The following is a 57,671-nucleotide window of genomic DNA, read 5'->3' as shown; positions in this document are numbered from 1 at the left end:
ACGGTATAGTTATAGATATATTCACCGGGCCCGTTAGTATCGAACAGTTCTTGAAGATTAATATTGTGATCTGTACTAGAAGTTAGTCCAGTTCCTGTCCAGGTACCGCCACTATCATAGTCAGTAAGCCGATCAAACAGGTCTAAATTGGTATAAGAGCCCAAATCGGTAGTTCCACAAAGCGCTAAATCTGCTGGCGTTCCTGCTTTTGGGGCCCTTAGAACTGTCACAACTATATTAGTTGACTTTTCAGTTGGAGAACAATCTAATACTGCTGGTACAGTATAGGTAAAGTAAAGTGTAGTTTTTTGATCTATATCTGAAATATCTATTACAGATCTTACTACTTGTCCTGTAATAGTATTTGTAAATGTTCCATTATCATGCGGCCCCATTGCATTACTGTCAAATGCTGTAAAAAGATTGAAGACACGTGCTTTATTACAAACCGTTGCCTGTGACCCCACACCGGCATAAGCCCCTATTGTAATTGTCACCACTGCTTTATCATCTACGCATCCTGAAGTAGTGGGAGCCGTATAGGTATAATGATAAGTACCTCCTTCGACAATAAGCTTGGGACTCAAAATACCTGTAGCCGGATCTAAACCTTTCAAATTATTATCATCGGTCCATGTCCCGCCAGGAACTGGGGAACCTTCTAATAAAGAAAATAAATTTACAGATTGATAAATTGGATTAGAAACATCACAAATCAATTCATTTGTATTATCGTCACCAGCACATTGTGCAGTTAATTTTGAAGAAATGAGGGTAAAAAAAATAAAAAACAATACAAAATGGTGGTAGCTAATGTAGTTTTTTGCCATAGATTAAATTTTCGCTAAACATAAGAAAATATTCAACAAAAAAACTAATTTTTAGTAAACTAATTTTCACAAAAAAAGCACATTTCCACAATACAGCAGTATAAAACAGGGTTTTGCAATAAATTGAAAAAATGACTTTCAATGCTTTTTACAATTCATCTTCTAGCTTAAATCTAAATTTAAGCACCAAACTATTTCGTTCTACTTCGATATTAACCCAAATATCATCTTCCGATTTTAAAAGGTTATTAATTTGCTGAAGACTATATCTATATGGTTGTGTATTATTAATACTGACAACAATATCCCCTTTGCGCAGTCCACATTTTTCGGCTGCAGAATTCTTACGCACATTTACTATTTCATATATAGGTTTAAGGGCAAATTTATATTTAAAATTATTATTGTTTTTATCTTTTTCCTGCAATTCATCTATTGTAGAAGCAACTTGTACGGTTTCTAAATGTACGGTTTCCTGCACCCATTGAAGTCCGTTGTGCTGAATCGTAATTCCGCTTTTATTATATGTGAAGGGTTCTCCATACTTGCTATTTTTTTTCAGGTACAGCTTTTTCCCTTTATAATCCAAAACTAAAGTAAATCGTTTTAAAACTTCACCCCCTACAGATCCAATACGTCCTGGAACCATCTTCACGTTTCGAATGGAGGCAGAATCAGGAAAAGAAACAATTGGTTTTTTAAAATCAAACTCATCAATCGAAAATTTATCAATTTTAGCGCGATGACCTTCAATGTCTCCACTAAATCCTTTTCCTAAAAAGTCTGGAAAGTTTTTGTTTGGGAGTTTAATTTTATCATTTTCAAAAATCCAAAAAGCATCACTATTTCCAATATCAATTAAAAGCTTTGCCGGAATTTCTTCATTATTCACAGTTGCTGTTGTCATGATATAGGGTTTTGCCTTTTCTACCGTTATCGGAATCATCCTAAACTGTTTGTTTAGTTTTTCCTCATATTTATCACTTTTAGCATGAACTATTATTTTCTTCTTTTGATAATTGACTTCAACATAGTTATTTCTAAAGAATTTGTGGCCGATAATTCCGTTAACAGGAATTCCGATATGAGAAGACAAATTAAAGCTTTGATCTAAAATAATAAAGACCATGTGGTCATTTGATTTGAGACCATGCGTTTCTAGAATATTTTTTGTCGATTTTAAGCCTTCTATTTCTTCTTCACTCCCTAAACCGCGAAGTTTGATTTTCTCTACATTATTAAAACTGACTTCCTGCCTCTCTTCCATACTAAACAGAATTGTCTCTTCAACTCCAGAATCTAGGAGGAAATTTAGTTCAACTCCGTTTACTTTTATAGGAATAAAAACAAGGTTATTTATCAATTTAAAAGGTATTGTGGCCTTTGTTGCATTGTTTTCCAATAAAAAATCGCCTTGCCCGAAAAGCAAAAAAGGTAAGAATAACCCAAAAAACAATACTATATATTTTTTCATTGACAATATTTTATTATAAAATTAGTAAATATATTTATTATTGTTACATTTTCGTAAGTCCTTGTATTGTTTACGTTAAATTGGAAAAAAAAATGCAAATTTGCACTTCAATAATTTATACTCATGCCGACAATTTCACTCAAGGGAAAAAACATGCCCGAATCTCCGATACGCAAGCTGGCTCCTTTTGCTGATTTAGCAAAGAAAAAAGGACACAAGGTGTATCACTTAAACATTGGTCAACCGGATATCAAGACACCGGAAGTGGCCATCGAGGCGGTAAAAAATATTGATTTGAGTATTATAGAATACAGTCCGTCTGCCGGATATGAAAGCTATAGAAAAAAATTAGCTCATTTTTACCAGCGCCAAAATGTAAACGTTAACACAGAAGACATCATTGTAACTACTGGTGGTTCTGAAGCCTTACTTTTTGCACTGGCCACAATTACAGATCCTGGAGATGAAATCATTATCCCGGAACCTTTTTATGCTAATTATCACGCGTTTGCTTCTTCTACAAGTGCAACTGTAGTGCCTCTTGTTTCTACTATTGAGACTGGGTTTGCTTTGCCTAGTATTGACGAAGTCGAAAAACTAATAACACCAAGAACAAAAGCCATTCTGATTTGCAACCCTGGAAATCCGACTGGATACTTATACTCTGAAGCCGAAATTAAACAGTTGGCGCATTTAATAAAAAAACACGATTTATACTTAATCGCTGATGAAGTGTATCGTGAGTTTTTATACGATGGTGACGACGTGCATTTTTCTGTAATGAATTTAGAAGATGTACAGCAAAATGTTATCATGGTCGATTCTGTTTCTAAACGCTACAGCATGTGCGGAGCAAGAATTGGCTGTTTGGTAACTAAAAACAAAGATGTCTTAGCAACTGTAATGAAGTTTGCTCAAGCACGTTTGAGTCCGCCAACAATTGAGCAAATTGCTTGCGAAGCTGCAATAGACACACCTCAAAGTTATTTTGACGAAGTAATCGGTGAATATAAAGATCGTCGCAATACTTTAATCACTGAATTAAACAAGATTGATGGTGTTATTGTAACAAAACCAAAAGGTGCTTTTTATTGCATTGCTGAACTTCCTATAGAAGATTCGGATGATTTTGCACAATGGCTTCTTGAAAGTTATGATTTGAATGGCGAAACCGTAATGATTGCTCCGGCAAAAGGTTTCTATTCGACACCTGGAATGGGATTAAATCAGGTTCGTATTGCTTATGTTTTAAACAAAAAAGATTTGATTACAGCCGTAAACATTTTAAAGGAAGCTTTATTGGTTTACAACAACAGATAATCAATTCATTATAACACACTTTAAAAAGACAATAGCGTTTTTCGTTGTTGTCTTTTTTGTTTTTAATAACAGTATTTCTCTTCAAAATTTAAATTATATCCAAAAAGGAGTAATTAAATCCTAAAAACCATAGAAAAGGTTTCCTATTTATTAATTATCTTTACCGCCTTAAATGAGGAATACACATACTAATAGTAGTTTTTAATGATAAACAACGAAGAATTTTTAGACGAAATAGGAGATAATCATTTCAGCAGTAATGCAAAAAACCCTCTAAGAGCGGATGCTTTTGACATCACTGATGAAGAAAAAATAGAAAAAATTAAAAAAGATGTTGAAAACATTCTACAAACTCTAGGAATGGATTTGACAGATGACAGCATTAAAGGAACTCCAAATCGAGTTGCAAAAATGTTTGTCAAAGAAATTTTTGGAGGTCTTAACCCTGCAAAACAGCCAAAAGCTTCAACTTTTGACAATAATTACAAATATGGCGAAATGCTTGTAGAAAAAAACATCACAGTTTATTCTACTTGCGAACACCATTTACTGCCAATTATCGGGCGTGCTCACGTTGCTTATATCTCAAGCGGACGTGTGATTGGTTTATCAAAAATGAACCGTATCGTTGAGTATTATGCAAAAAGACCTCAAGTACAAGAGCGCCTAACGATGCAGATTGTTCAAGAACTTCAAAAAGCTTTAGGAACAGAAGATGTTGCTTGCGTTATCGATGCTAAACACCTTTGCGTAAACTCTCGCGGAATTAAAGATATCGAAAGCAGTACAGTAACTTCTGAGTTCGGAGGAAAATTCAAAGACGCTCAAACGAAGAGAGAATTTTTAGATTATATTAAGCTAGACACTCAATTCTAAAATGTTTATTGTTTTTTGTTTATAGTTTGTTGTTTTTATGGCGAAAATAGAGAAGTTTGAAGATTTAGAAATTTGGAGGTTAGCTCGAGAAATCTGTCTTCAAATTGAATTTCTAATTCAAAATACAAACTTAAAAACAAACTATTCGCTAAGAGATCAAATTGATAGAAGTTCTGGTTCAATAATGGATAATATCGCAGAGGGCTTTGAAAGAAATGGCAATCGAGAATTTATTAATTTTTTAAGTATTGCAAAAGGTTCTGCTGGCGAAGTAAAATCTCAATCTTATAGAGCTTTTGATAAAAAACTGATTAATCAGGAACAACATTTAAAACTGAATGAAAAGGTTGAACTTGTTAAAAACAAAATTGGGGCAATGATGAACTACTTAAACAAATGTGAAATCAAAGGGCTAAAATTCAAATAAACAATTTCACTCCAAAACAATAAACCAAAAACAATAAACAACAAACATTAAAAAATATGCCTTTATATACAAGTCAGCCTTTAAAAATATACAATTCGCTTTCTGGCGAAAAAGAAGATTTCAAACCAATCCATGAAGGAAACGTTGGAATGTATGTTTGTGGACCTACCGTATATAGTAATGTTCACTTAGGAAACGTGAGAACTTTTATGTCTTTTGACGTGATCTTCAGATATTTTCTGCATTTAGATTATAAAGTTCGTTATGTTCGAAATATTACTGATGTTGGACATATTGTAGATGATGTGGATGAAGGTGAAGATAAAATTGCCAAAAAAGCACGTTTGGAGCAGTTAGAACCTATGGAAGTAGTACAGCGTTACACTGTAGATTTCCATAACATCCTAAAAGCTTTCAACTTTTTGCCTCCAAGCATTGAGCCTACAGCAACAGGACATATTATTGAGCAAATTGAAATCATCAAAAAAATCATCGACAAAGGCATCGCTTATGTAGCTAACGGATCGGTATATTTTGATGTTGTAAAATATAACGAGACTAATAATTACGGTATCTTAAGTGGTAGAAATATCGATGATATGTTGGCTAACACGCGCGATCTTGACGGACAGTCGGACAAGAGAAATCCGCAAGATTTTGCACTTTGGAAAAAAGCTGAACCAGAACATATCATGAGATGGCCTTCACCTTGGAGCGATGGTTTCCCAGGATGGCACTTAGAGTGTACTGCAATGAGCACCAAATATCTTGGCAATCATTTTGACATTCACGGAGGTGGAATGGATTTAAAATTCCCTCATCACGAATGTGAAATTGCTCAAAATGAAGCTTGCACAGGTCAAGCGCCAGTAAATTACTGGATGCACGCTAACATGCTTACCTTAAACGGAAAGAAAATGGCAAAATCGACTGGAAATAACATTCTTCCAGGCGAAATTCTTAGTGGAGACAACAACATATTAAGTAAACCATTTTCTGCTTCTGTAACTCGTTTTTTCATGCTTCAAGCGCACTATAGAAGTATCCTAGACTTCTCTGACGATGCTATTGTTGCTGCTGAAAAAGGATATAAAAGATTAATGGAAGCACTTGATGCTTTACCAAATATTACGGCAGGAAATTCGAGCTCGATAGATTTTGCCGCTTGGAAACAGCTTTGCTATGATGCAATGAATGATGATTTCAACACACCAATTTTAATTGCGCAGTTGTTTGAAGCCGTTCGTTATATCAATTTACTAAAAGATGGCAAAGAAACGATTTCTGCTGAAGATTTAGCCGATTTCAAAGCAGCGGTAAACGCTTTTGTTTATGACGTTTTAGGACTTAATGACGATAAAGCTGCCGATGGCGATAGCGACAAACTTGATGGTGTGGTAAACATGCTTATCGAAATGAGAAATCAAGCCAGAGCAGATAAAAACTTTGCTCTTTCTGACCAAATTCGCGATCAGTTAATCGCTTTAGGAATTCAGCTTAAAGACGGAAAAGAAGGAACTACTTTTAGCATTCAATAAAAAAGTGGTCAGTGTTCAGTTTTAAGTGTTCAGTCGGTTCAAAGTTTGAATCTGATTACTAAAAAACTGACCACTGACCACTATAAACTAACTTATACAAAAAATATGTTTTCAAAAATTCTGATATATCCCTTTGTATTGTTAGTCCGTTTTTATCAGACTGCCATCTCACCCTTTACACCTGCCGCCTGTAGATTTGAACCAACTTGTTCCACTTACATGATTCAGGCATTGCAAATTCACGGATTGTTTTATGGTGGATTTTTAGGCATCAAACGCATCTTAAGCTGTCATCCTTGGGGAAGAAGCGGCTATGATCCTGTACCAGAAAAGAAATGCAACCACAAACATTAACTTTTTAGAAAGCGGTACTTTACATTAAATATTTATTTTTACAGCTATATAAAAACATTTATACATGACACACGCCTTAAATTTAGTTTGGAATCCTTCTGAGGGAATCAACTTAGGATTTTTTATGATTCGCTATTACAGCTTAATGTTTGTAATTGCTTTTGGTTTAGGATGGTTCCTAATGAAAAAAATGTTCGAAAGAGAAAACGAATCGATTGAAAAACTAGATTCTCTATTTGTTTGGACGGTTTTAGCCACTTTAATAGGCGCACGTCTAGGTCATGTTTTCTTTTACGATTGGGAATACTTCAGAAATCATTTACTTGAAATTTTCTTACCATTTAAATTTGAGCCAGAATTCCAGTTTACAGGTTTCCAAGGATTAGCAAGTCATGGTGCTGCTATTGCAATCATTGTTGCAATGTATTACTACAGTAAAAAAATCTTGAAACGTCCATTATTATGGATTTTGGACCGTGTTGTAATTCCAGTGGCGAGCGGTGCTATTTTTGTTCGTTTAGGGAATTTCTTCAACTCAGAAATTATCGGAAACGAAACTGACTCTGCATTCGGAATCCGTTTCCTTCATGACACATTCAGCAAAGCCGAAGCAGTACAAAAAACAGGTATTGCAGATCCAAAAGAAGCTTATAATGCAATAGCTTCAGATCCAAGATTCGCAAACATATTAGCTGAAGTGCCTTCAAGACATCCTACTCAGCTTTACGAAGCGATCTGTTATGTTTTTGTTTTTGCTATTTTATACTTTTTATATTGGAAAACAAACGCTAGACTTAAATCTGGACTTTTATTCGGATTGTTTTTAGTGCTTTTATTTGTTGTACGTTTCATCGTAGAGTTTGTAAAAGAAAGCCAAGGTGGTTTTGAGAGCGAATTAGGCTTATTTTCAACAGGACAGTGGCTAAGTATTCCATTTATCATTATTGGGCTTTTCTTTGTCATTAGAGCGCAAAGAAATCCTTTAGCAGAATCATGAAAAATAATTTACCATTATAAAAAGCCCAATATTCAAATATTGGGCTTTTTCTTTTTATAACTGATACGAAATACCAAATTCGATATTCTTAGTATTATATCCTGCATTACTGCTTCCTAAACCGGCATTAGAAACATGCCTTACACTAGGACGAATATCAAAACGGAAATTATCATAACCTGCAGTAAAACCGAGCGCCAAAACATCAGCAAAAGCAAAACCTTTAGACATTCTTTCTGTTTCTGTATCTGTAATAAGAGGCCCAACACTACCTAAAACATAAAACGAACACACTTTACCAATAGGTTTACGAACAAGAAAACCACAATTAAGCACATATTCGCGAACATCTTTTAGACGCGTATATTCATCTCTTTTTTGCTGATAATTTGAGGTTTCAGGCTTAACAAAATAGAAATTCAATAATTGATGTTTTCCAAAATTGATTTCGGGCTGGACTAGAATTTCATACTTAAAATTCTTAGTCTCTTTTATCTCGTAATAGAGCTGCGCCTTATAAAAATGATTCTCAAAAGTGTAATCGGTATTACTAAATTCACTTCCAAAACCATAACTCAAACCTATTCTGTATTTACTGCTTTTTTCCTGCGCTTTAAGATGCATTACAGCAAATAACACTAAAATAAAGAATATTCGTTTTAGAAGCATAATATGTTTTTGGTTGGCTATACAAACATAAAAAAAAGATCCAGCTTTCACTGGATCTTTTTTTTATTTAGAATAAGGTTTTTAATTATGCCTTATTGTGTTTGTCTTCGATTGTGTGTTTCTCATCACTTGAAATCGTGTCAACCAATACTGGTGTAGCGATAAATAATGAAGAGTAAGTACCAACGATAATACCAATTAACATTGCGAAGATAAATCCTCTGATAGATTCTCCACCGAAAATAAACATCGTTAATAATACGATGATCATCATTAATGAAGTATTCAATGTTCTAGATAATGTAGTATTAATAGAAGCGTTTACGATATCTTCGAAACTTCCTTTACGGTTTCCGATGATAAACTCTCTCACCCTGTCAAATACAATTACTGTATCGTTCATAGAATAACCTATTACAGTCAAGATCGCAGCGATAAAGTGCTGATCCATTTCCATGTGGAATGGCATGAATTTGTAGCATAATGAATAAACTCCTAATACGAAGATTACGTCGTGCGCAACAGCTGCAATCGCACCTAATGAATATTGCCATTTACGGAAAGATACCATTAAGTATAAGAAAATAACTGCCATTGCACCAAGAACTGCCCAGTAAGAGTTCGTTTTGATATCCTCAGAAATAGAAGCTCCAACTTTAGAAGCTTGCAACACACCTACTCTTTTACCATCAAATGAGTTGATAAATTTATCGTAAGTTGTATTTGGGAAATATTTCTGTAAAGCAGCGTATAATTTTTGGTTTACTTCTTCATCGATAGCAACACCATCTTCTTTAATTTTATATTTAGTAGTGATTTTCAATTGATCATCATCACCTAAAATTTTAGCCTCAACCGGAGTACCGAAAGCAGCAGATAATTCATCTGAAACTGCAGTTGCATCAACTGGCTTTTCGAATTTAACTTGGAAAGTTCTTCCTCCAACAAAATCAACACCTTCATCTAATCCGTTAACGAAGAAGATAGAAACTAAACTTACTACAACTACAATTGAAGAGAAGATGTAAGTGAATTTTTTAATCTTGATAAAGTCAAAGTGGAAGTTTGTAAACCAGTTTTTAGTAATATTTGTAGAGAAAGTTAAATCACCTTTTCCTGCAATATTTCTGTCAATGAAAATTCTAGCAATAAAGATAGAAGTAAACAATGAAGTTACGATACCAATTAATAATGTTAATGCGAAACCTTTAATAGGACCTGTTCCGAAGATAAATAAGATAGCTCCAGTTAAAACGTGAGTAACGTTAGCATCAATAATAGAACGCATTGCTCCATGCCATCCGTAAGAAGCTTGAACTGCTTCAGAAAGAGATTTTCCTTCACGTAATTCTTCTTTCGCTCTTTCGTAGATAATAATGTTCGCATCTACCGCAGTACCTAATGTTAATACGATACCTGCAATACCTGGCAATGTCAATACAAAACCAAAACTTGCCATAATTCCGAATAAGAATAGTAAGTTTAATAATAATGCAAGGTTTGCATACCAACCAGCTTTACCATAATAGAATACCATCCAAACACAAACTAATAAGAAACCTAATACAGAAGAAATTGTACCTGCATCAATAGCTGCTTGCCCTAAAGATGGACCTACAACAGTTGATTGGATAATATCTGCAGAAGCTGGTAATTTACCTGCATTTAATACGTTAGCTAAATCTTTAGTTTCAGCTACATCAAATGAACCTGTAATCTCAGATCTTCCTCCAGCAATAGGACCGCTTGTTACACCTGGAGCAGAATATACGATATCATCTAATACAATAGCAATGTAGCTTTTTTGAGCAAATGCTCTTCCTGTTAATTCTTCCCAAACTTTAGCACCTTGGCTGTTCATTTGCATAGAAACAGCTGGTTTACCCATTTGGTCAAAAGTATCTTTTGCATCTGTTACAACACCACCGCTCATAGCTGGGTTATTGTCTCTGTTTCCTTTTAAAGCATATAATTCAACTGCTTCAATATCTGCAGCGCTTTTAATGTCTTTTGCTTTAGGATCTTTTATAGTTGTTGGCTTGCTCCATACAAATTTTGCATAGTGTTGGTCAGCAGCCAATAATACTCTAATTTCTGGTCTTTTGAAATAATCATTGATAGCAGCAGTATCTTTAGGAGCAAAGTATCCTAAAACTGGTCCACCACCTTGAACGATCATTTTATCAAATAAAGGATTATTTCCTTTTTTAACATCTGAAGAATCTTTAGCATCAGTTAATAATGCATTCAATGAATCTTTAGCAACAGTTTTAGTTTCTGTCTTTTTAACTTCAGTTTTCTTTAAAGCCTCGTTTGCAGATACTAAGAAATTTCCAATTTCTTCAATTTTATAAGTTTCCCAGAACTCTAATTGAGCTTTTCCACCTAATAATTTTTTAATTCTATCTACATCCTTAGCACCTGGAAGCTCAACTAAGATTCTTCCTGTTTCTCCTAATTTTTGGATGTTTGGCTGTGTAACACCAAATTTGTCGATACGCTCTCTTAATACTTTAAAAGCACTTTCTACAGACTCATCAACTTTTCTTTTGATAACTTTTTGAACTTGTGCGTCAGACATTTGAAAGTCAACTCCACCTTCTCCTTGAAGGCTTCTGTTAGCAAAAATATCTGGAGATGCTAATTTTACAGTTCCTTTTGAATTTGCTTCAAAAGCTTCAAAAAACTTATTTAAATACGTTTTGTTTCCTTCTAAATTTGCAGATGCATCAGCCAATGATTTATTAAAAACTGGATTTTTAGAATTATTAGCCAAACCTTTTAATACATCTTTAATAGAAATCTGAAGAATTACGTTGATTCCTCCTTCTAAGTCAAGACCTTTATTAAGCTGTTTGTTTTTCACTTCGTTATAAGTGAAATCAGTAAAACCAAGATTTAATACTTTTTCTTTACCAATAGAATCTAAATATTTCAGCTCTTTATCAGGATTATCTCCTGCAAAAGCTTTAGCTTCACTTTTGACACCATTTGCCACAAAAGTGAATGATAGTTGGTAAATACTTACCAATGCAAATAGAATTGCGAAAAATTTAATAAGTCCTTTATTCTGCATTATTACTAAAAATTAATTATGTTTTATTTTTGATTTTGTTTTAAAGTCCCATAAAATAAGCCCTGACATGATTTTTTAAAACAAAAAAACGAGATCACGAATTACCAATTTTTTTTTAAACCGAGCAAATATATAATTAACGAAAATATTAACCAATTTATTTATTAATTAATCTCAAAAAAAAAGCTGCAAAAGTGCAGCTTCTTTTCTTTTTTGCCGTTTTTATTATACTAAAATAGCTTTTAGGGCATCATTCATGCTTCGAACTGCATCTGCACTTTTGGCAAATAATGCTTTCTCCTGATCGTTTAATTTTATATCTACAATTTCTTCTACACCGTTTTTACCAATTATACATGGCACACCTATACAGATATCATTTTGCCCATATTCGCCTTCTACAAAAACAGAACATGCAATCATTTTCTTTTGATCGTTCAAAATACTATCTACCAAATAAGCCACAGAAGCCCCTGGAGCATACCAAGCCGAAGTTCCAAGAAGCCCTGTAAGCGTTGCTCCCCCTACCATTGTATCTGCTGCAACTTTTTGCAACACTTCTTCTGAAAGAAACTGAGACACCGGAATTCCATTGTAAGATGCTAAACGCGTTAACGGAATCATCGTTGTATCTCCATGACCTCCAATTACCATTGCCGAAATATCATTTGCTGGTTTATCTAAAGCTAACGAAAGATAAGTTCTAAAACGAGAACTATCTAAAGCTCCACCCATACCTATAATTCTGTTTTTTGGAAGACCTGTAGCTTTTAAAGCCAAATACGTCATAGTGTCCATCGGATTGGAAACTACGACAATAATCGTATCTGGAGAATACTTCAATACATTCTCAGCAACTGTTTTCACAATTCCTGCATTGATGCCGATTAATTCTTCTCTTGTCGTTCCTGGCTTTCTCGGAATTCCTGATGTAATTACAACCACATCACTTCCTGCAGTTTTAGAATAATCGTTGGTAACGCCAGATACTTTAGTATTAAAACCAGTATTTGTCGCACATTGTGTAATATCCAATGCTTTACCTTCGGCAAAACCTTCTTTAATATCCAACAATACTACTTCGCTTGCAATTCCTCTATAAGAAATAACATCTGCACATGTAGCTCCAACATTTCCTGCTCCTACAATGGTAACTTTCATATTTTATACTTTATCGGTTATTAATTTTGTCTATTCTTTAAAAAGACAATTCGTTTAATTGTCTAGTAAATTTAAACAATTAAACGAATTGAAATTATTAATTTTCTATTTTATGCGTCAATATTTGCATAAACTGCATTTTTCTCGATAAACTCTCTACGAGGAGGCACTTCATCACCCATTAACATAGAGAAAACCTGATCAGCTTCTGCTAGACTATCGATGTTTACTTGACGTAAAGTTCTGAAATTCGGATCCATTGTAGTTTCCCACAATTGCTCCGCGTTCATCTCTCCAAGACCTTTATAACGTTGGATATTGGCACTTCCTCCCATTCTTTCGTTGGCCTGATCACGTTGAACATCATTCCAAGCGTATTCTTTCTTGTTTCCTTTCTTAACTAAGTATAAAGGTGGTGCTGCAATATATACGTGCCCTTCTTCAATTAGCTCTTTCATAAAACGGAAGAAGAACGTTAATATTAAGGTAGAAATGTGGCTACCATCGACATCGGCATCACACATGATGATTACCTTGTGATATCTTAATTTTTCTAAGTTAAGCGCTTTACTATCTTCTGCTGTTCCTACAGTTACCCCCAAAGCTGTAAAGATATTTCTAATCTCTTCGTTTTCGAATACTTTATGGTGCATCGCTTTTTCAACATTCAAGATTTTACCACGTAATGGTAGAATCGCTTGAAAGTTACGATCACGTCCTTGTTTTGCTGTTCCACCAGCCGAATCTCCCTCGACAAGGTAAACCTCACATCTTGCTGGATCTTGCTCAGAACAATCAGATAATTTTCCTGGCAATCCACCACCGCCCATAACGGTTTTGCGCTGCACCATTTCACGTGCTTTTTTCGCTGCGTGACGCGCTTGAGCTGCTAAGATTACTTTTTGGATAATTAATTTTGCATCATTTGGATTTTCTTCCAAATAATTCTCTAGCATTTCTCCAACCGCTTGAGAAACTGGAGAAACTACCTCTCTGTTTCCAAGTTTAGTTTTCGTTTGTCCTTCAAACTGAGGCTCAGATACTTTTACCGAAATAATAGCCGTTAATCCTTCGCGGAAGTCATCTCCAGCAATTTCGAATTTTAATTTATCCAATAACCCCGAAGCATCAGCATATTTTTTAAGCGTTCTTGTTAAACCGCTTCTAAAACCTTGTAAGTGCGTTCCTCCTTCGTGAGTATTAATATTATTCACATAAGAAAAAATATTCTCTGTATAACTTGTGTTGTAGATCAAGGCAACCTCAACTGGGATTTCTCCTTTATCATTATCCATGCTGATAACATGAGAAACAATTGGCTCACGGTTACCATCTAAATAACGGATATATTCTTTAAGTCCTTCATCAGAATGAAAAACTTCACTTCTGAATTCACCTTTTTCATCAACTTCTCTCTTATCTGTAAAAGTGATTGTGATCCCTTTATTTAAGAAAGAAAGCTCACGCATACGAGCCGAAAGCGTGTCGTATGAAAACTCAGTAGTTTGAGTAAAGATCGTATCATCAGGATAAAAAGTCTGACGCGTACCTCTTTTATCCGTTTCTCCGATTTGCTTAACTGGATATAAAGATTTACCTCTTTCGTATTCCTGCTCATATATCTTACCTTCTCTAAATACAGTAGATTTCATGTGAACAGAAAGGGCGTTTACTACAGAAACCCCAACCCCGTGCAAACCTCCAGAAACTTTATATGAATCTTTGTCGAATTTACCTCCGGCACCAATTTTAGTCATTACAACTTCAAGTGCAGAAACACCTTCTTTTTTATGTAAATCAACTGGAATACCACGTCCATTATCTTCAACTGTAACAGAACCATCTTCGTTTATCGAAACACCAATTGTGTCGCAATGCCCTCCCATGGCCTCATCAATAGAGTTATCAACAACCTCGTAAACTAAATGATGCAGTCCTCGAACCCCTACATCTCCAATATACATTGATGGACGCATTCTTACGTGCTCCATTCCTTCTAATGCCTGAATACTATCTGCTGAATAATTGTTCTTCTTGATTTCTTCGCTCATATAATTTATTCTAAAAATGTATTTACTGTCTAACACGCAAATATATAAAAACGCGAGCTATATACCCAGCAAATTACGACTTAAAGCACTTAAGTTATCAACACAATTGTCTGAAAAACCTAAAAATAAGCCCAAAAATGAATTTAATTTCTAATTTTCTTAAATTCCAAATTCCAAAAATGGAAATAACGTAAAAAACCAATGCTCTTTAAAATTCCATTCTTTTGAAATTCCAAATTCCAAAACATACCTTAAATCAAAAAGCCGAAATAATATTCTTATTTCAGCTTTTCTATATCTGCTCCCAAATTGGAATTTGGAATTTCAAAAATTTAGAATTTTCTTTTAAGCAATCACAGTAGTTTTTACAGTTTCAAAATTACCATTCAAGTGAGCCGCATTTGCTCTTCCGCTTGGATCGAGGTTTTCTTGCCATTTTGGAATCCATTTACGAACAGTTTGTGCCGCACTGACCTGTGGATAGTATTTATGAAAAATCGATCTGTACAAGTACGCTTCTTTAGTCGTTGGTGAGTTGTATGGAAATTCTGCACTTGCTCCAGCTAATTGCTCATCTGTAACCTGCGATGCACAATATTCAATCAACTCATCAACCCAATTATATCCTACTCCATCAGAAAACTGCTCTTTCTGACGCCATAAAACTTCTGAAGGCAAATACGGATCTTCAGTATCAAAAGCTTTTCTTAAAATGTATTTTTCAACGCCATCATACGTTTTTGGCTGTTTTTCTTCTGTTTTAATTCGAATAGCTACATCTAAAAATTCTGTATCCAAAAACGGAATTCGCACTTCTAGACCATTTGCCATTGTCGTTTTATCTGCACGCAACAAATCGGCTGTAAATAGCTTCTGAACTCGTTCTATAGTTTCATCTTGAAATTCTTCTTCTGAAGGCGCATTTCTAAAATACAAATGCCCTCCAAAAACCTCATCTGCACCTTCGCCAGACAAGATCACTTTTATTCCCTGATCTGCAATAGCTTTAGAAAGCAAATACATAGGAACACCAGATCTAACCGAAATGATATCGTACGTCTCAATATGATAAATTACTTTTTCTAGAACTTTAACTCCTTCTTCAACCGAAAAATGAATTTCATGATGTTCAGTTCCTAAAAATTCAGCGGCTTTTCTTGCCATAACATTATCTGGGGCATCAGCATCTAATCCAATAGAAAAAGAATGCAGTTTTTCACCTTTTTCTTTTAATAACCTTGAAGCGATAGCCGAAATCAATGAAGTGTCCAAACCTCCCGATAACACAACTCCCAAAGGTACTTCTGCTAATAAACGTTTGCGTGTTGCCTGAATTAAGCTTTCGCGAATTAACTCTAAATCTAAAGGCTGAGTTGCATTTTTATGGTCTTCGTATTCTGGGCGATAATATTTTACAAAACCTGTTTTTGCTGTATAGTAATGTCCTGGCGGAAAAGTTGAAAATGATTTACATTGATCTGCAATAGATTTCATTTCTGACGAAAAATAAATTCTTCCTCTTTCATCTAAACCATAATACAAAGGTTTCACCCCAATCGGATCACGACCTGCAATATATTTATCGCCATCAACAACCACAAAGGCAAAATCCCCATCCAATTTATTACAGAAATCATATCCAAATTCTTCATACAAGTGTACAATTACCTCCGAATCCGATTCTGTTCTGAAGGTATGATCCTTTAAAACTGTATTTTTAAGCTCTTTATAATTGTAGATTTCTCCATCATGCACCATCCAAGCTTTACTAGTTCCTTGAATTGGCTGTTTCCCCGAATTAAGATCAATAATCGACAGGCTTTCATGACAAAGTATACTGCCATTTTCCATAATATGAATATCGCTTTCATCAGGTCCGCGATGTGACATTCTCTCAGAAAGTTCTTTTACAAGCTTGGGGTCTTTTCCTTTACCAATAACGGCTAACAATCCAGACATACTATTCTATTTTTTATTTTTATTCTGATGTACCAGTCTCAAATAAGCTGCACATTAAAAAATCATTAAAATTTCCGCTTAAAAGCAAAACTAAATATTATTTTCTGCTTTCTTACATTTTGCATCCTAAAATTTCAGGGTTTAACTTTTATTTCGACGAAACTCAAACATGAAATAAATTTCAATCGATTACCAAAAATCTTATTTTAACATATTGAAATACAGAAACTTTTTTAGACAAGAAAGACGCTCTTACAAAAGAACGTCTTCCAGCAATATATATACTAATTCTAAAAATTAAACTCTTTATTATTTAATATAAGCATCATCATGAACATTAGCTACCGCTCTTCCTGATGGATCGTTCATGTTTTTGAAAGCTTCATCCCACTCCAAAGCAATTTTAGTACTACAAGCCACACTTGCTTCCTGAGGAACGCATAATGCTGCAGCATCGCTTGGAAAATGTTCTGTAAAAATTGAACGATAGTAATATTCTTCTTTAGAAGTTGGAGTTTGCAATGGGAATTTAAATCTCGCATTTGCCAATTGCTCATCTGAAACTTCTCTAGCTACTACTTCTTTCAAAGTATCAATCCAGCTGTACCCTACTCCATCAGAAAACTGTTCTTTTTGTCTCCAAGCTACACTTTCTGGAAGCATATCTTCAAAAGCTTTACGAACAACCCATTTTTCCATCGGGTGTTCTTTGTTGATCATTTTATCTTGTGGGTTGATGCGCATGGCAACATCCATAAATTCTTTATCTAAGAATGGCACACGCCCTTCGATTCCCCAAGCCGCTAAACTTTTGTTTGCACGTAAACAGTCGTACATGTGAAGTTTTCCTAATTTACGAACGTTTTCTTCGTGGAATTCTCTTGCGTTTGGCGCTTTGTGGAAGTATAAATATCCTCCAAATAACTCATCTGCTCCTTCTCCAGAAAGAACCATTTTGATTCCCATAGATTTGATCACTCTTGCCATTAACCACATTGGAGTTGAAGCTCTAACTGTAGTTACGTCATAAGTCTCAAGGTTGTAAATTACATCACGAACTGCATCTAACCCTTCTTGGATTGTAAATTTGATTTCGTGGTGAATAGTTCCGATATGATCTGCTACTTTTCTTGCTGCAGCTAAATCTGGAGAACCTTCCAATCCAACTGAGAAAGAGTGCAATTGCGGATACCAAGCATCTGTAGTATCATCTGATTCAATTCTTTTTTGAGCAAATTTCTTAGCCACAGCCGAAGTAATAGAAGAATCTAAACCTCCAGAAAGTAAAACTCCATAAGGAACATCACTCATTAATTGTCTGTGAACCGCAGCCTCCAAAGCTTTTCTGATTTCTGGAATACTAGTTTCGTTGTCTTTTACTGCATCATATTCTGTCCAGTCTCTTTTGTACCATTGTACAAATTCACCGTCTTTGCTTGATAAATAATGCCCTGGAGGGAATAATTCGATTTTTGTACAATATCCTTCTAAAGCTTTTAACTCAGAAGCTACGTAGAAAGTACCGTGCTGATCCCATCCAATATATAATGGAATAATTCCCATGTGGTCACGAGCTACGAAATACTCGTCTTTATCTACATCGTAGATTGCAAATCCGAAGATTCCGTTTAACTCATCAACGAAATCTGCTCCTTTTTCTTTATATAAAGCTAAAATAACTTCACAATCACTCTCTGTCTGAAAGTTATATTTACCCACAAATTGTTTACGAAGGTCTCTGTGGTTGTAAATTTCCCCATTTGCTGCTAAAACCAATTTTTTGTCTTCAGTAAATAAAGGTTGTTTTCCTGACGCCGGATCTACAATTGCCAAACGCTCATGAGAAAGAATCGCTTTATCATTGCTGAAAATTCCGCTCCAGTCTGGTCCACGGTGACGGATGATTTTTGACATTTCTAATACTTGAGGTCTTAACGCTTCGGCTTTTTGTTTAAGATCAAAGGCACATACAATTCCACACATAATTTTATATTTTTATTTTGTAAATTTTATTTTGATAGGGCAAAGATGTGATATTAGTTACAATTGAAAAACACAAACCGTAATATCAATTACAATTTAAAACCATAATTTTATTTTTACATATAAAATGTAAAATTTAAAAGCAAAAACAAGGTCGAAACTTGAAAATTTTAATTTTGAGCATAAAACTGCTTTTAAATTAAAAGTTTAAACTCTTTTTTTGAATTAAATTTTGAGTTATTCTATTACAAATAAAAGATTCATAAAGAAGAGATAGAAAGTTGTTCGGAAATTATTGTTTATCTAGTGTTACCTAGATTTTGAGCCTTACTTGTCATCTTGACGAAGGAAAGATCACACAAGTAATTCCGCATGCTAGTTCGCCAATCTTTATCGAGTTTCTAGTGCGATCCTTCCTTCGTCAGGATGACAAACTGCGTGGAATTACTTTATGTCTAATCTTTAGAGAACTTTGTCAAAGTTTAAAACTTTGACAAAGTTGTTTATAGACGAATACATTACTCAACGCTTTGAATAGTATAATGTGTCTTATTTATTTCAAACTGAAAACCTGCTTTATTACCCATTAAGTGATTTCCTAATGGAGATTGCGGAGAAAGCGCAATAACATTAATTCCGTCAATTGCTATTTTAGGAAGCGCGACACTAACATACAGATAGATTCCGTTTGCTTTTACTAAACTCCCTAAAACAATGTTTTCTGTTGTTTTAAGCGGATCAATTTTATCTAAAATTGCTTTTTGCTCTAAAGCTTCCTTTAGTTTATTAGTCAGTTTCTCTTGTTCGATATGCATCATCGACAAAGCCGTTTCGTGTTTATCACCAGCAGAACCTTTGGCATCGTTTTTTGAATCTTCTGTCAAACCCGAAATCATGTCTTTAAAAACATCAATTCGGTCTTGAACCATTTGAGTATAGTGAGAATATATTTTTTCTTTGAAAGTCATTTTTTTTTAAAGGTACTGAGGTTCTGAGATGCAAAGGTGCAAAGGTTTTTTTTCTTTGTCTAAATTTTTATTCGAAAAAAGCACTTGGATAAACCACTTCTCCGCTTATTCCTTTTAAACCATCTTCTACCAACGCAATTACCATACAGTTTTCAGCGGGAACATCAAACGGCATTTTGATATTGTATTTTTCACAAAGTTCATATCCGAATCTTGGATAATAATCTTGATGGCCTAATAAAATAACCGATTTGTATCCTAAACCTTTAGCAATTTCATGTCCATGTAAAATAAGTTTAGAACCAATTCCTTTTCCTTGAAACTCAGGCAAAACCGAAACTGGAGCAAGTGCTAGTGACTGAAAGATTTGAGATTCACTTTTTATTTCAAGTTTAGTAAATAAAATATGACCGACAATTTTATTATCAATTTCAGCAACAATAGACAGTTCTGGAATAAAAGCATCCGATTTTCTTAATCTTTCGACCAAAAACTGTTCTTTATGATCGCTGTACTCTTCCTTTTCGAAAGCTTTTTCTATCAAATGAAAAACACTTTCAAAATCATTTTTATTTTCTTGACGTAATATAATTTCCATTTTATAAAATTAAAAAAAACAGCCACGAATTCACGAATCTACTCCAAAAAATTCATGAGCTCATGGCTGAAAAAAAAAGGCACATTCATTTAAAATGTTTTAGTGCCTAGGTATCTTTATGGCAAAGATCTCTTAAAAATCAAATTTATAGTTTGCGCCTCCTAAAACCTGGAATCCTTGTACAGGATAATTCAACCATTTTTCGTAGGCTTGATTTCCAATATTGTTCAATTTCAAGAAAAACGTTAATCTTTCGTTGAATTTGTACCCAACATGCGCATTGGCATCAAAATAGCTTTTTAAAGTTATTGGCGTAGCGTCAATTCCTAAAGAAGTATTGGTCTGCATATCTTTTCTTTCTCCAACATAAAACACATTCAATCCTGCATACCACTGCTTAGTAATATTAACGTCTAAAGTTGAACTTAATTTCATTGTTGGCAAATTCCATGCTTCAACTACGTTGTCTGTATTATAACTATTAAAAGTTCCGTTGATTCCGAAAGTTACATTTTGAGAGAAATCTGCCTTTAATTCTCCGTAGAAACGGAACGTTCTAATATCTTCATACACTACTCCAAACGAGTTCCCGAAAGCGTAATCTTCATTTGTAATTACTTCTGTATAATCATTTGCTTTAAACAGCGCTTTATCTTTTTCATTCAAATAAGAAGCAGTCACGTTATAATTTACATTGTTAGCCAATTTTCCTTTTAATCCAGCAAAAACATTGTACTGCGTGCTTGACGGACGCATGTTTAATGTCGGAGATAAAAACGGATTTTCGCTTACAAAATCAGCATAAGAATTTTGATTTAAACCTCCATTAACTCCAGTATAGAAAATCATTAAATCGCCAACCAATTTATACGAAGCATTTACTTTTGGATAGAAATAAAATTTATTGCCGCTATTTTCAGAATCCGCACTATAATAAATTCCAGCTCCTAATTCTAATGTCCATTCGTTTTCATTGATTACAAAACTTGGTTCGATTCCAACATTTGTAAAACTATATTTTAAAGCTTCTGTATTGTCCTGTAAATAATTATTTTTGAAAGAACCGCTTACATGGTCTACAATTACATTGGTTTTAATTGCCTGATCCATTACATCAACTGTAAAAGTCGGCTTTAGATAAAACCTATTTTCTGACGAAGAATAACTATCTGAAAAATGGGTGAATTTCGCAGAAAGTTTACTAAAAATACTTTCGTTAAACTCTGCATTTCCGCCAACCCAAATAGTATTATAAGAATGATCTGGATTAATGCTGTTTACCAAATCATAACGCTGATCTGGAATTGTCGATCCAAAATCTGACGGAAGTCCGTACCAGTTGTAAATCTGGTTTTGATACCCTAAATCTACGCCCCAAGTATTATCTCTATTGTTTTGACCATAACCCACATTAATTGATGTATCGTAAAATTCATCATTCAATTCTACATCTTTAATTCCGCCTTGAGAAGAGTGATGACGAAACATTCCTGCCACATAATCATTATTCCCTAAATCCTGATTTACGAATAATTCACCATTTAAAGTGCTGTAGTTTCCAAGCCCTAAAGTGGCGTAATTATTAAACAATTTTTCTCTTTTAGCTTTCTCAACGCCTTCTGCTTTTCCTTTTGAAGGCGTAAAAGTCGATGCCACAGGAACAGACAAAATACTGTATTTAATAACTTCTTTCGGCTGATTACCGCTATCGTCAAGTGAAGGTGTTTCTTTCACTTTAAAAGCATCTGAAATAGTAGGCGAATAAGGTTTTACTACGTTTACAGTTTCGGTTCCAATACTTTCATTTTTCTTCTGTGCAATCGAAAACTGAGCTGTAAATAACACTAACAAAATGATTATTTTATGTCGGCAGTTTAATTTCATATTTCTTTATTTTAAGAGAATAGAAAAAAGAATCAAGAAGAAAGACTTCTCTTTTATCTTTAATTTTTCTCTATATTTTTTATTCTATTTCTAATATCTTATCTCTTTGTTCTGGCTTCTATTTTTCTAACTCCTAAGCTTCCCACTCCCCTTTGGCAACAAATTGGGCTTTCCCGCCTATATTGATATCATATTGTTCGTCAGCTAATTTTCCTTTAAAATAGATTTCAGAAGGTCTATTGATAAATTCTCCTTGATAATTGATAAGCTCAATTTCTTTGGTATTGTATTTTAATAAAGAAGCTTGTAGACACGTACTCGCACTTCCCGTAGCAGCATCTTCCATTAATTGATTGTGTTCGATGTATAATAACCTGCTTGTTACTTTTGAACCTTCAAAATAATAAAAATACAAACCTCTGTGATCTGTTTTACAATGCTGTCTCATCCATAGATCTGCTTTGTCTTTATCTAAAACCAAATTTTCTAAAGCTCGTCTGCTGCTCAACGGAACCATTACAAAAGCACTTCCCGTTGTTACTTCTTGAACTGGAAATTGATTTTCAAAATCACTCACTTGCAGATTACTGAAATGTGTAAAATCTTCTTTCGAAAACGTATCCCAAAATTTAGGCTGAGCCGCTTTTAACCAAATCAAATCGCCTGATTTACGAATTGCAATTGGTCCAATCGGAACTTCAAGTTTAATTTCGGTCGGCTCGTTTTCAAAAATCTTATTCATCAAAACCCAAGAAGTTCCAATTATTGGATGTCCCGCAAACTGCATTTCGTGTGCTGGGGTAAAAATTCTAATTTCAGCTTTATTATTTTCTTTGTCTAGTTTGGTAACAAATGTGCTTTCCGCAAAATTAATCTCGCGCGCAATTTGCTGCATTTGTGCTGTACTTAAATTTTCTGCGTCCATAAAAACTGCCAGCTGATTTCCAGCATATTTCTTATCAGCAAAAACATCAACTATGTAAAAAGGTAAATTCATTTCTTTCTTTTTTTTTAGAAGCAAGAGAAAAGACTTTTCATTGAAATCTTGTTTCTTGTCTCTTTCTTCTATTTTTCTCTCTATCTATTAATCGACGAATTTGTTTTAGACTCTTCCGCTTTAATAGCTCCTAATTCTTTTTTCGCTTCTTCAACAACATCTGGATAATCTGTAAAATTATTGATTACGTTATCTAAAATATATGTCGCCTGATAGCTGTCTTTTAACCCGTAGAAGTTTTTTGCCATCAACACTAAACCTTTTGCTCCGTAATATTTGTAAGCCGAATAGCTTTTTGCTAATTTCTGAACTGCAGTATTCGAAGCATCAAATTTTCCTTCCTTCGTTTTAAAGTACGCATCATAATACAAAGCTTCTGCCGCCAGTTCTCCTTTTGAACTTGTCATTAATTTAGCATAAGCTGTTTTCGCTTTATCTTCGTTTCCTGTTTGAATCGCCGCTCTTGCTACAATGATTTGAGCATCGGCTTTTACTCCTGCATCAGATTTTGGGTTTTCCAAAACTTTTTCAGCAGCAGTAACCGAATTGTCATAATCTTTTTTGTCATAATAACATTTCATCAAGTTTGCCTGCGCGAAAGTTTTGTTCTGCGGATAATCTGCTTCTGTTTCTAAACGTTTTAAAACCGGAATTGCTTTATCACAATCTTTTGCTTTCAGATATATCTGAGCCAATCTGTTTAAAGCCTGCTCTGTATATTCATTTCTAGGCTGATCGATTACATATTGATAATTTGATGTCGATTTTGTTTCAGAACCTTCAGCATAGTAAAGCTGCGCCAGATAGAAATTAGCTTCTAAAGCGTGTAATCCTGCTGGGAATTTGCTCACATAACCACCAAAGCCTGTAATCGCAGCTTTGCTATTGTTTTGACTGTACTGTTTGAAAGCAGCGTCGTAAGTATCATTGTCTAATTCAGCATCTGAAACCTCAACAAAATCTAAAGTACGAACCCAAGTTGCATATTCGTCTACTTTTCCAGAATCAACATAGATTAATCTTGCTGTGGCAACTGCTTCTAAAGCCTCTGGAGTTTTCGGGAATTCTGCCGCAACTTTCTTGAATTTCGTTAAAGCCTGTTGATCACGATCAGAATTATAATAAATCAGACCTTGCTTTAAAATTGCTTTTGAAGTAAAAGATCCGTTTTGGAATTCTGAAATCAATTGATCATACGTTTTCAAAGCCTGATCGTTTTTCTTTTCTGCAACATAGGTATTTCCTAATTCGAACAAAGCATCATCTCTATAAGACGATTTTTTGTACATCTGAAGGAAGTTATTCAATTCATCCACTTTCTTCGCATTGTTCGACATGAATCCATAAGAAAGTGCCTTTTGAAATTGTGCATAATCTGCATCTACACCTTTTGCTGCAATTGCTTTTGCATAAGCCTCGTTTGCCGCGCTGTATTTTGAAGTCACAAAACGACAGTCTCCTAAACGTAAGTAAGAATCGTTTAAACGAACTTTGTCTGAAGGTGAATTATCGATCTGCGCTTGAAAAGAGTTTGCTGCTTGATCGTATTCTTTCAATTTAAAATACGTGTAGCCAATATTGTAATTGATGTTTTTATATTCATCTGTAGATTTTGCAGCGGCCATTCCAGCAAATTGTTTGTAAGTCAGAAGAGCATTTTGCATATCATCATTCAAATATTCTGTTTCTGCTTTCCAGAAAGTGGCACGAGCAGTAAACTCAGGCGTTTTTTGTTCGCTAATAGCATTTTTGAACATTTTACCAGCTTCTTGGTAATTATTTTCGTTATATAATTCCAATCCGCGGTAAAAAAGCACTTTCTGGTACGCTGCTTTATTTTCAGCAGTTCTGTTTTTTTCTAATAAAACCAGTGCTTCTTTGTAATTCTTAGAAGAAATATAAGAATCGACCAAAAGTTTCTCTACCTCAGCACGGCTTGAATTGTTTGGATATTTTTTAAGGAAATCTAATAAAATACCTGGAACAGCTTGATACGCATTTCCAATATCATAACTTAATTTAGCGTAATTTAAAGCGGCATCTTCTTGAATCTGTGCATTAAAATCCATTTCAGAAGCATTCTTGAAAGCATTTAAAGCTTCTTGCTTTTTACCCGTATTTAAATAACTTAAACCCAAATGGTAATAAGCGTTTTGGGCAACAAAATCTTTTCCTTCGATAATTTTGTTGAATTGAGAAATTGCTTTCTCATACTCTTTCTGCTCATAATACGCATAACCTAACTGATAGAAATCTGTATTGTTCCATTTTCCTTTTTTACCTGCGTATTGCTCTAAATACGGAATCGCTTTACCATATTGTTTTAAATTGAAATAACTTTCTCCAATAATTTTATTCAATTCCGATTTTTCAATATCGTTCGATTTGTTCATGGCTACCAATCCTAAATCAATCGCTTTTTGGAAATTTCCTAATTTGAAATTCATATCGGCCTGATAGTAAGACAGCTTTTCTTTGTATTTCTCTTCGCCAGAAACCTCATCAAAATATTTAGTCGCCTCTTTATAATCGTCTCCTTCATAAGCCATAAAACCTAAGTAATATTTGGCTTGAGAACCATATTCTTTAGAATTGACTACTTTATTGAAATAATTGGTGGCTTCCTTTTTCTTTTTAGCGTTAAAATAGCTGTAGCCTTTCATGAAGTTAAACTTATCCGATTCGGTTTTACTCATGTAGCTTTCATCCACTTTATCAAACCATTGCAATGCTTTTGGGTAATTTCCCTGCTCGAAGAAAAATTGAGCCGCCTCGATATAAGCCTGATTTTGTTTGGTGCTTGTCGGATAATCATTTACAAATTGTTCCACCAAAGCATCTGCGTTTGCTTTGTTGGTTCTTATGGCACAATTGGCAATGTAGAAAGCACAATCTGACTGAACTTCTTCGTTTGTGGCATTGTATTTTACTTTTTCAAAAATCAATTGAGCCGAAGCATATTGTTTATCATTATATAAAGCCAGTGCTTTGTCAAAATCCTTTAATTCGTAAGTATAAATAGCCGATTTCTGTGCCGAAACTATTGTCGAAGTAAGGAGAATTTGGAATATAAAGAACCTGGATAGTTTACGCATTTTGATTAATATTTAGGTATTCAAAAGTATCATTTTATACGCTTTATAACGAAACGTTTTTAGGTTTTATTATAAACAAATTAATAATCGTTTATGATTTTAAGGTTTAATAAACTTCAATTTATTGGTTCTCAAACTTTCTAAAACATTTCATTTTTTAAACTTTTTCCTAAGAAATGATTCAAATTTATTTTGAATACAAACGTTATCTTATTACTTTTACCATTCAAACCAATTTTATTATGTCACAAACCGTACTGTCTCTTAAAGAAGTCACTATATATCAAGAAGGAAGAAAAATTATATCTCATATTAATCTAGATGTTAATCATGGAGAGTTTATCTACATTATCGGGAAAACTGGTTCTGGAAAAAGTAGTTTTCTAAAAACTTTATATGCTGATTTACCTTTAATTGAAGGTGAAGGACATATTGTCGAATTTGATTTGGCTACTTTAAAAGAAAAAGATATTCCGTACTTGAGACGTAAAATCGGAATTGTATTTCAGGACTTCAAACTGCTTCCAGACCGTTCTATAAAAGACAATATGCTTTTTGTTCTTAAAGCTACTGGCTGGACAGAAAAAGAAGCTATGGAGCACAAAATTGATGAAGTTTTGGACAAAGTAGGCATGAAAGATTTTGTAAACAAAATGCCTCATCAGCTTTCTGGCGGAGAACAGCAGCGTGTTGCAATTGCAAGAGCATTGCTTAACGATCCTGAATTTATTTTGGCAGACGAACCAACAGGAAACCTTGATCCTCAAACAAGTTCTGAAGTATTAGAAGTATTAAAAGCAATCAACGCCGCTGGTAAAACTATCATTATGGCAACTCACGATTATGCTTTATTAATGAAATTCCCATCTAAGACTCTAAAATGTGAAGATGAAAGAATCTTCGAAGTGGTGCAAAGAAGCGTGTAATGCTTTCTATTTTAATTCCGGTTTACAATTATGATGTTTCTAAACTTGTTTTAGAACTTAAACATCAGGCTGATGATTTAGGAATTATATATGAAATCATTGTTCAGGATGATGCCAGCGCGAAATTTATTGAAGAAAATAATCAAATAAATTCTTTAGAAAACTGCCTTTTTTCTATTAATAATGAAAATTTAGGAAGAGGCAGAAACATCAACTCTTTATGCTCTAAATCAAAATATGATTATGTTTTGATCATGGAAGCCGATGCTTTTCCGGAAAACAAATCATATCTCAAAAATTATATTGATTTGTTATCAAAAGCGCCAGATGTCATTTTTGGAGGTGTTAAATACTCAGATAGTATTCCTTCACAAGAAAAAATACTTCGGTGGAAATATGGCAGAAAAAGAGAAATTAAATCTTTGAGTCAAAGACTTCAAAACAATTATGATTTCGTTTTTACATGGAACCTACTTTTAAAAAGAGAAATTCTTCTGCAATATCCTTTTCCTGAATTTATTAACGAATATGGTTATGAAGATCTTGTTTTTATAAAAAAACTTCGATTAAACTCAGTTCCTATTACTCATATTGAAAACTTACTAATTCATTGTAATGATGAAAACAGCATAGACTTTATCAACAAAACCGAAAAGGCTGTTAGAAATCTTTGCAACTTAATTTCTTCTGGAAAAATTGATTCTAAAGACGTTAAACTAACTAAGGTTTATCTAATTTTGGAAAAGCTTCATTTAGACGGAATTTTTAAAGCACTTTACATAGCAAGTAAAAAACAGATAATCAATAATTTAACTTCAAAAAATCCTAATTTATATGTATTAGATTTGTATAAATTGGGTTATTATTGCGATTTAAAACAATAAATTGTTATGGCTTTCTTTTCTGTTGTTATTCCTTTATTCAATAAAGCAAATCATATCGAAACCACAATAAAAAGTATTCTCAGTCAGACTTTTACTGATTATGAAATTATTGTAATAAACGATGGATCGACTGACAATGGCGAAGCTTTAGTGCGTGGTTTTAATGATGACAGAATACAAGTTTACAATCAAGAAAATCAAGGCGTTTCTATTGCACGAAATCTCGGAATAGAAAAATCAAAAGGGAAACTGATTGCATTAATGGATGCAGACGATTTTTGGCTTCCAGATCATTTACAGGAACTAGCTAATTTATTTCAAGACTTTCCAGATTGTGGCATTTATTGTTCTCGTCATAAAATCAAAATTTCAAAAAAACATTTTAAAATTCCTGTTTATAATGGAATCAATGAATCTTTTAGAGGAATTGTTTCTGATTATTTTTTCTCAAACAGACCTTTTAGAATTACATGGACTTCATCTCTGGCAATTCCGAAGGAAATCTTAGAAAAAATTGAAGGATTTACACCAAATGTAACAAATGGCCAGGATTTAGAATTATGGACTAAAATAGGGATAAAATATCCTGTTGCTATCACCAATAAAACAACAGCTATTTACAATTTCGACATTCCAAATAGTGTTACTAAAAATCATGTAAACTCAATGAAGTTAATGGATTTTGAACAATTTAAACTTTCAGAAAAAGAAAATCCTTCTCTTAAGAACTTTCTCGATTTATACCGAATTGAATATGGTCTGCGCTATTATATTTTTGAGAATAAAGAAAAAGCAAGTTTTTATCTAAAAGATGTTGACCCGCAAAATATTAATTTAAAAATTCAGCTTTTATTAAAAATGCCTTCTGTTTTTCTGCGCTTATTTTTAAAATCAAAAAACACTCTAAAAAGAATTGGGTTTGATTTTTCTATCTACGATTAACATATTCTACAAATTCATCAAAATCCCGAATGTAGTCCTCTTCAATATATACTTCCGAAGCTACAACCAAACAAATCGAACCTGACGAAAAATTTCTAAGTTCTCTCCAAATCCCAGATTTAATCAAGAGACCTTCATAAGGCTTGTTTAAAGTAACGATTGTTTCTTCTTTCCCATCATTTAAAACCACATCAAAACTTCCGCTTAAAGCGACAAGAAACTGCTGCAAATCTTTATGCGCATGTCCGCCTCGCTCCGATCCCGTTGGAACATCATATAAATAATAAACCCTTTTTATATCAAAAGGAACTGTATCATTTTCTATCACAGATAAATTTCCTCGTCGTTCTTCAATTTTAGGAATCGAAATGATTTGTACTCCGTTATTACTCATTTTCATGCTGGATTTGTTCAAATTTTATATGCCCTTTTTTTGCAATTGCCACAAGTCTTTTGACGTTTTTAAATTTAATATTGTTTTGTTTTAAATCAAAAAAGAGTTTGACATACAGCCAAAAAAGATATTTCTTTTTAAAGATTCTCGAAAACAAAGCGCCTTGTATGTAATATTTATCATCAATGCTTTTCTTTTCTGAAGAAGTCTGGTTTTTATGGATTACAATTATTTGAGGTTCAAAAACAAGCTGTTTCTGTTTTGCTTTCAGGTCAGATAAAAAAATAGCTTCTTCTCCCATTTCAAAAACGGCTCCTAAGCCAAAATTTTCATCAAATGAAACTTTCGATTCATTAATAATCTTTTTATTCAAAGTCATTTCTATTGAACTTGAATTCAAAACATCAAAAATATTCAAATTGGCTTTAGAATCTGAAGGGTATTTTTTAATTAAACTTCCATCTAAATTTTCCGCTTCAAAATTTATTACAGCCGCTTTGGGGAATTTATTATAGACATCAATTATTTTAATTGCAAATCCTTCTTTATAAACAACATCATCATCAGCAATGACAAGAATTTTTCCAAGAGCATTTTCGAGAGCCAGATTTCGGCTTTTTGCCAATCCTTTTTCAAAGGAATTTATAACTCTGACATTAAAATAATCAGAAGTTAAGATTTTCTCTTTTTGAGTTTGATTTATAATTAAAATAGAAAAACTAGAAAAATGTGAATATGGAAACATCGGAACTAAAAAATCCAATGAATTCTGATTCATTGTAGAAATTAAAATTTCGATGTCACTCTCTTTAAAAAAGTTATCCAATTTATTCTTCATAGTTAAACAAATATAGAAATACTAAATAGTAGTTTCCATTTAATTTTTATAAAACCGTTATAATATTCTTTATTTTTGGCTCTATAAAAGCAATTTTTTCTATGCAAAACTTACCATTGGTTTCTGTTATCTGTTTATGTTACAATCATGAAAAATTTGTAGTTGAAGCATTGAATTCGGTGTTAAACCAAAGCTATCAAAACGTTGAACTTATCATTGCAGACGACTGCAGCAATGATGATTCTAAAAAAGTTATCGTGCACTGGCTTAAAGATCATCCTACAATTCAGTTTATTTCTAGCAAAACTAATTTAGGGAATACGAAAACATTCAATAAAGCGCTACAATTTGCAAAAGGTGAATATGTAATAGACCTAGCTGCTGATGATTTTTTATTAAACGACTGTATCGAAAAACAAGTAAATGCTTTCTTAAATTCTAATAAAAAAAATCTTGCTGCAGTATATGGAAATGCAGAAGTAATTTCAGAAAACAACAATCATATTCGTTATTATTATGAAGTTGATGCGGAGAAAAAAGCGTTAAAAAAACCTGCATCTGGAGATATTTATTTGGCCATGTTAAGCCAAAGCAGCATGATTTGTTCCGTGTCCTCAATGATGAAAAGAGAAGTTTTGGAACAACTTAATGGTTACGACGAAGATCTTGCTTATGAAGATCTTGACTTTTGGATTAGAGCTTCTAGAAATTATAATTTTGAATTTGTTGATTCTATTTTGGTTCAGAAAAGAGAAGTAAGCAATTCTCTAGGAAGTCAATTTTACAAAAAGTTTAATTCTCGAACCAGAAAAATAAACCATTCTTCCTATTTGGTTATAAAAAAAGCAATTGCTTTAAATAAAACTAAAGAAGAAAATAAGGCGCTAATGAAAAGACTGCATTTTGAAATGGAAAAAGCGCTTAGAACAATAGATGTTTGGCTATTCATAAAATATATACCTCTTGAACTAAAACTTCGATTTTAAAACAGGCTCTTTCTAAAGTAAAAAACCAACACTAACAGATAAACTAAATTATCAAAGGCGTAAGCTACTACAACGCCTTCAATTTGGAATTCTTTAATAAAATACAAACTAGAAAAATATAAGACTGACAAAGAAAAGAATTCGGTTAAAATAAACATGAAAGTTTTTCTTTTTGCAAAGAATTGGTAGCCTAAAATTAAAGCGCAAACTTTAAAAACATCTCCAAAAAGCTGCCAAAAAAACAAATTGGTTACTGGTAAAAACTCTTTTGTAAAAAGCAATTGAATAACAAAAAAGCGCATAAAATAAAGTATCGCCAGCGCAAGTATAAAAACTGGCAAAATATATTTATAGTACTGAAAAAAAACTTTTCTAGTTTCCTGATTGTTTTGGGCTTTGGACAATTTTGGCAGAAAATAAACGCTCAAAATTGCACTGATAAACATTAAATAATAGCTCGAAATACGTGTCATGGTTTCCCAATATCCAGCTTCTTGTATTCCTAAATCCTGAATAATATGGTTTCGGATTGCGAGAAACACAAAAGGCCCAAAAACAGACGAAACCAGCGTCATTAAAGAATAAGCTGAAAGGTTTTTTAAAACTTTGAAATCGAAGACATCTAATTTTATAAATTGAAAAATCTGAATCTCTTTTTGAACCAAATAAAGGGTGATAAAAAACAGCAATGCTGGCGCGATTATAATTGCCATTAAAGCACCTGTAGTCTTGAACTCTACAATCAAAAAAACAGAAGTCAGAAGACCAATAAGGTTTCCGATGATATTGATTCCGATTACTTTTTTAAACTTGCCTAAACCATTAATTACAGCAATAAAAAATACAGAAAGTCCATAAGTTGGCAAAGCGAACGATAAAACTTTAAAAACAATTAAATACTCTGTATTATTTCCAAAGATTTTTTCATTCCAATAGGAAGCCGAACAAAACAGAATGACGCTTAAGAGAACCGCAACTCCTATTAAAGTAATAAAAACGGTTGAAACTATTTTTTGAAGTTCAATTTTGCTTTTTTCGCTTTCAGCTGTATATTTTACGATTCCATTTTGAAAACCTAAAGTGGAGATGTTTTCCAATGAAGTTAAAAAGTTACGAAGATTTCCAACGAGAGCCATTCCGCTTGGCCCAACAAAAACTGCTAATATTTTTGAAGTAATTAATCCAATTCCGATTTTTAAAGCAACACTTAAACTGTTTAAAGAAGTAATCTTAAACAAATTCGTTTGAATTATTTTTCTATAAAAATTCAAATTAGTATTGATTTAAAATTTCAATAATGTAATCCACTTCAGATCCTGTCAAAACTGGACTCATTGGCAGACTTAAAACCTCATTATGAATCTTTTCGGTTATCGGAAACGACAAATTATTCCATTGCGAAAAAGCTTTTTGCTGATGCGGAGGAATTGGGTAATGAATTACCGTTTGGATGTTGTTTTGAGCTAAATACTCTTGTAGCTTTTCTCTATTTTCTGCTCGAACTACAAACAAATGAAAAACGTGATTATTGGAGAAATCCCAAAATGGCAATACAATTTTACTGTTTTTAATTTCAGACAAATAACGTTTTGCAACCGCTCTTCGCTTTTCATTATCAGAATCGAGATTTGGCAATTTTAGATTCAAAAATCCAGCCTGCAATTCGTCAAGTCTTGAATTTACGCCAATATATTCGTTGTGATATTTTTTTTCAGAACCATAATTACGAAGCGAGAAAAGGACTTTTGCCAATTGTTCGTCATTTGTTGTAATCGCTCCTCCATCGCCAAGACAGCCTAAATTTTTTCCTGGGTAAAAACTAAATGCAGAAGCACTTTGCGACTCTTCAACTCCGCTCAGAGTGACACCGTAATTCTGGAATTTGGAATTTTTATTTTGGGATTTATTTATTTTTGCTCCGTGAGATTGCGCCGCATCTTCAATTATTAAAAGATTGTTATTATTCGCAATTTCACTTATTTTATCCATTTCGGCTAATTGTCCATACAAATGAACCGCTAAAATGGCTTTTGTTTTTGATGTGATTTTTTCGGGAATTAATTCTGGATTTATATTATAGGTTTCTAATCTTGGCTCAACTAAAACCGGAACTAAATCGGCTTGTAAAATGGCTAAAATACTAGCAATATAGGTGTTTGCAGGAACAATAACCTCATCGCCTTTTTTGAGTTTTCCGAGTTCGATATAGCCTTTAAAAATAAGGACCAATGCATCAAAACCATTTCCGACTCCAATACAATATTTTGATTGACAATATTCGGCAAAAGCTTTTTCAAATGTTTCCAATTCTTTTCCTAAAATATACCAACCGTTTTCTAAAACCAATTTCAGTTTTTCCTGAAAAGCGGTTTCATACGGTTTGTTAATTTTTTTTAGGTCTAAAAACGGTATCACTTTATTTCTATTTTATAAAAATCCTGATTATAAACAGTACAGCCTAATTCTTCTTTCTGCGCTAAAAGCCCTTGGTTATAGCCTAATTCATTTTCTTCACCCACAATTCCCATATCAAAAAAATGCTTCCCTTTTCGTTTGTATTTATGAATCAGATTAATGAATAAAAAATCTAGTGCTCTAAATTCTTCTCCTGTTTTTGAAGTGGCACCGTATTGTGATTTTACAACATTTTTGGTTTCAAAAATCGTTATTCCAGCTATAATTTCATCATTTCTATAAGCAGAATATTGTCTGATATTTTTCGGAAATTTAGATCTCAAAAACGTAATTTCTTCTTTGGAGTGGACTGGTTTTACATTAAACTTTTCTGCTAATCTCGGCTCTAGAATTTTTTCCCAAAAAGGATCAAAATTTTCCTCTTCAAAAATATCCAAATCTAAATTTTCAATTCTTCTAAAATGCTTCATTTTACTTTTAGAAATTTTTAGAGGAACCGTCAGATTAACCGCTGGATTCATTTCTTTTCGTTCTAAAACTGCTCCTCTTTTCAATAAAAAAAAGTCAATTTCTTTGTTTCCTTCAGAAAAATAAAAATCTGGAATAGGTTTATAATAAAAAGCATCTACTTGATTTTCTTTCAAAAAAAGCAAAACCTTATCCATAATGGATTCAACTTTTGATGCTTTTATTTTTGACAAATAAATCAATCCGCCATAAGTAAGTCCTTGATGCGAATAAACCGTATTTTCTTTTTTATTGGCAGGAAGAATGGCGCGCAATTTTTCATCTTCAAAAACTAAAAGCGAAAAATCTTCAAAACGATCTTTGTGGTATTCCATAAAATCGCGATGAAATAAAAATGTAGCATTTTTAGAATGGGCCACAAAATCATTCCAGATTGAATAATCATCTTGAGAGTACTTTCTTATAGTATATTCCATATCTATTTATGATCAAATGCTTTTAAATGCCATTTATATTTAACCGCCATTAATCTAACCACAATAATCACAAGAGAAGTAACTAAATATAAAATATCGTCGTTTAAATTTAGCTTTCTTAATCCAAAAAAAACAATTCCTCCCAAAATACAAATCGTTGCATAGATTTCTTCTCGAAATACATTTGGAATTTCGTTGCATAAAATATCGCGAATTACACCTCCAAAACAAGCTGTCATTGTTCCCAATGCTATACAAATTGCAGGATGCAGACCCGTTATAAGTCCGCGTTCAAGACCTATTAAAGTAAAAACTCCAAGCCCAATTGTATCAAATAGAAACAACGAGGTTCGAAGTTTATCGAATCTTTTTCTGAAAAGGATTGCTAGAAAAAATCCTAAAATGATCACATACACATATTGCATGTCGCGCATCCAGCCAACAGGAGTTCTTCCGATCAAGACATCGCGAAGTGTTCCGCCTCCAACGGCAGTTACAAATGCAATGATAAAAACCCCAAACGGATCTAGTTTTTTGTGCATTGCGGTCAAGGCGCCTGACATTGCAAACGCCATTGTCCCAATAATATCAAGTAAGTGAAACATTTTTTTTGAGTTACAAAGATGCAAAGGGTCAAAGTTACAAAGTTGTGACGAATAATCTTAACAACTCTCGCTCATAAAACATTCCTTATTTTTTCACGTAAATCGGACTTCTTTTTAATAAATAAGAAATAGAATCCATCCAACCGTCTTTTACAGCCAACAAAGGTTTACGAGTTTGTGAGTAAATCTTATCAGTGTTTTTATACATATCAAAATAAACCGTATAGTAGTAATACGTCTGATTGTTTGCTGTTGTTGTAGAAATGTCGTTTGTAGTTACTTTTTTGTTATTATTGCTCACTTTCGCATTTCCGCTGTTGTAAGTCGTCGCTGTAGAACCTGTTCCAATTGTGTATGAAACCTTTGCGGCCACAATATTATCAACTCCCAGTATTTTTTCAAGATCTTCTATTGGCGTTTCGTCAATGTTATTGTGGTCAATTCCTGCTTTATGCAATAAACTATTTGTGGTTCTTAAATCCTGAACTGTCAGCGGAAAAATGTTAGAAGATTTATCTAACAATTTGTTGTACAAATCATTTTGAGCAAATTTTGCCATATCTTCAGAACCTTGCTGATTATCGGCATTTACATAAGGAACTGGCAATACCGCTATTGTATTGTGCTTCATATCTGCACTTGCTACATTTTGAGAGTCATTCTGAACTGGAGCGCTTGTGCTCGAAGAAACATCAAAGGTTTGAGATCTTCCGCTTGCAAAATCAATTCTAGCAATCTGCGAAACGTCTAGCGAGATTTGAACCGTCTCACCAGGAAGTGAATATTCTACTGTTTTATCAGACATTTTTAGAACCGTACATTCAATTATCTGGTAATCTCTTTTTATAATTTTATCTAATTTTTTTCCGCTTTGGGCAAAACTCACAAAAGCAGACAACAATACTAATAAGTACAAAAATGGCTTAGTAATTTTCATTGGATTGGAAATTTTATGAATTAATTATGTATATATAAATTTACAAAGAAATTTAAAAAAATAATCAGCAAAAATTAGAAAAATCAAACAATTCTTCAAAGAAAAAAATTACATATTTTGCGTATAGAAATTATAATCTTTTAAAATTACGCGGATAAAATCGCCATTGTTTCCAGATTGATTTTTAATTCCTGTTACGCTTTCAATTTTTGCAACCAGTTTGTAAATAACCTCATGGTCGTTTTTAGCGGCTGCTTTTTGATAGGTTTCTTTAATAATACGCATATCATTGTCTGAAAGCTTAATCACCAGAGGATATGTAGGCACATAAGCTTCACCAATGTCTTCCAAAATAGTATGGCTAATGTTGATTTTATTCTTTAAAGTAATCACTGCAGTGCCTGCTGCCATGTCGCCTAATCGCTGCGATTTCTGGCTTGTAATAACAGCAATAAGTCCCGGAAGTCCGACAAAACTAAAAAAATCAATTACTCTAAAAAACCAGCGAATTAAATAGTCTCCAAAACCCGCTTGATAGCCGTCAATTTTTACCACTTTAATTTTCAGTAATTTTTTGCCAAGTGACTGCCCTTCAAAGACACTTTCTAAAACCAGCGAATACACTATAACTGGCGAATACAATAATAAAAAAATCGCACCGCGTGACCAGCCATCCAAATTGACCATCAATCTATCGAGCTGCAGCCAGTCAAAAAGTATTATCGAAAGCGCTGTTATATAGCAGATTATAATAAACAGATCTATAAAAAAAGCACCTAGCCTTTCGCCTACAGAAGCAGCGATAAAATTTATTTTGACATTTTGTGTCGTATTAATAGATAATTCTGACATATTTCATATTTTAGCCTACAATGAGAGAAATCGCCTTTATAAAACAAAACAGAGAAAAATGGCTCGAGTTTGAGCTGGCAATTTTTGGTAAAGCTAAAAAAAATCCTGATGAATTAGCTAATTTGTACATTCAAATGATGAATGATTTGTCGTATGCTCAAACGTATTACCCTAAAAGTAAAACGGTTGTGTATCTCAATCATCTTGCCTCTCAGATTTATCAAAAAATTTACAAAACCAAACGTACCGATCAGAATCGACTTGTAGATTTCTTTAAGATCGAAGTTCCTTTGTTGGTTTACGAATACAGAAGGTATTTGGTTTATGCATTTGCCTTATTTTTTGTTACCGTTTCTATCGGAGTTCTTTCTGCTCGTTATGACCGTGATTTTGTACGCCTCATTTTAGGAGATGATTATGTAAATATGACTTTAGAAAACATCAAAAAAGGCAATCCGATGGCCGTGTATGGTTCGGGCAGCAATTGGGGAAGTTTTATAGGCATCACGGTCAATAATCTTTTTGTAGGCGCCAGATGTTATTTCTACGGAATCTTTGCAGGAATCGGAACTTTTAATGTTTTTCTTCAAAACTGTATTATGCTGGGTTCTTTTCAATATTTTTTCTATGAGCAAGGCGTTTTCTGGAAAAGCGTGCGAGGCATCTGGATTCACGGTTCTATGGAGATTTTTGCCATTGTTATTGAAACTACAGCGGGTTTTATTTTAGGAGCTTCTATCCTATTTCCTAAAACTTTTTCAAGATTAAATTCTTTTAAAATTGGTTTCAAAAACAGTTTTAAAATATTCTTAAGCACTTTTCCGTTTACCATAAGCGCAGGATTTTTAGAAGGTTTTATCACACGATATTCTATCGATATGCCCAATTGGCTAAGTAGTTTCATTATCTTATTTACGCTTGCAATAATTTCGTTTTACTACTTGATTTACCCTTTTATTGTACACAAAAAAATAACTTCAAAACCAACTCATTTATAATGTTCGAGCTTTACAGAAAAAGACAATTAGGTGATAATCTAGGCGATACTTTTACTTTTTTCAAAAATTACGGAAAAAACTTTTTCAAGATTTTTTTTATTACAAATGGAGCATTTTTACTTCTTTTTGCAATAGTAATTTATACACTCCTTAAAGTTAATTTTGAACATATTCAAAATTCTGGTCTTGAAAACAATCAATTAAAAAATGATCTCCTTGAATATTTCAATCATAATGAAGGATTAGTAGTGGCACTTATGTTTATCTGCATTCTTTTATTCTTTATTATTTCATTGTTTAATTATGCCTATCCAGTTTTATATTTAAAAATGATCGGCGCTGGCAAAGAAGATTTTGAAGTGAATGATGTCTCGGCAAGCTTTTTTAAAGTTCTTTTTAAATTAATAAAGTTTAGCATAGGATATTTATTTTTAGTTTTTCCGATTTTATTAATTGCACTGATCATCTTGTTTTTTCTGTGCTTCATTATTATCGGGATTCCGTTGCTTATGATTGCACTGCCGGCATTGTTTACCTTTTTAAACCTTCATTTTTACAGTTATCTGACGGAAGAAAAACGTTTTTTTGAATCTCTAAGACATGCCTACTATTTATTAAAAGTAGATTTTTGGAATACAATTGGAACAACCTTTATTATTATGATGATAATGCAGTTTGTTCAGTTTGCCATAACAATGTGTTTATACTTTGTGGGTATGTTTATCGCTTTGGCCTATTTAATTGGAAATTCTGCTTCAGACCACACAAACTCTATAGAACCCTCACCTTTGTTGATCGGTTTTATAACGATTGTCGTAATTGTGCTAATTATTCTTGGCAACATTTTCAACAACATCATTATAGTGAACCAGGGAATGATTTATTATAGTTTAGAGTCAGGAGACAAACAAGAATCTAAATCAATTGATTTAATCGGAGATACTACAAATGAATAAGTTTGTTATTATTTTATATTTTCTTTTCTGTCTGAGCCCATTATGCGCCCAAGATACTCTTGTTGAAGAAGATCCTCCAAAAATTGCTAGTATTAAGTACACGGAAAAAGATATCAAGGTAGATTCTGGAGCTGTAGAAGCCAGACATTTTGAAAAAGATTTCAAGAAAAAATATACCGATAAGGACTTTGTTTACGAATACAAAGAACCCGAAAAAAACTGGTGGGATCATTTTAAGCATTGGCTCGCTAGACAAATTGCCAACTTATTTAATTTTAGCAGCGTAAAAACGTCTCTTGATTTTGTTTCTTTTTTATTTAGAATAATAGCTATTCTAGTGGTTATTACCTTGATTTATTTTATCGTCAAGGCGTTAATCAAACGAGAAGGAAGATGGATTTTTGGAAAGAATGCCGACAAAAGAGCTTTGTTTTATTCCGATGCCGAGAAAAATATCCACCTTTTAGATTTTGAAAAACTTATTAAAGAAAGTGTAGAAGCTGGCGAAAAAAGAATTGCCGTGCGATATTATTATTTATGGCTCTTGAAAGTAATGGCACAGCATCATTATATTGAATGGGATATCGAAAAAACCAATTCCGATTATTTGTATGAATTGCATAATCCTGCTCACAAAGAAGAGTTTACTTATCTTTCTTATCTATACAATTATATTTGGTATGGTGAATTTGAAATTGACGATTCAACATTCAGAAAGACTGAAAATAGATTTAAAAAAGCATTAAAAACCTTTGGTAATGGATAATAAAGTTAAAATATACATTGCTATTCTGGTTTTAATTTTCGGAATAACATTACTAGTAGACAAAGGACAACCAAAACCTATTGATTGGACTCCAACGTATTCTGTTGAAGATAAAATCCCTTTCGGATTATACGTTTTTGACCAAGAAGCTGATGGCATTTTTAAGCAGAAAATAGAAAGAATTTCTACGCAGACTCCTTATGAATATCTGGACTCTCAATATGACTCTAGAGAAAATGTAGAAAAATATAAAATTAAAGGCTCTTTCATGAACATTTCTGAAGTCGATAATATTGACGAAGGATCAATGAGAGAAATTCTATACTTTGTTTCTCATGGAAACAATGCTTTTTTAAGTATGAAAGTATTTCCAAAAGCGCTGTTAGATTCTTTAAAAATCGAACTGAAAACCGATTTTATGCCCAACGACAGCATTTCGGTTTGGATGGCAAACAAAAAAGTAAGCGCAAAAAAATATACTTTTAATACCGGATTAAGCGATTATTTTTCTAAAATAGATACTTTAAACACAAAAGTTCTGGGATATCAAATGAACCGTAAGAACGAAAAACAAGTCAATTTTATTGAAGTTCCATACAAAAATGGCCATCTCTATCTGCACACGCAGCCAGTGGCTTTTACCAATTACAATCTGCTCAAAAAAGATTATTATCAGTATGCTGAAAACGTTCTTTCTTATATCCCGAAAGGAAATATTTTCTGGTACAACAAAACTTTTAACGATAAACGAATTTCAAGCTCTCCGATGCGTTATATTTGGAGTCAGCCCGCTTTAAAATCGGCTTGGTATTTAGGCTTACTTGGAATTCTTATTTTTATGATTTTTAATGCAAAACGCAAACAGCGAGTCGTGCCAATCATAAAACCATTGCAGAATCTAACTGTTGATTTTACCAAAACGATTGGAAATTTATATTATCAGGAAGGTGATCATACCAATATAATTGATAAAAAGATTATTTACTTTTTAGAAAAAATTAGAACCGATTATTTGCTTGACACCAGCAAACTCGATGACGATTTTATAACCAAATTACATTATAAAACAGGAAAAGATGAAAAAGATATTCGCGATGTAGTTCAGTTAATTAATGACCACCGAAACAGTTATCACGGAAGTCTTGAAGAAGATTTGATTAAAATAAACACAGCAATAGAAAAGATTTTACATTAATTTATTTAACAACAGATTAAAGGATTACCACAGATTATTTTTTCAATAAAATCATTTTAATCCTTTAATCTGTGGCAAAAAAATAAAAAATACATACCAATTTATGGACGATATCAATACAACATCTAGCGAAATCACAAATGAAAATGTGAATTTTGAAACGAGAATTAATTTAGGACCTCTTTTAGATCACGTAAACACGATCAAAAAAGAGATTGAAACGGTAATCGTAGGACAGCACAAAATGGTAGATCAGCTTTTGGTTGCTATTTTGTCAAACGGTCACGTACTTTTAGAAGGTGTTCCTGGAGTTGCCAAAACAATTACAGCAAAATTATTAGCTAAAACTTTAAATATCGGTTTCAGCAGAATTCAGTTTACGCCCGATTTAATGCCTTCTGATATTTTGGGAACTTCTATTTTTAATCTAAAAAACTCAGAATTCGAATTCAAAAAAGGGCCAATCTTTTCTAACCTGATTTTAATCGATGAGATTAACCGTGCTCCAGCAAAAACACAGGCTGCACTTTTTGAAGTAATGGAAGAACGCCAAATTACAATTGACGGTTCTGCTTATCAATTGGAAGCGCCATTTTTAGTAATTGCTACCCAAAACCCTGTTGAACAAGAAGGAACTTATCGCTTGCCAGAAGCGCAATTGGACCGTTTCCTTTTTAAAATCACAATCGATTATCCAAAATTGAATGAAGAGATTTTAATTATTCAGAGAGAACATTCATTACAGGATCATGGAAAACTAGATGCTATTAAAACTATTCTTTCTGCTGAAGAAATCAAAGAATATCAAGGTTTGGTAAAACAAATTAGGGTTGAACAAAACTTATTAGAATACATTGCTAGAATTGTGGTAAACACACGCGAAAATGCCTTTTTATATTTAGGTGCTTCGCCTCGTGCTTCAATCGCTATTTTGAATGCTTCGAAAGGTTTTGCCGCAATCCGCGGACGCGATTTCGTAACGCCAGAAGATATTAAAGAAGCTGCGATTCCAGTGTTACAGCACCGAGTTATTGTAGCGCCAGAACGCGAAATGGAAGGTCTTACAAGCTCGGAAATTATTAAACAAATTATCGAAACAGTCGAAATCCCGAGGTAGCTATTAATTGTGAATTGTTAATGATAAATTGTTAATGGTGGAAAACATAAAAGGCTTCAAATCCGCTCAACCTAACAAAGAAGAGTAAAGTTGAAACCTGAAACTTGAAACTTGACACAAGGCTTTAGCCGAATTGGCGAAGCAAACAATAAAAACTATAAAAAATTGAAACCGTCTAAACTTCTTATATTATTCTCATTATTATTGTTGATTGCTTTTCAGTCATCAAATGCTGCTTTTTTAAAAGACAAAAAAGATTCTTTTTATTTCAAAAATGACAAACAGGAAATTGAAACTTTAGTGAAGAAACTTTACGAATGGGTAGAAACTAAAAATAGCAACAATGATTTCAATCCTCTCGCAAACAAAAAAGGAGACAAATACATTGGCCTAGATTTAAACTCACATAAAAAAAGACTGGAAGAACTGAAGAAGACCAATTTCTTTTCGCAGCAGTTTTTAGACAATTACAATAAAATTGCTTTACGAATAGATTCTAATCTTAAAACAAAAAAGATTGAATGGTTTGAAGGAGAATTACCTCCTTTTGGAAGTGATTCTAATCCGTGGTGCAATTGCCAAGACAATCCAGAAAATTTTTGGAAAACAATGACGATTAATCACTTGAAGATTGAAAACGACAAAGCTTCTTTTGATTGGACTTGGTCGTGGAAAGGCGATTTTAAATACAAAGTGAAAACCATCAAAGAAAACGGAACTTGGAAAATAGCTTCTTTAGAAGGCTTTGATTTTAATGAGTTCACCAAAATTTATTAGAAAAACATAAAACCGAGAAAACTTGAAATTCATAAAAAGTCTATATCTGAACAATTTCTTTTTCTATGTGCTCATTGGCATTATAGGATTGTTTATCTGCGCTTTTATTTTTCCGAATATGTATCATGCAGTTTGGTTGCTGGTTTTAGGTTTAATTACTTTTTTAGGCCTTGATATTCTGCTTTTGTATTTAACAAGAACAGGTCTTGAAGCTGAAAGAATTACACCCGAAAAATTATCAAACGGAGATTTAAATCCGATAAAGATTAATTTAAAAAACCATTATACTTTTCCAGTTTCGGTTAAAATTATTGACGAGATTCCATTTCAATTTCAAGTTCGCGATTTCAAAATCGTAAAAACAATAAAAGCGGCAACACAAAAAGAAATTGGCTATGATCTTCGTCCAACAGAACGTGGAGAATATCATTTTGGTTCTTTAAACATCTATGTTTCTTCGCCATTAAGATTGATTTCTAGAAGATTTACTTTTGACAAAGATCAAATGGTTCCTACCTATCCGTCTTATATTCAGCTTAGAAAATACGATTTGATTGCTTTTTCGAATAATTTATTTCAATACGGAATTAAAAAAATACGCCGAATTGGCCATACAATGGAATTTGAGCAGATTAAAGAATATGTTCAGGGCGACGATTTACGAACTTTAAACTGGAAAGCAACTGCCAAAAGAAATTCGCTGATGGTCAATCAGTTTCAGGACGAAAAATCGCAATCTGTTTACATGGCAATTGATAAAGGGCGTGTTATGCAAATGCCTTTTGACGGACTAAGTTTATTAGATTATGCAATTAATTCCGCTTTGGTTTTATCCAATGTAATTCTGAAAAAACAAGATAAAGCAGGACTTTTTTCTTTTTCTAAAAAAGTAGAAAACAGAGTTTTTGCTGAAAGAAGAGGGTCGCAGATGCAGAAAATTCTTGAAACTTTATACAATGTAAAAACCGATTTCTTCGAAAGTGATTATAGCAGATTGTATGTTGACATTAAAAAAAATATCAATCAGAGAAGCTTAATAATTCTGTACACTAATTTTGAAACTATGGACGGTTTAAATCGTCAATTGCCTTATTTAAAAGGAATTGCCAAAAGCCATTTGCTGGTGGTGGTTTTCTTTAGCAATACAGAACTAAACGGTATTATCAATAAAAAAACAACTACAATTCAGGAAGTTTATGACAAAGTAATTGCCGAAAAATTCATGTTTGAAAAACGTTTAATTGTAAATGAATTGAAGAAATACGGAATTCATTCTGTTTTAACGCAGCCAGAAAATCTTACGCTTGACGCGATTAATAAATATTTGGAGATTAAGTCGAGAGGGATTTTATAACTTATTCATCTTCAAGTTTGTTGCATTTCGATCAAAATACTATTCTCAATCAAAAATCAAAATAATGAAATCAAAAATCACTCTTCTCCTATTTTTTATCTTTTTTGCGCAATTAGCTACAAGCCAGCAAAATATTCCAACCATAAAAGCAATATCAAAAAAACTTGATATTAGAGATGGTAAAACATACAAAAAACAATCTTGGAATATTTCTCCTCAACTAAATCCAGATGTATACGAAACATCATCATTAGGAAAAAAAGTCACTTTTATTACTGATAAAGATTCTATCTCAGTAAAAATTAAAAAAAATACACAATTTGATTTTGTGATTTTACTTAATGATTCTGTAAAAGCCTATACACAAATTAAGTATAAAGCGGCTACATCTCGCTTAGAAATACTAAAAAAAGCAGCTAAGTACAATTATTCAGACAATAGATTTATTCCTGAATTTACTTATCAGTCAATGGAGAATCCAAATTTAATGAAAATCAGAAAAGATTTAAAATTGGATTCAATTGCTGGAACTGGAAGTGAAACTTCTCAAATTCTCAATTTACTTCATTGGGTGCATAGAATAATTAGACATGATGGAAGCAGCTATAATCCAGCTCTAAAAAATGCAATCGATTTAATAAAAATATGCAAAACCGAAAATCGCGGTCTTAATTGTAGAATGATGGCAACAATTCTTAATGAATGTTATTTAGCTATGGGCATAAAATCTAGATATATTACTTGTATGCCAAAAGAAACTGATTTTGACGATTGTCACGTAATTAACATGGTTTACAGCAACGAATTTAAAAAATGGATCTGGATTGATCCTACTTTCGATGCTTATGTTATGAATGAGAAAGGAGAATTACTTGGAATTCAAGAAGTAAGAGAAAGATTGATTAACGGCAAAACATTAATTTTAAATCCCGAAGCAAATTGGAATAACAAAGCCACGCAGACTAAAGAATACTATCTGGAAACTTATATGGCTAAAAATTTATACCGACTAAAAACTCCTGTTTACAGTGAATATGACACTGAAACCGTGAAAGATGGAAAAGAAATCGCATATGTTGAACTTTTGCCATTAGACGGAATTGAACAAACTCCACAAAAAACAGAGTCCACGAATACTAAAACAAATGTAAAAACTATAAGCTACAAGACAAATAATCCGAATTTGTTTTGGGCTAAGCCAACGAAATAAATCTTTTACAAGCTTTTTTATCTATTATTAATTTATAGTTACATTCTGTCATCGAGTAAAAATCGTTTTATTAAATTACTTAGTTTTGAATCGTATTTCAAATTTATCTGCAATGAAAAAAACAATTCTAATTCTGTTCGTTTTATTAGGCATTCAATCTCAAGCGCAAAAAACAGAAAACATCATTATCATTACTACTGATGGCTTTAGATGGCAAGAAGTTTTTAAAGGAATTGATCCTGCAATTGCCAATGATAAAAAATTCAATCAGGGGGATAGTGCTTACATTTATAAAAAATATAGCAATGCTGACGTCAAAGAAGCTCGTAAAAAACTAATGCCATTTTTTTGGTCTGAAATTGCTTCAAAAGGTCAGATTTACGGGAACCGAGATTTAGGAAACAAAGTCGATGTTGCCAATCCGTATTGGTTTAGTTATCCTGGCTATAGCGAAATCATGACTGGAAATGTAGATGTAAAAGTCAACTCAAACGGTTACAAAGCCAATCCGAATGTAAATGTTTTGGAATTTTTAAATCAGCAGTCTAAATTCAAAGGAAAAGTTGCCGCTTTTGGCGCGTGGGATGCTTTCGATAGAATTTTAAATGAAGAAAGAAGCGGTTTCCCAGTAATTTCAGCATTTGATAAAGTAGGCGGAAATAAACCAACAGCAGCTCAGCACTTATTAAATGAGATGCGTGACAACTCATATAAACCATTTCACATGGATGAATGTCTAGATGTTTTTACGCATTATCAGGCAATGGATGAACTAAAAAATAAAAAGCCAAAAGTACTTTATATCGCTTATGGAGAAACTGACGAATGGGCACATCATGCGCAATATCGTTCGTATTTGGACGCTGCCAATCAAGTTGATAAATGGATTCAGGAAATATGGAATTTTGTTCAAAATGATCCACAATACAAAAACAAAACAACGCTTTTCATAACTGTCGATCACGGACGTGGAGACAAAGTAAAAGCGCAATGGACAGATCACGGTTCTGATGTTCCAGGAGCTTCAGAGATTTGGTTTGCCGCAATGGGACCGGAAATTACTCCAAAAGGTGAAATCAAGACAAATTCTCAATTTTATCAAAAACAATTTGCTCAAACATTAGCAAAAATAATGGGATATGATTTCAAAACCGATCATCCGGTAGAAACTGAGATTAAAGAAGTTTTTGAGAAATAGTTTTTTTTAGCCACGAATTCCACGAATTTTCACGAATTATAATTTAGTCAAAAGAAATTAGTGAAAATTCGTGGAATTCGTGGCGAAAGAAATATCGTTTCAAACCTACAAGGATTTAAAAACCTTGCAGGAAGAAAAAAACTCAGTACCTTAGCACCTTAGAATCTTAGTCGCTTAAAAAAAAATGAAACAAATTACTTCAGTTCAAAATCCGTTTATCAAATCTTTGGTTTTACTTCAAGAAAAAGCCAAAGCCAGAAAACAAACCGGAACGTTTTTGATTGAAGGACAACGCGAAATTTCATTAGCCATAAAAGGCGGTTACGAAATCGAAACGGTTTTATTCTTACCAGAATTAGTTTCAGAATCAGAAATCAATAAACTGATTCAAAATCCGTTTCAGATTATCGAAATCAACAAAGAAGTTTACCAAAAACTGGCGTATCGCGATACTACAGAAGGAATTCTAGCTGTTGCCAAAACGAAATCTTTAAAATTATCTGATTTAAAATTATCTGACAATCCGTTGATTTTAGTGGTAGAATCTTTAGAAAAACCAGGAAATATCGGTGCTGTTTTACGCACTGCAGATGCAGCAAATCTAGACGCAGTTTTAATCGCCAATCCAAAAAGCGATTTGTACAATCCGAATATTGTACGTTCTAGTGTTGGATGCCTTTTTACCAATCAAATCGCAACTGGAACATCCGAAGAAATTATTGCTTTTTTGAAAGAAAAAAAGATCAATTTCTACAGCGCTACTTTACAAAATTCGACCTCATATCATACACAAAATTTTACTACTCCAACCGCTTTAGTCGTAGGCACAGAAGCTACTGGCTTAACCCAACAATGGCGAGATGAAGCAACTCAAAACATCATTATCCCAATGCAAGGAGAAATTGACAGTATGAATGTTTCTGTCGCAGCTGCCATTTTAATTTTTGAAGCAAAAAGACAAAGAGGGTTTTAAATTTAGAGGCAAAGTTACAAAGGTTCTGAGGTTCTGAGGTTCAAATTAAAAGTCTTCAACTTTTAATTTTTAATCTTCAATTTTTAATTTAAAAAAACAACTTCTTCAATGTCAGGCTGAGCGGAGTCGAAGTCTTATTCCTACATGCAAAAATCCAAAATCTGCACCCTAAAATCAACAATCTAAAATCTTGTATATGTTCAAACTAATTCTTATTTTTAGTACTTGAACTATGCCGTTATGACAGAAATAGATATAGAAAAAGAAAACAAAGCTATTGCGCAGGAATACAAGGAATTACTTCGAATAAGTTACCAAACTTTGAGCCCTACTGACAAGAAATTAATTAGAAAAGCTTTTGATGTTGCCGTTGATGCTCACAAAGATCAGAGACGTAAATCTGGCGAAGCTTATATCTTTCATCCTATTGCAGTTGCAAAAATTGTTGCCTCAGAAATTGGTCTGGGCGCGACCTCTATCGCTGCGGCTTTAATGCACGATGTTGTCGAAGATACACCAATGACTGTAGAAGACATTGAGCGTTTATTTAACCCGAAAGTGGCGCAGCTAGTTGAGGGTCTTACTAAAATCTCATTAGTTCAAAAAGATTTAAATGCCTCAATGCAGGCAGAGAATTTCAGAAAAATGATTCTGACGCTGAATGATGATGTACGTGTGATTTTAATTAAACTAGCCGATCGTCTTCACAACATGCAAACCATGGATTCGATGGCGGAATACAAACAGACCAAAATCGCATCTGAAACTTTATACATTTATGCTCCTCTAGCCCACCGTTTGGGACTTTACAACATTAAAACCAAACTTGAGGATTTAGGACTAAAATATACCGAACCGGCAGTTTATGAGGATATCGTAAGTAAGATTCGTGAAACTAAAGAAGAGCAAGACGCCTATATCAAAGATATTTCGGATGTTTTAAAAAAATCTTTAGACAATGAAGGTGTAGATTATATTATTAAGGGTCGTCCAAAATCAATTTATTCTATTCGTCGAAAAATGCGCGCTCAAAACGTAACCTTTGATGAAGTTTATGACAAGTTCGCGCTTCGAATTGTATATAAAGCTGATGCGCACGAAGAAAAATTTATTGCTTGGAAAATATATTCCATCGTAACAGATCATTACAGACCGAGCCCGAGCCGTTTGCGTGACTGGATTTCATCTCCAAAATCAACTGGTTATGAAGCCCTTCACATTACCGTAATGGGCCCAAAAGGACGCTGGGTCGAAGTTCAGGTTCGAAGCGAACGTATGGATGAAATTGCCGAAAAAGGTTACGCAGCGCATTACAAATATAAAAACGGCGCGACAGAAGAAAGCGGTCTGGATACTTGGCTAAATCTTCTTCGCGAAGCTTTGGAGAATCCAGAAACCAATGCGGTTGATTTTGTGGAAGATTTCAAAATGAATTTATATTCTAAAGAAATCTTCGTCTTTACGCCAAAAGGAGAAATAAAATCACTTCCAAAAGGCGCGACTTCATTAGATTTTGCATTTAGCATTCACTCAGAAATTGGAATTAAAACTCGAGGAACTCGTGTAAATGGACGTTTGGTTCCGCTGAATTACGAACTAAAAAGCGGTGATCAAGTTGAAGTAATTACTTCTCCAAACCAGAAACCAACTGTAAACTGGTTAGAATACGTAACGACTTCGAGAGCTAAAAATAAAATTAAAAACGTTCTTAACGAGAACACTAAAAAAATTGCTGAAGAAGGAAAAGAATTACTTGTTAGAAAATTAAAACATTTAAAAGTTACGTTCAACGAACAAGTAACAAACGAGTTGGTTAATTTCTTCAAATTAAAAACCAGTTTAGATTTATTTTATAGAGTCGGAATTGGTGCGATCGAAAATCAGCAGTTAAAAGATTATGCGGCGCAGAAAAGCAATTCGTTTATCAATTTCTTCAAAAATAAAATTAAACGAACGAAAGATACTGCAGACGAGGATATTCACAAACCAGTCATCAGCAGCAATTATGACATGCTGGTTTTTGGAACTGAACATGACAAGTTAGATTATAAGCTTTCGCAATGCTGTAACCCAATTCCTGGTGACGATGTTTTTGGTTTTGTTACCATTAATGAAGGAATAAAAGTGCATAAAAAAGATTGTCCAAACGCTATTGGAATGCAGTCTAATTATGCTTACAGAATCATGAGTGCCAAATGGATTGATTCTTCTCAAGAAGAATTTAAAGCCATTATTAATATCACCGGAATGGATGTTTTAGGGCTTACCAACCAATTGACAAAAGTAATTTCAAACAACATGAGCGTAAATATTCAAAGTATTTCGCTGAGTACCGATGCTGGAATTTTCCATGGACAAGTTGCTGTAATTGTGAAAAACAATACGATTTTGAAAAAAATGATTAGCGCAATTAAGAAAATTGACGGGGTCGATAAGGTTACTAGAGAGTACAGAACCTAACTTTTTAGGGAAACTATAAGAATTTTGTAACGAAACTTTAAACCCGAAACTTTTATTCATTAAAAATAAAAAATTATCTTTGCCGGATATGACACTTATTTCAACTGACAACACTAAGAATCAAGAAATTGTAAAAAATGTTTTTACACTATATCTTGAACAAAAAGGGCATCGCAAAACTCCTGAGCGTTATGCTATACTTCAGGAAATTTACGATAGCGAGGAACATTTTGACATAGAAAATCTATACATCAAAATGAAAAACAAGAACTATCGTGTGAGTAGAGCTACTTTATACAACACGATCGAGTTATTGTTGGACTGCGCTTTGGTTAGAAAACATCAATTTGGACAAAATCAGGCTTACTACGAAAAATCATATTTTGATAAACAGCATGATCACATCATTATGACGGATTCGGGAGAAGTAATTGAATTTTGTGATCCAAGAATTCAAACTATCAAAAAGACTATCGAAGAAATTTTTGATATTGAAATCACTAATCATTCGCTTTATTTCTACGGAAACAAAAAGCAAAATTCAAATTCATAGTCTATTCAATTAGACTTTTTCAAAAAATAAAAAAAAGAAAATTAACTACATAATCAGTAGGACGACTTAGATTGTCCCAACGCAAATTAAAACAGAATGACCGTAGATTTATTACTAGGATTACAATGGGGAGATGAAGGTAAAGGAAAAATTGTTGACGTACTTACCTCAAATTACGATATTATTGCACGTTTTCAAGGAGGACCAAATGCAGGACATACATTAGAATTTGACGGAATTAAACACGTACTTAGAACGATTCCTTCTGGAATTTTTCACAAAAATTCAGTAAACATCATCGGAAATGGAGTTGTAATTGATCCTGTAGTTTTCCAAAAAGAAATTGAAGGTTTAGAAAAATTCAACCTTGATATCAAAAGCAAATTGATCATTTCAAGAAAAGCACATTTAATTTTACCTACTCACCGTTTACTTGACGCAGCTTCTGAAGCTTCTAAAGGTAAAGCTAAAATTGGTTCTACTCTTAAAGGAATTGGACCAACTTACATGGACAAAACAGGTAGAAATGGTTTACGTGTTGGAGACATCGAATTAGAAGATTTTAAAGAGCGTTACAGAGCTTTGGCTGACAAGCACGAAGCTATGATTGCTTTCTACGATGTTAATATCCAATACAACTTAGCTGAACTTGAAAAAGAATTCTTCGAGGCTATTGAAGAATTAAAGAAATTAGATTTCATTGACAGTGAAGAATATATGCACCAAGCTCAAAAAGCAGGTAAATCTATTCTTTGTGAAGGCGCTCAAGGATCTTTATTAGATGTTGATTTCGGAACTTATCCTTTCGTAACTTCATCAAACACTACTGCTGCTGGAGCTTGTACAGGTTTAGGAATTGCTCCTAACAAAATCAAAGAGGTTTACGGAATTTTCAAAGCTTACGTTACACGTGTAGGTAGCGGACCTTTCCCAACTGAACTTTTTGACGAAGTTGGTGCTACAATGGCAAAAGTGGGTAACGAATTTGGTTCTGTAACAGGAAGACAAAGACGTTGCGGATGGTTAGACCTTGTTGCTTTAAAATATGCGGTTCAAGTTAACGGAGTTACTCAGTTAATGATGATGAAAGGTGACGTTCTTTCTGGTTTCGAAACTTTAAAAGTTTGTACTGAATACAACTACAAAGGACAAAACATTTCTCACTTCCCTTACAACATCGAACCAGAAAACGTTACTCCGGTTTACAAAGAGTTTAAAGGATGGAAACAAGATTTAACTGGACTAACATCTTACGATCAATTGCCAATTGAGCTAAAAGAATATATTGAGTTTATTGAAAAAGAAATCGAAGTGCCAATCAAAATTGTATCGGTTGGACCAGATAGAAAACAAACAATAACAAAATAATACATTTAAACGCTCTGATTTTCAGAGCGTTTTTTTTGACTATTTACTACTGACATGAGAAAAAATCCTGAAATTGAGATTACAGAAACCAAGTTATTATCAGACAATTGGTACATCTTAAATAAAGTTACTTTTAACTATACAAAAGAAAACGAAAAAGTAGAATCTCATATTCGCGAAGTGTATGACCGCGGAAATGGTGCTGGAATTTTACTATACAATTCAATCAAAAAAACGGTTATTCTAACCAGACAATTTCGTTTACCGACTTATCTTAACGGAAATAAAACGGGAATGATGATTGAAGTTTGCGCGGGACTTTTGGACAAAGACAATGCCGAACAAGCTATTATTCGCGAAACAGAAGAAGAAACAGGATACCGTTTAACAAAAGTTCAAAAAGTAATCGAAACCTATATGTCTCCAGGATCTGTAACAGAGATTTTATATTTGTTTATTGGCGAATATGACGAAAGTATGAAAGTAAGCTCTGGAGGCGGACTTGATGCTGAACAAGAAAACATTGAGGTTTTAGAATATACTTTTGATGAAGCTTACGCCATGATTGAATCTGGAGAGATTACTGATGCTAAAACTATTATGTTATTGCAGCATGCAAAAATTAAAGGTTTGATTTAGAGTATAATTTTTAATGTTTTTTTTCAAAACAAATCTTTGTATATTTCTGAATAATAAAATTTAAATTAAAAATGGAGATTTTTAAAGCAATTATAGAATTCATTAAAGATAATTCAATTAAAAAACTTTCTAAATTTTTTATATTTCTTACAGTAGTAATATTTTTTGTTTTTGCTGATAATATTTTTGGATTTTCTTATTACTATAATCTTAATAATAAATTATCTCAAATAGAAAAAGTCTCAAACATATTAAACAATAGTACCCTAGATTTTGCAACTCGAAATGAACTTTCTCAAATAAGAAAAGATATTATAGGTCGAAAAACACTCAAAGACGATATTATATCTGCTTGGAGAAAAATTTCTTTTACTGATTCAAATGATAAAATTCTAAACGAATTAAATTCATCTTCCAAAATTAGAAATAGTACGATTGAATTTATATCTATTAATTATTTTTGGATTTTTCTGTTCATTTTTATGCCATTATATGCTTTTATCAATCCTTTTTCCGAGTTTTTTTTGGAAGAATATTTTATTATTATTGGTCGTGCAAATATTTATGGCAGCTTTATCATTCTTTTTATTTTTTGTATTTTCACTTATTCCTACAATTTTTAACAAACCATACCTTAACTATATACTAAACTTTTTAATAGTTACAACTGGTTTAACCATAAGCACAAATAAGCTAAAACAAAAGGAATTATAAAAATGTAAATCCCGAAACCAATTCAAAAAATTATGTAACTCTTTTTGGCTATCAGATTTATAACTTTATATTCATAAAAATACAACCCATGAAAAAGTTATATTACACAGCAAACGCCATACTAATCTTAACGTTAGTTTTATTAGGTTCTTGCAAAAAAACCGATACTATAACATTGACTGAAAATAAAAAAGAGAAAAAGAAAGCAATCGAATATAAAAAACCCGAAACAGTTGCTTATCAAATCACAAATACAAAAGAATGGCTAAAGCTTAACGAAGCCGACAGTTCTAAAATGGCTATTGTTTACGCCTTAAACCGAACAGATAAAGCTAATTTTAAGAAACTGGATTCTGTTGTTATTCCAGCAGATTTTAGTGGAGATTTAGTTTATTATCTTCCGTTTCCGCTTCATGTTTCAGCTCTAGAAGAGGTTTCTAAAATTGTTCTTTTTTCTTATCCAACCCAAACTTTTGCTGCTTACGAAAATGGTGAATTGGTTCGTACAGGTCCTACCAATATGGGAAGAAAAAAAGATCCTACTCCTACTGGATTATTTTTCACCAACTGGAAAGCCGAACAAACCACAAGCACTTTTAATGACGAGTGGGATCTAAAATGGAATTTTAACATTGAAAATAAATTGGGAGTTGGTTTTCACGAATATGCTTTACCAGGATATCCAGCCTCACACTCTTGCTTACGCCTATTAGAAAAAGACGCTAAATATCTCTATAAATTTGCCGACGAATGGATTTTGAAAGACAGAGAAAATGTAAAAGTAAAAGGAACTCCTGTAGTTGTTTTTGGAAGTTATGATTTTGACGGTTCAAAACCGTGGCTAAAATTAGCATCAGATCCTGAAGCTTTAAATATCTCTGAAGGCGATATTGAAAACACAGTAACGCCCTACTTAAAAGAAATCTTAAAAAACCAAAATCTGAGAGAAGCCGAGCCTACAAAAACTTTATAAAATATACTCCAAATACAGAATCAGCTGAAATGATATAACATCATTTCAGCTTTTTTGCTTGCCTTTGAATGCAAAATTTGGCTAAAGCCCTTCCCTTTGTCCTTTCTTAAACCTCCAGCTAAAGCTGGAGGCAATTCATATTAGCATTCAAACTTTTAAACCTTAGTCTCTTTAAACCTTTGCAACTTTAAGCCTTTCCCACTAAAAGACTCAGCATCTCAGAACCTTAGCATCTTAGAACCTCAAAAAAAACCATAAATAAGCGATCGTTCATTTATTATTTATATCTTTGTACCATAATTAATTAGAATTATGAGAACAAGAGATATCAATAAAGAAGAAATTGTAAAGCAGAAAGCAATAGAAATGATTGTCACGCAAGGCGTAGAAGGTTTTGGAATGAACCGTTTGGCTAAAGAATGCGGCATTTCTGTCGCGACACTTTACATCTATTATTCAGACAAGGAAGATTTGATTCGTAAAATTGGAATTGAAATTGGCCAAAATTTCTTTGAAAAAATGTTTGACGGTTTCTCTACAGATATGTCTTTTAGAGATGGATTACAAAATCAATGGGAAAACCGTATTTATTTCAATCAAAATTTTGCGCTACAAGCTACCTGTTTTGAACTTTTAAGACATTCTAGTCACGGCGATGCAATCATACAAGAAGTAACAGGAAAATATAAGCAAATGATGACTGAGTTTATGCTTTCGGCAATTGAGAGAAAAGAACTCATTTCTGTTCCTTACGAAGTTTTTTGGAGCATTGCTTATGGTTCACTCTACTCTCTTTTAGAATTTCATAGAGATGGAAAATCAATGTCGGGAAAATCTTTTGTTCTAAATGAGGAGATTAAAAATAACGCTTTTAATCTGGTTTTAAAGGCGCTTACTCCATAAATAAATTCCAAATTCTAAATTCTAAATTCCAAATTCCAAATTCCAAATTCTAAATTCTAAATTCTAAATTCTAAATTCTAAATACTTTATCACTCTTTGTTAAGTCGTAGAACAGTTACAATATTAATTTCAATAAAAATGAAAACTTCAATTATAAAAAATAAAAAAATAGCCATTATTGGTGGAGGCCCCGTTGGACTAACAACTGCAAGAATTTTACAAATAAACGGTGCTGATGTTACAGTTTACGAAAGAGACATTGACGCTCAAGCCAGAACTTCTGGCGGAACTTTGGATATTCACTCCGATTCTGGTCAATATGCGATTCAGAAAGCAGGTTTAATGGATGAGTTCTACAAATATGCAAGACCAACTGGAGAAAAAATGGCAGATATAGATGGAAACATAACTTCTGATGAAATGCCAGATGAAACCAACGCTTTTTCACGTCCAGAAATTGACAGAAACGATCTTAGAAAAATTATGCTGGATAATCTTGAAGAAGGCACTGTTGTTTGGGACAGTCAATTGGTCAATCTTGAAAAAACAGAGAACCAATATATTTTAGAATTCAAAAATGGAACGACAATAATTGCCGATTTTGTGATCGTTGCAAATGGAGGAAGATCCAACGCTAGAAAATTTGTCAGCGATCAAGAACCTCAGCTTTCTGGAACGTATATTATTCAGGGTGAAATTGTAAATCCTGACCAAGATTATCCTGAATTTAAGCCTAAATACGGAAACGGAAATGTCATGGCAATGGGCGAACATAAAATGTTTTATACACACACCATGCGCGATAGTTCTGTACATTTTGGTGTTTCTTTTAAAGCAGATGAAGACTGGATTGCAAATCATGGAATCAATTTTGAAGACGATCAATCTGTAATTTCTTTTTTAAACGAAACTTTCGAAAACTGGGGAGATGATTACAAAAAATTCTTCACTGTTTCTACAGAATTCTCCGGTTTGCCTTTAAGATTATTCTCTTTAGAAGAACCTTGGAAAGAACATTCAAACATTACTCTTGTTGGCGATGCGGCACATTTAATGCCACCATTTGCTGGTGAAGGCGTAAATATGGGATTATTTGATGCTTTTCATTTAACCCAAAATTTAACCAACGGAAAATTCGAAACCATTGATGAAGCAATTGCTGATTATGAAAAGAAAATGTTTGGCTATGCTTTAGAAGCACAACGTATGACAAAGAAAATGGAAGATTTACTGCATTCTGATATTGTTACGGAAGATATTCTGAACAGCCGATACGACTAAGAATAAATAAATTTCATAGCTTTATAGTTATGAGCGATATTTCAAAAAATAAGAGAACCTGCAAAAAAGGGCATCACTATTTTAAAACCAGTGATTGTCCTACTTGCCCTATTTGTGAAGCGGAACGAAAACCAAATTCCGGACTTTTATCCATTTTATCTGCGCCGGCAAGAAGAGCTTTGGAAAGTAAGAACATTAAAACTGCGGAAGATTTATCTCAATTTACTCAAAAAGAAATCATGTCTTTACATGGAATTGGCCAAAGCAGCCTGCCAAAACTCTTGGAAGAACTAAGAAAGAATAGCCTTACTTTTAAAGAAAACAACTCTAACTGAATAAAGTAGTTTTTATTTCTTACTTTCGCTCTCTAAGCGAAAAAAGTGCTTTGAATTACCTATGAAAAAACTATATTTATTTCTTTTTGCTTCCGTTACATTTTTAAATTACGGCCAGTCCAATCAAACTTTAGATTTTAAAATACGGTTCTCGCCTCAAACGATTTACAATCAAACAATGGCAAATTCAGCTTCATACGAACTTACTTATGAAGGATCTGAAGATTTTCTCAATACATTAAAATCTACTGGCGTAAAAAACCCGACAATAACTAATTCTACTATCAACATGGAGTCAGTTTTTAAAACTGGCAAAACAAATGCAGAAGGAAATTTTCCCGTTGTAATTGAATATATAAAATCTTTAGACAACAAAGGAAATACTATAATCCCGAATGGCACTTTAATCTACGGGAAAGGATCAATTTCTGCATTGCCAAAATTGGATTCTATTGTTGCAAAAGATCTTGATGAAGCGTCTAAAAACACTATTTTTGAAATCGTAAAAAGCTCTTTTTCCCAACTTGCATTACCAGAAAAAAATTTAAAAGTTGGCGAAGCATTTTCTCAGGAAAGTCCTATTACAATTCCAATTGGAGCACTTAACATTGATATGTCAATCACAACTATTTACAAACTAACAAATATCGTTGATAAAAATGCTTATTTTGATATCAATCAGGTTTACACGGCAAATGTTTCATCAGAAAATTTAAACAACATTATTGTCTCAGGAACCGGAACCGGAAAAATGACATACGACATTCCTAATTATTTTGCAAGCGAAAGCGCCATAGACATGAAGCTTATGTTTGACTTGAAACAAGATGAATTTGACATCAAATTAAATTCGTCCACAAGTATAAAGCAAACTGCTAGAATTAGTAAAATCAAATAAAAAAAGGCGTAAGAATTAAATCT

Annotated in this window: 51 protein-coding genes (1 of these 51 running past the window's edge); 30 read left to right on the top strand and 21 right to left on the bottom strand. The window is 33.1% G+C overall.

Annotated elements, in window-relative coordinates; all coding sequences use genetic code 11:
* Positions 1 to 830: the start of a gliding motility-associated C-terminal domain-containing protein gene (locus tag DM397_RS13090; RefSeq protein ID WP_111377958.1), read on the bottom strand. It extends 2,668 nt beyond the left edge of the window; only the first 830 of its 3,498 coding nucleotides appear in the window; it begins with the start codon at positions 828 to 830; the stop codon falls past the left edge of the window.
* A 148-nt stretch (positions 831 to 978) separates the two neighbouring features.
* Entirely contained in the window at positions 979 to 2,304 is a 1,326-nt protein-coding gene (locus DM397_RS13085; protein ID WP_111377957.1) for a PDZ domain-containing protein, read from the bottom strand.
* Between the two features lie 123 nt (positions 2,305 to 2,427).
* Here DM397_RS13085 and DM397_RS13080 point away from each other — a divergent pair, with 123 nt between their 5' ends.
* From DM397_RS13080 to lgt, 6 genes are all read left to right on the top strand, one after another.
* Complete coding sequence (locus DM397_RS13080; protein ID WP_111377956.1) at positions 2,428 to 3,624, top strand: pyridoxal phosphate-dependent aminotransferase; 1,197 nt, start codon at positions 2,428 to 2,430, stop codon at positions 3,622 to 3,624.
* 204 nt (positions 3,625 to 3,828) lie between these two features.
* Positions 3,829 to 4,500, top strand: coding sequence for a GTP cyclohydrolase I FolE (folE, locus tag DM397_RS13075; protein WP_111377955.1), 672 nt, complete (start codon positions 3,829 to 3,831; stop codon positions 4,498 to 4,500).
* Between the two features lie 37 nt (positions 4,501 to 4,537).
* A complete protein-coding gene (locus DM397_RS13070) occupies positions 4,538 to 4,927 on the top strand; it encodes a four helix bundle protein (protein ID WP_111377954.1) in 390 nt (129 codons plus the stop codon).
* A 56-nt stretch (positions 4,928 to 4,983) separates the two neighbouring features.
* A complete protein-coding gene (gene cysS, locus DM397_RS13065) occupies positions 4,984 to 6,465 on the top strand; it encodes a cysteine--tRNA ligase (RefSeq protein ID WP_111377953.1) in 1,482 nt (493 codons plus the stop codon).
* A gap of 105 nt (positions 6,466 to 6,570) precedes the next feature.
* Positions 6,571 to 6,819, top strand: coding sequence for a membrane protein insertion efficiency factor YidD (gene yidD, locus DM397_RS13060; RefSeq protein WP_008462282.1), 249 nt, complete (start codon positions 6,571 to 6,573; stop codon positions 6,817 to 6,819).
* A gap of 64 nt (positions 6,820 to 6,883) precedes the next feature.
* Entirely contained in the window at positions 6,884 to 7,816 is a 933-nt protein-coding gene (gene lgt, locus DM397_RS13055; RefSeq protein ID WP_111377952.1) for a prolipoprotein diacylglyceryl transferase, read from the top strand.
* 54 nt (positions 7,817 to 7,870) lie between these two features.
* Here the strand turns inward: lgt and DM397_RS13050 are convergent, their stop codons facing one another.
* From DM397_RS13050 to DM397_RS13000, 11 genes are all read right to left on the bottom strand, one after another.
* Positions 7,871 to 8,485, bottom strand: coding sequence for an acyloxyacyl hydrolase (locus tag DM397_RS13050; protein WP_111377951.1), 615 nt, complete (start codon positions 8,483 to 8,485; stop codon positions 7,871 to 7,873).
* Positions 8,486 to 8,570: 85 nt separating this feature from the next.
* Positions 8,571 to 11,561 (bottom strand): protein translocase subunit SecDF, encoded by a 2,991-nt coding sequence (gene secDF, locus DM397_RS13045; RefSeq protein ID WP_111377950.1) that lies wholly within the window; start codon positions 11,559 to 11,561, stop codon positions 8,571 to 8,573.
* Positions 11,562 to 11,786: 225 nt separating this feature from the next.
* Positions 11,787 to 12,722 (bottom strand): malate dehydrogenase, encoded by a 936-nt coding sequence (gene mdh, locus DM397_RS13040; protein ID WP_111377949.1) that lies wholly within the window; start codon positions 12,720 to 12,722, stop codon positions 11,787 to 11,789.
* 110 nt (positions 12,723 to 12,832) lie between these two features.
* Positions 12,833 to 14,773 (bottom strand): DNA topoisomerase (ATP-hydrolyzing) subunit B, encoded by a 1,941-nt coding sequence (gene gyrB / locus DM397_RS13035; protein WP_111377948.1) that lies wholly within the window; start codon positions 14,771 to 14,773, stop codon positions 12,833 to 12,835.
* Between the two features lie 345 nt (positions 14,774 to 15,118).
* Positions 15,119 to 16,732, bottom strand: coding sequence for an asparagine synthase B (gene asnB, locus DM397_RS13030; protein ID WP_111377947.1), 1,614 nt, complete (start codon positions 16,730 to 16,732; stop codon positions 15,119 to 15,121).
* Between the two features lie 309 nt (positions 16,733 to 17,041).
* The gene (gene asnB / locus DM397_RS13025; RefSeq protein WP_111377946.1) at positions 17,042 to 18,715 is read right to left on the bottom strand and encodes an asparagine synthase B; all 1,674 of its coding nucleotides are present in this window, start codon (positions 18,713 to 18,715) and stop codon (positions 17,042 to 17,044) included.
* Positions 18,716 to 19,233: 518 nt separating this feature from the next.
* Positions 19,234 to 19,683, bottom strand: a complete 450-nt coding sequence (locus tag DM397_RS13020) for a hypothetical protein (RefSeq protein ID WP_111365260.1) — start codon at positions 19,681 to 19,683, stop codon at positions 19,234 to 19,236.
* Between the two features lie 67 nt (positions 19,684 to 19,750).
* Positions 19,751 to 20,281 carry a GNAT family N-acetyltransferase gene (locus tag DM397_RS13015; RefSeq protein ID WP_111377945.1) on the bottom strand — a complete coding sequence of 177 codons (531 nt, stop codon included), beginning with the start codon at positions 20,279 to 20,281 and terminating at the stop codon, positions 19,751 to 19,753.
* Between the two features lie 132 nt (positions 20,282 to 20,413).
* Positions 20,414 to 22,165 (bottom strand): TonB-dependent receptor, encoded by a 1,752-nt coding sequence (locus DM397_RS13010; protein WP_111377944.1) that lies wholly within the window; start codon positions 22,163 to 22,165, stop codon positions 20,414 to 20,416.
* Between the two features lie 133 nt (positions 22,166 to 22,298).
* Positions 22,299 to 23,162: a PhzF family phenazine biosynthesis protein gene (locus DM397_RS13005; protein WP_111377943.1), complete on the bottom strand. Its 864-nt coding sequence runs from the start codon at positions 23,160 to 23,162 to the stop codon at positions 22,299 to 22,301.
* An 80-nt stretch (positions 23,163 to 23,242) separates the two neighbouring features.
* Positions 23,243 to 26,257, bottom strand: coding sequence for a tetratricopeptide repeat protein (locus tag DM397_RS13000; RefSeq protein ID WP_111377942.1), 3,015 nt, complete (start codon positions 26,255 to 26,257; stop codon positions 23,243 to 23,245).
* Between the two features lie 242 nt (positions 26,258 to 26,499).
* Here DM397_RS13000 and DM397_RS12995 point away from each other — a divergent pair, with 242 nt between their 5' ends.
* From DM397_RS12995 to DM397_RS12985, 3 genes are read left to right on the top strand one after another with little or no spacing between them, the layout of a single operon-like run.
* On the top strand, positions 26,500 to 27,183 hold the full coding sequence (locus DM397_RS12995; RefSeq protein ID WP_111377997.1) for a cell division ATP-binding protein FtsE: 684 nt from the start codon (positions 26,500 to 26,502) through the stop codon (positions 27,181 to 27,183).
* A complete protein-coding gene (locus DM397_RS12990) occupies positions 27,183 to 28,067 on the top strand; it encodes a glycosyltransferase family 2 protein (protein ID WP_111377941.1) in 885 nt (294 codons plus the stop codon). The genes DM397_RS12995 and DM397_RS12990 overlap by 1 nt, the downstream gene beginning before the upstream one ends.
* A 6-nt stretch (positions 28,068 to 28,073) precedes the next feature.
* Positions 28,074 to 29,009, top strand: a complete 936-nt coding sequence (locus tag DM397_RS12985; RefSeq protein WP_111377940.1) for a glycosyltransferase family 2 protein — start codon at positions 28,074 to 28,076, stop codon at positions 29,007 to 29,009.
* Here the strand turns inward: DM397_RS12985 and DM397_RS12980 are convergent.
* Together DM397_RS12980 and DM397_RS12975 are read right to left on the bottom strand one after the other, a co-directional pair.
* Positions 28,996 to 29,403, bottom strand: coding sequence for a sugar 3,4-ketoisomerase (locus DM397_RS12980; protein WP_111377996.1), 408 nt, complete (start codon positions 29,401 to 29,403; stop codon positions 28,996 to 28,998). The two genes, DM397_RS12985 and DM397_RS12980, sit on opposite strands and share 14 nt — an antisense overlap.
* Positions 29,396 to 30,241 carry a glycosyltransferase family 2 protein gene (locus DM397_RS12975; protein ID WP_111377939.1) on the bottom strand — a complete coding sequence of 282 codons (846 nt, stop codon included), beginning with the start codon at positions 30,239 to 30,241 and terminating at the stop codon, positions 29,396 to 29,398. Before DM397_RS12975 ends, DM397_RS12980 begins: the two co-directional genes overlap by 8 nt.
* A 101-nt stretch (positions 30,242 to 30,342) precedes the next feature.
* Between DM397_RS12975 and DM397_RS12970 the strand changes: the two genes are divergently transcribed.
* Positions 30,343 to 31,227, top strand: a complete 885-nt coding sequence (locus DM397_RS12970) for a glycosyltransferase family 2 protein (protein ID WP_111377938.1) — start codon at positions 30,343 to 30,345, stop codon at positions 31,225 to 31,227.
* On the opposite strand, the gene DM397_RS12965 is transcribed toward DM397_RS12970, so the two are convergent.
* From DM397_RS12965 to DM397_RS12940, 6 genes are all read right to left on the bottom strand, one after another.
* Positions 31,224 to 32,465, bottom strand: coding sequence for an O-antigen translocase (locus DM397_RS12965; protein WP_111377995.1), 1,242 nt, complete (start codon positions 32,463 to 32,465; stop codon positions 31,224 to 31,226). The genes DM397_RS12970 and DM397_RS12965 overlap by 4 nt on opposite strands.
* Positions 32,466 to 32,499: 34 nt before the next feature.
* Positions 32,500 to 33,642, bottom strand: a complete 1,143-nt coding sequence (locus DM397_RS12960; RefSeq protein WP_111377937.1) for a DegT/DnrJ/EryC1/StrS family aminotransferase — start codon at positions 33,640 to 33,642, stop codon at positions 32,500 to 32,502.
* Positions 33,639 to 34,586 (bottom strand): FemAB family protein, encoded by a 948-nt coding sequence (locus tag DM397_RS12955; RefSeq protein ID WP_111377936.1) that lies wholly within the window; start codon positions 34,584 to 34,586, stop codon positions 33,639 to 33,641. Before DM397_RS12955 ends, DM397_RS12960 begins: the two co-directional genes overlap by 4 nt.
* Before the next feature lie 2 nt (positions 34,587 to 34,588).
* Complete coding sequence (locus DM397_RS12950) at positions 34,589 to 35,191, bottom strand: trimeric intracellular cation channel family protein (RefSeq protein ID WP_111377935.1); 603 nt, start codon at positions 35,189 to 35,191, stop codon at positions 34,589 to 34,591.
* A gap of 85 nt (positions 35,192 to 35,276) precedes the next feature.
* Positions 35,277 to 36,128 carry a hypothetical protein gene (locus DM397_RS12945; protein WP_111377934.1) on the bottom strand — a complete coding sequence of 284 codons (852 nt, stop codon included), beginning with the start codon at positions 36,126 to 36,128 and terminating at the stop codon, positions 35,277 to 35,279.
* A 108-nt stretch (positions 36,129 to 36,236) separates the two neighbouring features.
* Positions 36,237 to 36,980: an RDD family protein gene (locus DM397_RS12940; protein WP_111377933.1), complete on the bottom strand. Its 744-nt coding sequence runs from the start codon at positions 36,978 to 36,980 to the stop codon at positions 36,237 to 36,239.
* A gap of 20 nt (positions 36,981 to 37,000) precedes the next feature.
* On the opposite strand from DM397_RS12940, the gene DM397_RS12935 reads away from it, so the two are divergent.
* The 20 genes from DM397_RS12935 (at position 37,001) to DM397_RS12840 (ending at position 57,648) form a co-directional block, all read left to right on the top strand.
* Positions 37,001 to 37,978 carry a stage II sporulation protein M gene (locus DM397_RS12935; RefSeq protein WP_111377932.1) on the top strand — a complete coding sequence of 326 codons (978 nt, stop codon included), beginning with the start codon at positions 37,001 to 37,003 and terminating at the stop codon, positions 37,976 to 37,978.
* Entirely contained in the window at positions 37,978 to 38,934 is a 957-nt protein-coding gene (locus DM397_RS12930; RefSeq protein ID WP_111377931.1) for a hypothetical protein, read from the top strand. The genes DM397_RS12935 and DM397_RS12930 overlap by 1 nt, the downstream gene beginning before the upstream one ends.
* Entirely contained in the window at positions 38,927 to 39,700 is a 774-nt protein-coding gene (locus DM397_RS12925; protein WP_111377930.1) for a DUF4129 domain-containing protein, read from the top strand. The genes DM397_RS12930 and DM397_RS12925 overlap by 8 nt, the downstream gene beginning before the upstream one ends.
* Positions 39,693 to 40,895 (top strand): DUF4350 domain-containing protein, encoded by a 1,203-nt coding sequence (locus DM397_RS12920; protein ID WP_111377929.1) that lies wholly within the window; start codon positions 39,693 to 39,695, stop codon positions 40,893 to 40,895. Before DM397_RS12925 ends, DM397_RS12920 begins: the two co-directional genes overlap by 8 nt.
* A gap of 103 nt (positions 40,896 to 40,998) precedes the next feature.
* Positions 40,999 to 42,012 (top strand): AAA family ATPase, encoded by a 1,014-nt coding sequence (locus tag DM397_RS12915; RefSeq protein ID WP_111377928.1) that lies wholly within the window; start codon positions 40,999 to 41,001, stop codon positions 42,010 to 42,012.
* 111 nt (positions 42,013 to 42,123) lie between these two features.
* On the top strand, positions 42,124 to 42,789 hold the full coding sequence (locus DM397_RS12910) for a hypothetical protein (protein WP_239457849.1): 666 nt from the start codon (positions 42,124 to 42,126) through the stop codon (positions 42,787 to 42,789).
* A gap of 22 nt (positions 42,790 to 42,811) precedes the next feature.
* Entirely contained in the window at positions 42,812 to 44,143 is a 1,332-nt protein-coding gene (locus tag DM397_RS12905) for a DUF58 domain-containing protein (protein ID WP_111377927.1), read from the top strand.
* A 64-nt stretch (positions 44,144 to 44,207) separates the two neighbouring features.
* Entirely contained in the window at positions 44,208 to 45,353 is a 1,146-nt protein-coding gene (locus tag DM397_RS12900) for a transglutaminase-like domain-containing protein (RefSeq protein WP_111377926.1), read from the top strand.
* A gap of 112 nt (positions 45,354 to 45,465) precedes the next feature.
* A complete protein-coding gene (locus DM397_RS12895) occupies positions 45,466 to 46,551 on the top strand; it encodes an alkaline phosphatase family protein (protein ID WP_111377925.1) in 1,086 nt (361 codons plus the stop codon).
* Between the two features lie 184 nt (positions 46,552 to 46,735).
* On the top strand, positions 46,736 to 47,524 hold the full coding sequence (locus DM397_RS12890; protein ID WP_111377924.1) for a TrmH family RNA methyltransferase: 789 nt from the start codon (positions 46,736 to 46,738) through the stop codon (positions 47,522 to 47,524).
* A gap of 240 nt (positions 47,525 to 47,764) precedes the next feature.
* Positions 47,765 to 49,984, top strand: a complete 2,220-nt coding sequence (locus DM397_RS12885) for a RelA/SpoT family protein (RefSeq protein ID WP_111377923.1) — start codon at positions 47,765 to 47,767, stop codon at positions 49,982 to 49,984.
* Positions 49,985 to 50,072: 88 nt separating this feature from the next.
* Positions 50,073 to 50,537 (top strand): Fur family transcriptional regulator, encoded by a 465-nt coding sequence (locus tag DM397_RS12880; protein ID WP_008462215.1) that lies wholly within the window; start codon positions 50,073 to 50,075, stop codon positions 50,535 to 50,537.
* Positions 50,538 to 50,633: 96 nt separating this feature from the next.
* Positions 50,634 to 51,905, top strand: coding sequence for an adenylosuccinate synthase (locus DM397_RS12875; protein ID WP_111377922.1), 1,272 nt, complete (start codon positions 50,634 to 50,636; stop codon positions 51,903 to 51,905).
* Between the two features lie 54 nt (positions 51,906 to 51,959).
* Positions 51,960 to 52,544 carry an NUDIX domain-containing protein gene (locus tag DM397_RS12870; RefSeq protein WP_111377921.1) on the top strand — a complete coding sequence of 195 codons (585 nt, stop codon included), beginning with the start codon at positions 51,960 to 51,962 and terminating at the stop codon, positions 52,542 to 52,544.
* Between the two features lie 71 nt (positions 52,545 to 52,615).
* Positions 52,616 to 53,167: a hypothetical protein gene (locus DM397_RS12865; protein WP_111377920.1), complete on the top strand. Its 552-nt coding sequence runs from the start codon at positions 52,616 to 52,618 to the stop codon at positions 53,165 to 53,167.
* 179 nt (positions 53,168 to 53,346) lie between these two features.
* The gene (locus tag DM397_RS12860) at positions 53,347 to 54,231 is read left to right on the top strand and encodes a L,D-transpeptidase (protein WP_111377919.1); all 885 of its coding nucleotides are present in this window, start codon (positions 53,347 to 53,349) and stop codon (positions 54,229 to 54,231) included.
* A 312-nt stretch (positions 54,232 to 54,543) separates the two neighbouring features.
* A complete protein-coding gene (locus DM397_RS12855; RefSeq protein WP_111377918.1) occupies positions 54,544 to 55,134 on the top strand; it encodes a TetR/AcrR family transcriptional regulator in 591 nt (196 codons plus the stop codon).
* 138 nt (positions 55,135 to 55,272) lie between these two features.
* Positions 55,273 to 56,415 carry an FAD-dependent oxidoreductase gene (locus tag DM397_RS12850; protein WP_111377917.1) on the top strand — a complete coding sequence of 381 codons (1,143 nt, stop codon included), beginning with the start codon at positions 55,273 to 55,275 and terminating at the stop codon, positions 56,413 to 56,415.
* A 29-nt stretch (positions 56,416 to 56,444) separates the two neighbouring features.
* The gene (locus DM397_RS12845; protein WP_111377916.1) at positions 56,445 to 56,750 is read left to right on the top strand and encodes a DNA-directed RNA polymerase subunit alpha C-terminal domain-containing protein; all 306 of its coding nucleotides are present in this window, start codon (positions 56,445 to 56,447) and stop codon (positions 56,748 to 56,750) included.
* A 61-nt stretch (positions 56,751 to 56,811) separates the two neighbouring features.
* Positions 56,812 to 57,648 (top strand): hypothetical protein, encoded by an 837-nt coding sequence (locus DM397_RS12840; RefSeq protein ID WP_111377915.1) that lies wholly within the window; start codon positions 56,812 to 56,814, stop codon positions 57,646 to 57,648.
* Positions 57,649 to 57,671: the final 23 nt, after the last annotated feature.

Source organism: Flavobacterium nitrogenifigens (assembly GCF_003254565.1).
Lineage (GTDB): Bacteria > Bacteroidota > Bacteroidia > Flavobacteriales > Flavobacteriaceae > Flavobacterium > Flavobacterium nitrogenifigens.
Note: the sequence above shows the minus strand (reverse complement) of the source record. Positions and strands in the feature narration are given on the sequence as shown.

Excerpts from the sequence above, each read along its gene's own strand:
- DM397_RS13085 (WP_111377957.1), bottom strand. The coding sequence starts at position 2,304 with ATGAAAAAATATATAGTATTGTTTTTTGGGTTATTCTTACCTTTTTTG.
- DM397_RS13080 (WP_111377956.1), top strand. The coding sequence starts at position 2,428 with ATGCCGACAATTTCACTCAAGGGAAAAAACATGCCCGAATCTCCGATA.
- folE (WP_111377955.1), top strand. The coding sequence starts at position 3,829 with ATGATAAACAACGAAGAATTTTTAGACGAAATAGGAGATAATCATTTC.
- DM397_RS13070 (WP_111377954.1), top strand. The coding sequence starts at position 4,538 with ATGGCGAAAATAGAGAAGTTTGAAGATTTAGAAATTTGGAGGTTAGCT.
- cysS (WP_111377953.1), top strand. The coding sequence starts at position 4,984 with ATGCCTTTATATACAAGTCAGCCTTTAAAAATATACAATTCGCTTTCT.
- yidD (WP_008462282.1), top strand. The coding sequence starts at position 6,571 with ATGTTTTCAAAAATTCTGATATATCCCTTTGTATTGTTAGTCCGTTTT.
- lgt (WP_111377952.1), top strand. The coding sequence starts at position 6,884 with ATGACACACGCCTTAAATTTAGTTTGGAATCCTTCTGAGGGAATCAAC.
- DM397_RS13050 (WP_111377951.1), bottom strand. The coding sequence starts at position 8,485 with ATGCTTCTAAAACGAATATTCTTTATTTTAGTGTTATTTGCTGTAATG.
- secDF (WP_111377950.1), bottom strand. The coding sequence starts at position 11,561 with ATGCAGAATAAAGGACTTATTAAATTTTTCGCAATTCTATTTGCATTG.
- mdh (WP_111377949.1), bottom strand. The coding sequence starts at position 12,722 with ATGAAAGTTACCATTGTAGGAGCAGGAAATGTTGGAGCTACATGTGCA.
- gyrB (WP_111377948.1), bottom strand. The coding sequence starts at position 14,773 with ATGAGCGAAGAAATCAAGAAGAACAATTATTCAGCAGATAGTATTCAG.
- asnB (WP_111377947.1), bottom strand. The coding sequence starts at position 16,732 with ATGTCTGGATTGTTAGCCGTTATTGGTAAAGGAAAAGACCCCAAGCTT.
- asnB (WP_111377946.1), bottom strand. The coding sequence starts at position 18,715 with ATGTGTGGAATTGTATGTGCCTTTGATCTTAAACAAAAAGCCGAAGCG.
- DM397_RS13020 (WP_111365260.1), bottom strand. The coding sequence starts at position 19,683 with ATGACTTTCAAAGAAAAAATATATTCTCACTATACTCAAATGGTTCAA.
- DM397_RS13015 (WP_111377945.1), bottom strand. The coding sequence starts at position 20,281 with ATGGAAATTATATTACGTCAAGAAAATAAAAATGATTTTGAAAGTGTT.
- DM397_RS13010 (WP_111377944.1), bottom strand. The coding sequence starts at position 22,165 with ATGAAATTAAACTGCCGACATAAAATAATCATTTTGTTAGTGTTATTT.
- DM397_RS13005 (WP_111377943.1), bottom strand. The coding sequence starts at position 23,162 with ATGAATTTACCTTTTTACATAGTTGATGTTTTTGCTGATAAGAAATAT.
- DM397_RS13000 (WP_111377942.1), bottom strand. The coding sequence starts at position 26,257 with ATGCGTAAACTATCCAGGTTCTTTATATTCCAAATTCTCCTTACTTCG.
- DM397_RS12995 (WP_111377997.1), top strand. The coding sequence starts at position 26,500 with ATGTCACAAACCGTACTGTCTCTTAAAGAAGTCACTATATATCAAGAA.
- DM397_RS12990 (WP_111377941.1), top strand. The coding sequence starts at position 27,183 with ATGCTTTCTATTTTAATTCCGGTTTACAATTATGATGTTTCTAAACTT.
- DM397_RS12985 (WP_111377940.1), top strand. The coding sequence starts at position 28,074 with ATGGCTTTCTTTTCTGTTGTTATTCCTTTATTCAATAAAGCAAATCAT.
- DM397_RS12980 (WP_111377996.1), bottom strand. The coding sequence starts at position 29,403 with ATGAGTAATAACGGAGTACAAATCATTTCGATTCCTAAAATTGAAGAA.
- DM397_RS12975 (WP_111377939.1), bottom strand. The coding sequence starts at position 30,241 with ATGAAGAATAAATTGGATAACTTTTTTAAAGAGAGTGACATCGAAATT.
- DM397_RS12970 (WP_111377938.1), top strand. The coding sequence starts at position 30,343 with ATGCAAAACTTACCATTGGTTTCTGTTATCTGTTTATGTTACAATCAT.
- DM397_RS12955 (WP_111377936.1), bottom strand. The coding sequence starts at position 34,586 with ATGGAATATACTATAAGAAAGTACTCTCAAGATGATTATTCAATCTGG.
- DM397_RS12950 (WP_111377935.1), bottom strand. The coding sequence starts at position 35,191 with ATGTTTCACTTACTTGATATTATTGGGACAATGGCGTTTGCAATGTCA.
- DM397_RS12945 (WP_111377934.1), bottom strand. The coding sequence starts at position 36,128 with ATGAAAATTACTAAGCCATTTTTGTACTTATTAGTATTGTTGTCTGCT.
- DM397_RS12940 (WP_111377933.1), bottom strand. The coding sequence starts at position 36,980 with ATGTCAGAATTATCTATTAATACGACACAAAATGTCAAAATAAATTTT.
- DM397_RS12935 (WP_111377932.1), top strand. The coding sequence starts at position 37,001 with ATGAGAGAAATCGCCTTTATAAAACAAAACAGAGAAAAATGGCTCGAG.
- DM397_RS12930 (WP_111377931.1), top strand. The coding sequence starts at position 37,978 with ATGTTCGAGCTTTACAGAAAAAGACAATTAGGTGATAATCTAGGCGAT.
- DM397_RS12925 (WP_111377930.1), top strand. The coding sequence starts at position 38,927 with ATGAATAAGTTTGTTATTATTTTATATTTTCTTTTCTGTCTGAGCCCA.
- DM397_RS12920 (WP_111377929.1), top strand. The coding sequence starts at position 39,693 with ATGGATAATAAAGTTAAAATATACATTGCTATTCTGGTTTTAATTTTC.
- DM397_RS12915 (WP_111377928.1), top strand. The coding sequence starts at position 40,999 with ATGGACGATATCAATACAACATCTAGCGAAATCACAAATGAAAATGTG.
- DM397_RS12900 (WP_111377926.1), top strand. The coding sequence starts at position 44,208 with ATGAAATCAAAAATCACTCTTCTCCTATTTTTTATCTTTTTTGCGCAA.
- DM397_RS12895 (WP_111377925.1), top strand. The coding sequence starts at position 45,466 with ATGAAAAAAACAATTCTAATTCTGTTCGTTTTATTAGGCATTCAATCT.
- DM397_RS12890 (WP_111377924.1), top strand. The coding sequence starts at position 46,736 with ATGAAACAAATTACTTCAGTTCAAAATCCGTTTATCAAATCTTTGGTT.
- DM397_RS12885 (WP_111377923.1), top strand. The coding sequence starts at position 47,765 with ATGACAGAAATAGATATAGAAAAAGAAAACAAAGCTATTGCGCAGGAA.
- DM397_RS12880 (WP_008462215.1), top strand. The coding sequence starts at position 50,073 with ATGACACTTATTTCAACTGACAACACTAAGAATCAAGAAATTGTAAAA.
- DM397_RS12875 (WP_111377922.1), top strand. The coding sequence starts at position 50,634 with ATGACCGTAGATTTATTACTAGGATTACAATGGGGAGATGAAGGTAAA.
- DM397_RS12870 (WP_111377921.1), top strand. The coding sequence starts at position 51,960 with ATGAGAAAAAATCCTGAAATTGAGATTACAGAAACCAAGTTATTATCA.
- DM397_RS12865 (WP_111377920.1), top strand. The coding sequence starts at position 52,616 with ATGGAGATTTTTAAAGCAATTATAGAATTCATTAAAGATAATTCAATT.
- DM397_RS12860 (WP_111377919.1), top strand. The coding sequence starts at position 53,347 with ATGAAAAAGTTATATTACACAGCAAACGCCATACTAATCTTAACGTTA.
- DM397_RS12855 (WP_111377918.1), top strand. The coding sequence starts at position 54,544 with ATGAGAACAAGAGATATCAATAAAGAAGAAATTGTAAAGCAGAAAGCA.
- DM397_RS12850 (WP_111377917.1), top strand. The coding sequence starts at position 55,273 with ATGAAAACTTCAATTATAAAAAATAAAAAAATAGCCATTATTGGTGGA.
- DM397_RS12845 (WP_111377916.1), top strand. The coding sequence starts at position 56,445 with ATGAGCGATATTTCAAAAAATAAGAGAACCTGCAAAAAAGGGCATCAC.
- DM397_RS12840 (WP_111377915.1), top strand. The coding sequence starts at position 56,812 with ATGAAAAAACTATATTTATTTCTTTTTGCTTCCGTTACATTTTTAAAT.